Source organism: Pseudomonas sp. URIL14HWK12:I5 (assembly GCF_900176445.1).
GTDB lineage: Bacteria > Pseudomonadota > Gammaproteobacteria > Pseudomonadales > Pseudomonadaceae > Aquipseudomonas > Aquipseudomonas monteilii.
In genome coordinates this window covers 1-57,224 of the sequence record NZ_FWXQ01000003.1, presented here as the reverse complement: position 1 = coordinate 57,224, position 57,224 = coordinate 1, and the positions used below count along the sequence as shown (strand labels likewise).

48 protein-coding genes, 4 tRNA genes and 1 pseudogene (1 of these 53 running past the window's edge) are annotated in these 57,224 nt (G+C 64.2%); 29 read left to right on the top strand and 24 right to left on the bottom strand.

Features of this window, described 5'->3' with window-relative positions; genetic code table 11:
• The 11 genes from folC to B9A31_RS08370 form a co-directional block, all read left to right on the top strand.
• Positions 1–855 carry the 3' portion of a bifunctional tetrahydrofolate synthase/dihydrofolate synthase gene (gene folC / locus B9A31_RS08420; protein WP_025754982.1) on the top strand. The gene continues 453 nt to the left of window position 1, outside the view, so 855 of the gene's 1,308 nt are visible here — the last part of the coding sequence; its start codon lies beyond the left edge, outside the window; its stop codon occupies positions 853–855.
• Entirely contained in the window at positions 839–1,504 is a 666-nt protein-coding gene (locus tag B9A31_RS08415) for an SPOR domain-containing protein (RefSeq protein WP_025754983.1), read from the top strand. Before folC ends, B9A31_RS08415 begins: the two co-directional genes overlap by 17 nt.
• A gap of 118 nt (positions 1,505–1,622) precedes the next feature.
• Entirely contained in the window at positions 1,623–2,180 is a 558-nt protein-coding gene (locus tag B9A31_RS08410; RefSeq protein ID WP_016715904.1) for a CvpA family protein, read from the top strand.
• Positions 2,181–2,222: 42 nt separating this feature from the next.
• Positions 2,223–3,728, top strand: coding sequence for an amidophosphoribosyltransferase (gene purF / locus B9A31_RS08405; RefSeq protein ID WP_016715903.1), 1,506 nt, complete (start codon positions 2,223–2,225; stop codon positions 3,726–3,728).
• 16 nt (positions 3,729–3,744) lie between these two features.
• Positions 3,745–4,956 (top strand): O-succinylhomoserine sulfhydrylase, encoded by a 1,212-nt coding sequence (locus B9A31_RS08400; RefSeq protein ID WP_016715902.1) that lies wholly within the window; start codon positions 3,745–3,747, stop codon positions 4,954–4,956.
• Complete coding sequence (locus B9A31_RS08395) at positions 4,953–5,726, top strand: SDR family oxidoreductase (protein ID WP_019096779.1); 774 nt, start codon at positions 4,953–4,955, stop codon at positions 5,724–5,726. Before B9A31_RS08400 ends, B9A31_RS08395 begins: the two co-directional genes overlap by 4 nt.
• Positions 5,727–5,873: 147 nt before the next feature.
• Positions 5,874–5,949: transfer RNA gene (locus B9A31_RS08390), tRNA-Val, on the top strand.
• Positions 5,950–6,015: 66 nt separating this feature from the next.
• Positions 6,016–6,092 (top strand) — tRNA-Asp (locus B9A31_RS08385).
• Between the two features lie 99 nt (positions 6,093–6,191).
• Positions 6,192–6,268 (top strand) — tRNA-Asp (locus B9A31_RS08380).
• 140 nt (positions 6,269–6,408) lie between these two features.
• Positions 6,409–6,485 (top strand) — tRNA-Asp (locus tag B9A31_RS08375).
• Between the two features lie 198 nt (positions 6,486–6,683).
• Positions 6,684–7,496 carry a DUF2242 domain-containing protein gene (locus B9A31_RS08370; RefSeq protein ID WP_025755062.1) on the top strand — a complete coding sequence of 271 codons (813 nt, stop codon included), beginning with the start codon at positions 6,684–6,686 and terminating at the stop codon, positions 7,494–7,496.
• A 270-nt stretch (positions 7,497–7,766) separates the two neighbouring features.
• Here B9A31_RS08370 and B9A31_RS08365 read toward each other — a convergent pair whose 3' ends face one another.
• Positions 7,767–8,807: an AraC family transcriptional regulator gene (locus B9A31_RS08365; protein ID WP_025754913.1), complete on the bottom strand. Its 1,041-nt coding sequence runs from the start codon at positions 8,805–8,807 to the stop codon at positions 7,767–7,769.
• A gap of 4 nt (positions 8,808–8,811) precedes the next feature.
• Positions 8,812–9,930, bottom strand: a complete 1,119-nt coding sequence (locus tag B9A31_RS08360) for a carbon-nitrogen hydrolase family protein (protein WP_019098180.1) — start codon at positions 9,928–9,930, stop codon at positions 8,812–8,814.
• A 191-nt stretch (positions 9,931–10,121) separates the two neighbouring features.
• Between B9A31_RS08360 and B9A31_RS08355 the strand changes: the two genes are divergently transcribed.
• Positions 10,122–12,158 carry an NADPH-dependent 2,4-dienoyl-CoA reductase gene (locus B9A31_RS08355; RefSeq protein ID WP_084296874.1) on the top strand — a complete coding sequence of 679 codons (2,037 nt, stop codon included), beginning with the start codon at positions 10,122–10,124 and terminating at the stop codon, positions 12,156–12,158.
• 52 nt (positions 12,159–12,210) lie between these two features.
• Positions 12,211–13,101, top strand: coding sequence for a 1-aminocyclopropane-1-carboxylate deaminase/D-cysteine desulfhydrase (locus tag B9A31_RS08350; protein ID WP_027615859.1), 891 nt, complete (start codon positions 12,211–12,213; stop codon positions 13,099–13,101).
• Here B9A31_RS08350 and B9A31_RS08345 read toward each other — a convergent pair.
• A complete protein-coding gene (locus B9A31_RS08345; protein WP_019098178.1) occupies positions 13,092–13,637 on the bottom strand; it encodes a cytochrome b in 546 nt (181 codons plus the stop codon). The genes B9A31_RS08350 and B9A31_RS08345 overlap by 10 nt on opposite strands.
• Before the next feature lie 135 nt (positions 13,638–13,772).
• Entirely contained in the window at positions 13,773–14,705 is a 933-nt protein-coding gene (locus B9A31_RS08340; RefSeq protein WP_025754916.1) for a DUF1853 family protein, read from the bottom strand.
• A gap of 88 nt (positions 14,706–14,793) precedes the next feature.
• Here B9A31_RS08340 and B9A31_RS08335 point away from each other — a divergent pair, with 88 nt between their 5' ends.
• The 11 genes from B9A31_RS08335 to B9A31_RS08285 all read left to right on the top strand — a co-directional run bounded on the left by B9A31_RS08335 (position 14,794) and on the right by B9A31_RS08285 (position 26,690).
• Positions 14,794–15,684: an NAD(+) kinase gene (locus B9A31_RS08335; protein ID WP_008090067.1), complete on the top strand. Its 891-nt coding sequence runs from the start codon at positions 14,794–14,796 to the stop codon at positions 15,682–15,684.
• Complete coding sequence (locus tag B9A31_RS08330; RefSeq protein ID WP_019098177.1) at positions 15,684–16,655, top strand: metallophosphoesterase; 972 nt, start codon at positions 15,684–15,686, stop codon at positions 16,653–16,655. The genes B9A31_RS08335 and B9A31_RS08330 overlap by 1 nt, the downstream gene beginning before the upstream one ends.
• Positions 16,652–17,554: a rhomboid family intramembrane serine protease gene (locus B9A31_RS08325; RefSeq protein ID WP_019098176.1), complete on the top strand. Its 903-nt coding sequence runs from the start codon at positions 16,652–16,654 to the stop codon at positions 17,552–17,554. The genes B9A31_RS08330 and B9A31_RS08325 overlap by 4 nt, the downstream gene beginning before the upstream one ends.
• Before the next feature lie 13 nt (positions 17,555–17,567).
• On the top strand, positions 17,568–17,828 hold the full coding sequence (locus tag B9A31_RS08320; RefSeq protein WP_016714809.1) for a YeaC family protein: 261 nt from the start codon (positions 17,568–17,570) through the stop codon (positions 17,826–17,828).
• Complete coding sequence (locus tag B9A31_RS08315) at positions 17,825–18,655, top strand: DUF2797 domain-containing protein (protein WP_019098175.1); 831 nt, start codon at positions 17,825–17,827, stop codon at positions 18,653–18,655. The genes B9A31_RS08320 and B9A31_RS08315 overlap by 4 nt, the downstream gene beginning before the upstream one ends.
• A 12-nt stretch (positions 18,656–18,667) precedes the next feature.
• On the top strand, positions 18,668–21,325 hold the full coding sequence (pepN, locus tag B9A31_RS08310; RefSeq protein WP_019098174.1) for an aminopeptidase N: 2,658 nt from the start codon (positions 18,668–18,670) through the stop codon (positions 21,323–21,325).
• A 188-nt stretch (positions 21,326–21,513) separates the two neighbouring features.
• The gene (locus tag B9A31_RS08305; protein ID WP_084296873.1) at positions 21,514–22,542 is read left to right on the top strand and encodes a WD40/YVTN/BNR-like repeat-containing protein; all 1,029 of its coding nucleotides are present in this window, start codon (positions 21,514–21,516) and stop codon (positions 22,540–22,542) included.
• A 20-nt stretch (positions 22,543–22,562) separates the two neighbouring features.
• The gene (locus tag B9A31_RS08300; protein ID WP_027615857.1) at positions 22,563–24,938 is read left to right on the top strand and encodes an efflux RND transporter permease subunit; all 2,376 of its coding nucleotides are present in this window, start codon (positions 22,563–22,565) and stop codon (positions 24,936–24,938) included.
• 63 nt (positions 24,939–25,001) lie between these two features.
• Positions 25,002–25,292: a DUF5629 family protein gene (locus B9A31_RS08295; protein WP_084296872.1), complete on the top strand. Its 291-nt coding sequence runs from the start codon at positions 25,002–25,004 to the stop codon at positions 25,290–25,292.
• Positions 25,258–26,388 (top strand): lactonase family protein, encoded by a 1,131-nt coding sequence (locus B9A31_RS08290; RefSeq protein ID WP_084296871.1) that lies wholly within the window; start codon positions 25,258–25,260, stop codon positions 26,386–26,388. The genes B9A31_RS08295 and B9A31_RS08290 overlap by 35 nt, the downstream gene beginning before the upstream one ends.
• A 122-nt stretch (positions 26,389–26,510) precedes the next feature.
• On the top strand, positions 26,511–26,690 hold the full coding sequence (locus B9A31_RS08285) for a hypothetical protein (RefSeq protein WP_019098170.1): 180 nt from the start codon (positions 26,511–26,513) through the stop codon (positions 26,688–26,690).
• 21 nt (positions 26,691–26,711) lie between these two features.
• Here B9A31_RS08285 and B9A31_RS08280 read toward each other — a convergent pair whose 3' ends face one another.
• The 9 genes from B9A31_RS08280 to B9A31_RS08240 form a co-directional block, all read right to left on the bottom strand.
• Entirely contained in the window at positions 26,712–27,305 is a 594-nt protein-coding gene (locus tag B9A31_RS08280) for a glutathione S-transferase (RefSeq protein WP_025754922.1), read from the bottom strand.
• Positions 27,302–30,946, bottom strand: a complete 3,645-nt coding sequence (locus B9A31_RS08275) for an AAA family ATPase (protein ID WP_027615853.1) — start codon at positions 30,944–30,946, stop codon at positions 27,302–27,304. The genes B9A31_RS08280 and B9A31_RS08275 overlap by 4 nt, the downstream gene beginning before the upstream one ends.
• Entirely contained in the window at positions 30,943–32,181 is a 1,239-nt protein-coding gene (locus tag B9A31_RS08270; RefSeq protein WP_019098168.1) for an exonuclease SbcCD subunit D C-terminal domain-containing protein, read from the bottom strand. The genes B9A31_RS08275 and B9A31_RS08270 overlap by 4 nt, the downstream gene beginning before the upstream one ends.
• Before the next feature lie 114 nt (positions 32,182–32,295).
• On the bottom strand, positions 32,296–33,930 hold the full coding sequence (locus tag B9A31_RS08265) for a BatD family protein (protein ID WP_027615852.1): 1,635 nt from the start codon (positions 33,928–33,930) through the stop codon (positions 32,296–32,298).
• On the bottom strand, positions 33,927–35,645 hold the full coding sequence (locus B9A31_RS08260) for a tetratricopeptide repeat protein (RefSeq protein ID WP_025754924.1): 1,719 nt from the start codon (positions 35,643–35,645) through the stop codon (positions 33,927–33,929). The genes B9A31_RS08265 and B9A31_RS08260 overlap by 4 nt, the downstream gene beginning before the upstream one ends.
• Positions 35,642–36,718 (bottom strand): vWA domain-containing protein, encoded by a 1,077-nt coding sequence (locus B9A31_RS08255; RefSeq protein ID WP_016714821.1) that lies wholly within the window; start codon positions 36,716–36,718, stop codon positions 35,642–35,644. The genes B9A31_RS08260 and B9A31_RS08255 overlap by 4 nt, the downstream gene beginning before the upstream one ends.
• Positions 36,711–37,205 (bottom strand): DUF4381 domain-containing protein, encoded by a 495-nt coding sequence (locus B9A31_RS08250; RefSeq protein WP_016714822.1) that lies wholly within the window; start codon positions 37,203–37,205, stop codon positions 36,711–36,713. The genes B9A31_RS08255 and B9A31_RS08250 overlap by 8 nt, the downstream gene beginning before the upstream one ends.
• Positions 37,202–38,146: a DUF58 domain-containing protein gene (locus B9A31_RS08245; RefSeq protein WP_016714823.1), complete on the bottom strand. Its 945-nt coding sequence runs from the start codon at positions 38,144–38,146 to the stop codon at positions 37,202–37,204. Before B9A31_RS08245 ends, B9A31_RS08250 begins: the two co-directional genes overlap by 4 nt.
• Before the next feature lie 4 nt (positions 38,147–38,150).
• The gene (locus tag B9A31_RS08240) at positions 38,151–39,110 is read right to left on the bottom strand and encodes an AAA family ATPase (RefSeq protein WP_016714824.1); all 960 of its coding nucleotides are present in this window, start codon (positions 39,108–39,110) and stop codon (positions 38,151–38,153) included.
• Between the two features lie 225 nt (positions 39,111–39,335).
• On the opposite strand from B9A31_RS08240, the gene B9A31_RS08235 reads away from it, so the two are divergent.
• Positions 39,336–40,637, top strand: coding sequence for a phospholipase effector Tle1 domain-containing protein (locus B9A31_RS08235; protein ID WP_084296870.1), 1,302 nt, complete (start codon positions 39,336–39,338; stop codon positions 40,635–40,637).
• Positions 40,638–40,666: 29 nt separating this feature from the next.
• On the opposite strand, the gene B9A31_RS08230 is transcribed toward B9A31_RS08235, so the two are convergent.
• The 5 genes from B9A31_RS08230 to mtlD form a co-directional block, all read right to left on the bottom strand.
• Complete coding sequence (locus B9A31_RS08230; protein ID WP_016714826.1) at positions 40,667–41,884, bottom strand: MFS transporter; 1,218 nt, start codon at positions 41,882–41,884, stop codon at positions 40,667–40,669.
• Between the two features lie 59 nt (positions 41,885–41,943).
• Positions 41,944–43,158 (bottom strand): benzoate/H(+) symporter BenE family transporter, encoded by a 1,215-nt coding sequence (locus B9A31_RS08225; protein WP_019097008.1) that lies wholly within the window; start codon positions 43,156–43,158, stop codon positions 41,944–41,946.
• A gap of 95 nt (positions 43,159–43,253) precedes the next feature.
• Positions 43,254–44,141, bottom strand: coding sequence for a dihydrodipicolinate synthase family protein (locus B9A31_RS08220; RefSeq protein ID WP_019097009.1), 888 nt, complete (start codon positions 44,139–44,141; stop codon positions 43,254–43,256).
• 44 nt (positions 44,142–44,185) lie between these two features.
• The gene (locus B9A31_RS08215) at positions 44,186–44,968 is read right to left on the bottom strand and encodes an aldolase (RefSeq protein ID WP_019097010.1); all 783 of its coding nucleotides are present in this window, start codon (positions 44,966–44,968) and stop codon (positions 44,186–44,188) included.
• Between the two features lie 302 nt (positions 44,969–45,270).
• On the bottom strand, positions 45,271–47,415 hold the full coding sequence (gene mtlD, locus B9A31_RS08210; RefSeq protein WP_084296869.1) for a bifunctional mannitol-1-phosphate dehydrogenase/phosphatase: 2,145 nt from the start codon (positions 47,413–47,415) through the stop codon (positions 45,271–45,273).
• 385 nt (positions 47,416–47,800) lie between these two features.
• Between mtlD and B9A31_RS08205 the strand changes: the two genes are divergently transcribed.
• On the top strand, positions 47,801–48,097 hold the full coding sequence (locus B9A31_RS08205; RefSeq protein ID WP_016714831.1) for a DUF3144 domain-containing protein: 297 nt from the start codon (positions 47,801–47,803) through the stop codon (positions 48,095–48,097).
• A gap of 11 nt (positions 48,098–48,108) precedes the next feature.
• Here B9A31_RS08205 and soxR read toward each other — a convergent pair whose 3' ends face one another.
• The gene (gene soxR / locus B9A31_RS08200; RefSeq protein WP_019097014.1) at positions 48,109–48,564 is read right to left on the bottom strand and encodes a redox-sensitive transcriptional activator SoxR; all 456 of its coding nucleotides are present in this window, start codon (positions 48,562–48,564) and stop codon (positions 48,109–48,111) included.
• Between the two features lie 85 nt (positions 48,565–48,649).
• Here soxR and B9A31_RS08195 point away from each other — a divergent pair, with 85 nt between their 5' ends.
• On the top strand, positions 48,650–49,747 hold the full coding sequence (locus tag B9A31_RS08195; protein WP_084296868.1) for an efflux RND transporter periplasmic adaptor subunit: 1,098 nt from the start codon (positions 48,650–48,652) through the stop codon (positions 49,745–49,747).
• On the top strand, positions 49,744–52,827 hold the full coding sequence (locus B9A31_RS08190) for a MexW/MexI family multidrug efflux RND transporter permease subunit (protein WP_025754930.1): 3,084 nt from the start codon (positions 49,744–49,746) through the stop codon (positions 52,825–52,827). Before B9A31_RS08195 ends, B9A31_RS08190 begins: the two co-directional genes overlap by 4 nt.
• 22 nt (positions 52,828–52,849) lie before the next feature.
• On the opposite strand, the gene B9A31_RS08185 is transcribed toward B9A31_RS08190, so the two are convergent.
• From B9A31_RS08185 to B9A31_RS08180, 3 genes and pseudogenes are all read right to left on the bottom strand, one after another.
• Entirely contained in the window at positions 52,850–53,587 is a 738-nt protein-coding gene (locus B9A31_RS08185; protein WP_019097017.1) for a GntR family transcriptional regulator, read from the bottom strand.
• A gap of 68 nt (positions 53,588–53,655) precedes the next feature.
• A pseudogene (locus B9A31_RS27275) lies at positions 53,656–53,823 on the bottom strand (EmrB/QacA family drug resistance transporter); the annotation flags it as partial.
• 213 nt (positions 53,824–54,036) lie between these two features.
• On the bottom strand, positions 54,037–54,483 hold the full coding sequence (locus B9A31_RS08180) for an acetyltransferase (protein WP_019097018.1): 447 nt from the start codon (positions 54,481–54,483) through the stop codon (positions 54,037–54,039).
• 300 nt (positions 54,484–54,783) lie between these two features.
• On the opposite strand from B9A31_RS08180, the gene B9A31_RS08175 reads away from it, so the two are divergent.
• Positions 54,784–55,710, top strand: a complete 927-nt coding sequence (locus tag B9A31_RS08175; RefSeq protein ID WP_019097019.1) for a LysR substrate-binding domain-containing protein — start codon at positions 54,784–54,786, stop codon at positions 55,708–55,710.
• Between the two features lie 414 nt (positions 55,711–56,124).
• Here the strand turns inward: B9A31_RS08175 and B9A31_RS08170 are convergent, their stop codons facing one another.
• Both B9A31_RS08170 and B9A31_RS08165 read right to left on the bottom strand, forming a co-directional pair.
• Entirely contained in the window at positions 56,125–56,637 is a 513-nt protein-coding gene (locus B9A31_RS08170; protein WP_019097021.1) for an HIT family protein, read from the bottom strand.
• Positions 56,638–56,708: 71 nt separating this feature from the next.
• On the bottom strand, positions 56,709–57,224 hold a 516-nt coding region (locus B9A31_RS08165), incomplete at its 5' end, for a DUF6708 domain-containing protein (protein WP_371851087.1).

Here is a 57,224-nt window from a genome sequence, read left to right as displayed (position 1 = left end):
GTGGATGCCGACCTGGCCCTGGTGACCAGTATCGGCGTAGACCATGTCGATTACCTGGGTGATACCCGCGAGCGGGTGGCCTTCGAGAAGGCGGGTATCTTCCGTCAGGGCAAGCCGGCCCTGTGCGGCGACCTGGACCCGCCGCAGCCGCTGCTGGACAAGGCCGCCGAACTTGCTGCGCCCCTTTTTCTGCGCGGCCGTGACTTCGACCTGGTAACCGCCGATGGCAGCTGGAGCTGGCGGGGTACGGGGACGGATGGTGCGCAGGTAGAACTGCGTGATCTGCCTTTGCTTGACCTGCCCATGGAAAATGCCACGCTGGCCTTGCAGGCGTACCTGCTGATGGGCTTGCCCTGGGACGCTGCGCAGGTGCGCCAGGCGTTGCTGGCTACCCGTATCACCGGTCGCCTGGACCGTCGCCTGCTGAACTGGCAGGGCAAGCCGGTGGAGCTGATGCTGGATGTGGGCCATAACCCGCATGCAGCCGAGTACCTGGCCCGGCGCCTGGCCGCCCGGCCGCTCAAGGGGCGCCGCCTGGCGGTGTTCGGCCTGCTCGCCGACAAGGACCTGGACGGCGTTGTCGCGCCCTTGCAGGGCCTGGTAGACGACTGGGCCGTGGCGCCGTTGGATACCCCACGTAGCCGCCCGGCTGCAGAACTGGCCACGGCCTTGACGAACCTCGGCGCTGCGGTGAAGTCTTATGCCAGCGTCGACGCGGCCCTTGAGGGGCAATGCGCGCAGGCGACGGCGGATGACCAGATCCTGCTGTTCGGTTCGTTTTTCTGTGTCGCCCAGGCGCTGGAATGGCTGCAGCGGCACACCCAGGAGGGTGAAGTAGATGGCAGTGCTGGATAAAGGGATGAAACAGCGCATGGTAGGTGCGCTGGTGCTGGTGGCGCTGGCGGTGATTTTCCTGCCCATGCTGTTCACCCGCGAGGACGAGATGCGCCAGGTGCATGTCGAAGCCCCGCAGGCGCCGGCGATGCCCAGCCTGCCCGAGGTGAAGGTGGAGCCGGTTGCCGTGCCGGAGCCGCAGGCCATCCCGGAAGAGCCTCAGCAACCACCTGTGGTGGTTGACGAGTCCACAACACCCGCGAGCACGCCCAGCCAGCCGATCACGCCATCGCCGCAGACCCAGGCGCAGGTTCAGCCGGCCAAGCCGCAGGCGCCAGCGCCCAAGGTCGAGCCGAAACCTGTGGCTACGCCTGCGCCGACCGCAGCTGTGGCAAAACCCGCTGCACCCTCGAAGATCGACGTCAATGGCCTGCCCGTCAGCTGGTCGATCCAGTTGGCCAGCCTGTCCAACCGTGCTGGCGCTGAAAAGTTGCAGCAAACCCTGCGCAGCCAAGGCTACAACGCCTATATCCGCTCGGCAGGTGGGATGAACCGGGTATACGTGGGGCCGTTGATAGAGCGGGCCGAAGCCGAGCGCACGCGGGATGCCATCAACCGCCAGAACAGCCTCAAGGGTTTTCTGGTGCGCTTCCAGCCTGAGCGCAGCTGAACAAGGTATTCGCGGGCTTGCCCGCGAATGGCTTAACACGAATCCACCCGACATTCCGCTTACTCCCAGCCCGCTGCTCTGGTAAAATGCGCCGCCTCAAACGTCTGCAGGCAACACCGTGGCATTTACCTTGGTTGATTGGGCGATCATCGCGATCATCGCCGTCTCCACTCTGATCAGTCTCAAGCGCGGCTTCGTCAAGGAAGCCTTGTCCTTGCTCATCTGGATCATTGCCGGTGCGGTTGCCTGGATGTTCGGCGGTTCGCTCTCGGTGTATCTTGAAAGCTATATCCAGACGCCATCGATGCGCGTCATCGCGGGCTGCGCCATTCTTTTCGTCGCCACCTTGCTGGTGGGGGCCATGGTCAACTTCCTGGTCGGCGAGCTGATCCGTGTAACCGGGTTGTCCGGCACCGATCGTTTCCTGGGCATGGCCTTCGGTGCCGCGCGCGGGGCCTTGCTGGTAGTGGTGGCCATAGGCCTGATCAGCCTGGGGCCGGTTCAACAAGACACCTGGTGGCAGGAATCACGCCTGATACCACAATTTCTCTTGGTCGCCGACTGGTCGAAAAACCTGATCCTGGGTTTCACCGGCCAGTGGACGCCCAGTGGGCTGATCAGCGCTCCGGCTGATCTTCCGTTCAAGGAACAGTTGCTCGGGCCATCCAAGCCCTGAGCGCTATTCACTCAAGTTTCATCAAAGTAGGGGTTGCGTCGCATGTGTGGCATCGTCGGTATCGTCGGTAAGTCGAACGTCAATCAGGCGCTGTATGACGCGCTTACGGTCCTCCAGCACCGCGGCCAGGACGCTGCCGGTATCGTGACCAGCCATGACGGCCGGTTGTTCCTGCGCAAGGATAATGGCCTGGTGCGCGATGTGTTCCAGCAGCGCCACATGCAGCGCCTGGTGGGCAGCATCGGCATTGGCCACGTGCGCTACCCGACAGCGGGCAGCTCGACCTCGGCCGAGGCCCAGCCGTTCTACGTCAACTCGCCGTACGGCATCACCCTGGCACACAACGGCAACCTGACCAACGTCGAGCAGCTGGCCAAGGAGATCTACGAGTCTGACCTGCGCCACGTCAACACCAACTCCGACTCGGAAGTGCTGCTGAACGTCTTCGCCCATGAGCTGGCGGTACGCGGCAAGCTCCAGCCGACCGAAGAAGACGTGTTCGCTGCGGTTTCCCACGTGCACAGCCGCTGTGTCGGCGGTTACGCCGTGGTGGCGATGATCACCGGCTACGGTATCGTCGGTTTCCGCGACCCCCATGGCATCCGCCCGGTGGTATTCGGCCAGCGCCACACCGACGAAGGCGTGGAATACATGATTGCCTCGGAAAGCGTGGCCCTGGACGTGCTCGGCTTCACCCTGATCCGCGACCTGGCGCCGGGCGAAGCGGTGTACATCACCGAAGGCGGCCAGCTGTTCACCAAGCAGTGCGCCGAAGCGCCGACCCTGCAGCCGTGCATCTTTGAACACGTCTACCTGGCCCGCCCGGATTCGATCATCGACGGTATCTCGGTGTACAAGGCCCGTCTGCGCATGGGTGAAAAGCTGGCCGACAAAATCATGCGTGAGCGCCCTGAGCACGATATCGACGTGGTCATCCCGATTCCGGACACCAGCCGTACCGCCGCGCTGGAGCTGGCCAACCGTCTGGGCGTCAAGTTCCGCGAAGGTTTCGTCAAGAACCGTTACATCGGCCGTACCTTCATCATGCCCGGCCAGGCTGCGCGCAAGAAGTCGGTTCGCCAGAAGCTCAACGCCATCGAGCTGGAGTTCCGCGGCAAGAACGTGATGCTGGTGGACGACTCGATCGTGCGCGGCACCACGTGCAAGCAGATCATCCAGATGGCCCGCGAAGCCGGTGCCAAGAATGTCTATTTCTGCTCCGCAGCCCCTGCAGTGCGCTACCCCAACGTCTACGGCATCGACATGCCGAGTGTTCACGAGCTGATCGCGCACAACCGTACCACCGAACAGGTGGCCGAGTTGATTGGCGCCGACTGGCTGGTCTATCAGGACCTGCCTGACCTGATCGATTCGGTCGGTGGCGGCAAGATCAAGATCGATCACTTCGATTGCGCGGTATTCAACGGTGAGTACGTCACCGGCGATATCGACGCGGCCTACCTCGACCGCATCGAGCAGGCCCGTAATGACCTGGCCAAGGTCAAGAACCAGGCCGTCAGCGCGATCATCGACCTCTACAACAACTGATTCAGGGAGCGACGGCATGACGGATCAATGGGATGCCGGACGACTGGACAGTGACCTCGAGGGTGTCGGTTTCGACACCCTGGCGGTTCGCGCCGGTCAACACCGTACACCCGAGGGCGAGCACAGCGAAGCGCTGTTCCTGACCTCCAGCTACGTGTTCCGCACGGCGGCCGATGCTGCTGCGCGCTTTGCCGGTGAAACGCCGGGTAACGTTTACTCGCGCTACACCAACCCGTCGGTACGTGCCTTCGAGGAGCGCCTGGCGGCGATGGAAGGTGCCGAGCAGGCCGTGGGTACGTCCACCGGCATGGCGGCGATCCTGGCCGTGGTGATGTCGCTGTGCAGCGCCGGTGACCATGTGCTGGTGTCGCAGAGCGTATTCGGCTCGACCATCAGCCTGTTCGAGAAGTACTTCAAGCGCTTTGGCGTTCAGGTGGACTACGTGCCACTGGTCGACCTTGCTGGCTGGGAAAAGGCCATCAAGGCCAATACCAGGTTGCTGATCGTCGAATCGCCGTCCAACCCGCTGGCCGAGCTGGTCGATATCACCGCGCTCAGCGAAATCGCCCATGCCCACGGTGCCATGCTGGTGGTGGACAACTGCTTCAGCACCCCCGCGCTGCAGCAGCCGCTGAAGCTGGGTGCCGACATCGTGTTCCACTCGGCCACCAAGTTCATCGACGGCCAGGGTCGTTGCATGGGGGGCGTGGTGGCCGGCCGCGCCGAGCAGATGAAGGAAGTGGTGGGCTTCCTGCGGACTGCAGGCCCGACCCTCAGCCCATTCAACGCCTGGATCTTCACCAAAGGCCTGGAAACGCTGCGCCTGCGTATGCGTGCGCACTGTGAAAGCGCCCAGGCCCTGGCCGAATGGCTGGAGCAGCAGGATGGCGTGGAGAAGGTGCATTACGCCGGCCTGCCTAGCCACCCGCAGCACGCACTGGCCAAGCGTCAGATGAGCGGCTTTGGTGCGGTGGTCAGCTTCGAGGTCAAGGGCGGCAAAGAGGGCGCCTGGCGCTTCATCGATGCGACCCGGGTGATTTCCATCACCACCAACCTGGGGGACAGCAAGACTACCATCGCCCATCCGGCCACCACCTCCCACGGCCGCCTGTCGCCGCAGGAGCGTGAAGCTGCAGGCATCCGCGACAGCCTGATCCGCGTTGCCGTGGGCCTGGAAGACGTGGCCGACCTGCAGGCAGACCTGGCGCGCGGGCTGGCGGCGCTGTGATCGAAATCGGCGGCAGTGTGCCAGGCCACAACGGCCGGGTAGCCCTGGTAACCGGTGCCGCGCGCGGCATCGGCCTGGGCATTGCCGCCTGGCTGATCTGCGAAGGTTGGCAGGTGGTACTCAGCGACCTTGACCGCCAGCGCGGTGCAAAGGTGGCCAAGGCCCTGGGTGACAACGCCTGGTTCATCACAATGGACGTTGCCGACGAGGCTCAGGTCAGTGCCGGGGTGTCCGAGGTGTTGGGGCAGTTTGGTCGGCTGGACGCATTGGTGTGCAATGCGGCGATTGCCAATCCGCACAACCAGACGCTGGAAAGCCTGAGCCTGGCGCAGTGGAATCGGGTACTGGCGGTCAACCTCAACGGGCCGATGCTGCTGGCCAAGCATTGCGCGCCGTACTTGCGTGCGCACAATGGGGCGATCGTCAACCTCACCTCTACCCGGGCGCGGCAGTCCGAGCCCGATACCGAGGCCTACGCCGCGAGCAAGGGTGGCCTGGTGGCCTTGACCCATGCCTTGGCCATGAGCCTGGGCCCGGAGATTCGCGTCAATGCGGTGAGCCCGGGCTGGATCGATGCCCGTGACCCGTCGCAGCGCCGTGCCGAACCGCTGACCGAAGCCGACCATGCCCAGCACCCGACGGGCAGGGTAGGGACGGTAGAAGATGTGGCGGCAATGGTTGCCTGGCTGCTGTCACGCCAGGCGGCGTTCGTGACTGGCCAGGAGTTTGTGGTCGATGGCGGTATGACTCGCAAGATGATCTACACCTGAGACCGGTGTTCCAGGAACGGGGACCGAAAGGTCCCTTTTCTGTTTTTACCTTTTTTGAAAAAAATTCAATGGGGCTATTGACTTAGCTTCGCCATCTGCGTAAATTTCGCGGCCTCAGCGAAGCAAACGCAACAAGCAACATCGCGAGGGTGATTAGCTCAGCCGGGAGAGCATCTGCCTTACAAGCAGAGGGTCGGCGGTTCGATCCCGTCATCACCCACCACTTCCTGAGATGTTCCTGACGCTTCAGGTTTCGCAAGAAGCCAAAAGCCAGAGAGGAGCGCACTGCGCAGCGGTAGTTCAGTCGGTTAGAATACCGGCCTGTCACGCCGGGGGTCGCGGGTTCGAGTCCCGTCCGCTGCGCCATTTTTCAGTAACAGATGGGTGCCTGGCACCGGTCTGAAGCCACAAGGCAAAAACCTTGGGCTGATCCCAGTTTCAATCGGGCGCAAGCCTGAACGATACGCAGCGGTAGTTCAGTCGGTTAGAATACCGGCCTGTCACGCCGGGGGTCGCGGGTTCGAGTCCCGTCCGCTGCGCCATCTTCGTTTCAAGGTCCCTAGAACACCTTGAAGCAACACAAGAGAAGCGATCATGTTATCGCTTTTTTTGTGCCTGCCCTGAGGCCAATGCGCCGGAAGGGTAGACCCAGGTTTCAATCGGGCGCAAGCCTGAATGATACGCAGCGGTAGTTCAGTCGGTTAGAATACCGGCCTGTCACGCCGGGGGTCGCGGGTTCGAGTCCCGTCCGCTGCGCCATCTTCGCCTCAAGGCCCCTTGAACGCCTTGAAGTACAGAAAAGCGACCTTCGGGTCGCTTTTTTCGTTTCTGCGGGCAAGAATTCCGACCTTTACCCACATTTACACCAACCTGACAGGTTCTTCACCGACCAGTGGTTCCTGTGCCTGCCTGCTGTGTTGCACAATAGGCACCTTCTCGACATACCCGGAATTCGCAATGACCAGATCTTCCGTCTTTGGTGCGCTCGGGCTGGCCCTGGTGCTGGCGGGCGTGACCGGTTGTTCCTCGAAAAAGGCCGCCATCTACGAGCACGAGAACTTCGACGACTCGGGCACTTTCTCGCGCAGCTTCCCTGTGAGCGATGCCGGCTCTTGCGAGGCCGCCCGGCGTGCCTTGCTCAGCCAGGGGTATATCATCACCAGCAGTGGCGCCAACCAGGTGGTGGGTAACAAGAGCTTCCAGCAGAACAGCGAGAACCACCTGCAAATCAGTTTCAACGTTACCTGTGCACCGGATGTGAGCGACGAGCAGCGCTCGACCATGTTCGCCAACGCCCTGCAGGACCGTTATGCGCTGAAAAAATCCAACACCTCTGCCAGCCTGGGGGTGGGCGTGCTGGGTTCGGTGTCGATGCCGATTGGCTCCAGTGACGATTCAATGGTCAAAGTGGCCAGCGAGACGGTGACGGCAGCGCAGTTCTATGACCGCTACTTTGCCCTGGTGGAGAGTTACCTGCCCAAGCCGAAGAAGGTGAGCAAGGCCAAGGCCGAAGCGCCCAAGGTTGAAAAGCCGGCGGTTGACCTGGGGTTGCCGGAGCAGGCTGCGGCTAATCCTGTGGCCCCGACACCCGCACCGGCGGCTGAGGTTGCGCCCGCGCCTGAGGCCGTTGCCCCGGCCAATGAGGCGGTGGCAGCACCCGTGGTGAATGACAGCCAGGGCTCGCAGCCGGTGGCACCGCCGGTGGAGGCTGCGCCGATTCAGGTGCAGCAGGATGCACAGCCTGCCGAGGCCGCTTCGCCTTCCCTTTGAATGGTCGCCTGTACCGGCCCTTTCGCAGGTACAGGCCGTGCACATCCCCTGTTACAGACGCACTGCGATAACTTCCTGAACACCTGCTACGTTTACCACTCATAAGCTTGTCATCATTCCTTCATCCAACCTGCTTAGGTTGAAGGCGACATCTACGAAGACAAATGGGCAAAGAGGACGCAGGGCTATGGACGAATACCAGGAAGAACTACTCGAAACCCAGGCTTACGAACTGGACACCCCGGAACCGGCTGACGACGCCACCGAGCTTTAGCCCGCCCGCCGCTGGCTGCGGCGGAACTCCCCCGGTGTTAGGCCCGTCCAGCGCTTGAACGCGCGCTGGAAGGCCTCTGCCGATGCAAACCCCAACAGATAGGCAATCTCGCCAAAGGCCAGCTCCGTATCGCGGATGTAGGTCTCGGCCAGGTCGCGCCGTGTTTCATTGAGCAAGTCGCGAAAGCGTGTGCCTTCCTCGGCCAGCTTGCGGCGCAGTGTCCAGGTTGGAAGTTGCAGGTGCAGCGCCACTTCTTCCAGGTCGGGTTCGCGGCCGCCATTGAGCAGCGGGCCCAGCAGGTGGGTGATGCGCTCACCCAGGCTGCGCACCCGCGTGCGCTGCTGCATCTCTGCCTCACACAGTTGCAGCAGGTGCTGCCAGGTGCTTGGGCAATGCCTGGGGTTGGCCAGTTGCAGGGTGGCGCGGCTCAGGCGCAGACGGTTGCCGTCGGCGGCGAACTGCACGGGTGTGCTGCAAAGTGGTTGGTAGCGCGCGGCATACGCGGGTGCGGCAAATTCGATGTCCAGGCGTTCGGCCTGCACCGGGGTGCCTGCAAGGTCGGCTAGCTGGGCTAGCCAACCCGCGAGCAGCGAGTCGACCACAAAGCGGTTGTAGGCGTTATAGGGGCTGATGGAGTAGAAGCGCAGCCAGGCGCCCTGGGCGTCTTCGTGAAAGCTGGAGTGGCCACGGTAGTTGGCCGCGTACAGCGGTTCGAAGTGCAGCAGGGTGCGCGCTGCCTCGCCCAGGGTAGGGGCCTGGGCGGCGGTGACCCCGGCCAGGCCGGCATGAGCCAGGCGGCTCAGGCGCCCCATGTGCAGGCCCAGGGCGGGCTCGCCGCACAGTTCGATGGCGGCGTGGCCAAGGTGCATGTAGCGGGAGATCGACAAGCGCGCGCCGGCTTCAGCCAGGCGCGGCCCATCCAGGCCATAGCGCAGCAGCAGCGGTTCGGGGGCGTGGCCAAGCTCGCGCAGGGCCTCGCTCAGCGGTTGAACAAAGCCAACCGACAGGTCGCCCAGGCGAACGCGGGGGCGGGCCATGGTGCTACAGCCACAGGTTCAGCAGGCGGGCACCTGGGCTTGGGGTGCCCACCAGCAACTCACCCGCCTGGTGGGCGAAGCCTTGGCCATCACTGCCTTGCTCCCAGAACTGCCCACGCATGAACACGCTCATGCTGCTGACACTGGCCCCGGCCGCCTCGGTCAGGCGTTGCCAGGCGGTCTGTTCGCTGACTTCGCCACGCTTCAGGGGCAGCCCGGCGGCGGCGTGCTGGTGGCGGTTGCCACGCCATGGCGCTTCCCAGCTGCTCTTGCCGCTGAGAAACACCGGGTTGGCGACCAGTTGTACCGCTTGTTGTGCCAATTGCCGATGGTTTTCCGGGTACCAGCTGTCACTGCCTATCAGCACACCCAGCCGCCCGGCAGGTGTTTGCACGACCTGCAACGGGTGCTTGCGCCCATTGTGCACATAGCGGCGCATGTCGCTGTCAGGGAATTGCTGGTGTTGTGGTTCGCCCAGTAGCGAGCCATCGCCAGCAAACACCATGCTGCTATTGAACAGCGGGCCACTACCGGCGTGCAGCACCCCCTGTTTCACGTAAGGTGCAGGCAGCACGATGGAGCCGGCCACCAGGGTAACGCCGAATTCCTTGGCCAGGCCGCCGAACAACTGCTGATAGTCTGCGGCCATTTGCTCGGCCTTCATGCGCAGGTGCGCATCGGCGCGCCAGTCATCGCCGTCGGCGCCGAGCATGGCCAGGCCGTAGCGCAACGGGTTGCTCAGCTCCAGCCATTGCAGGGCCTCGCGGCTCTGGGTCACCTGATACAGTTCGTTTTTCTCACCGCGCGCCCACAGCCAGGTGCCGATGTGCTCCGGCAGCACCACTACCGTGCGCGGGCTTATCAGTCCTTGTGCGCGAGCCTGCTCGAGGTAAGCCGCGAGCTTGCGGTGCAGGCGCTGCAGGTTCTGGTAGTCACCGGGGTACAGCAGCGGCTCGACGCCCAGCAGGTTGCCGTGTTCGCCTGGCACGCCATGGTTCAGTGCCAGCTCGATGCGCAGGTCGGACAGGTAGTGGCCTTCCGGGCGCTGTTGGGTCCAGAAGCCATAACCACAGAGGGCGGCGAGGAAGACCAGCGCCAGGGCGCCAGCAAGCAGTTTTCGCATGAAGCAGGGCTGCGCCTTGGTTACGAGGGTTCCTTAGGGTAGTCCCGCTGTATGCCAGGATCAATAACTTGTCAGTTTCGATCATTGAGCCAATTCAAACGGCTGTTTAATGTCGCTGACAGACAAACGACAGGCCCCGCTGACCGGTGAGGTGCCTGCATACCGTGATCACGCCACCAGGGGACCTTTCCATGGCCGCCGACCGCTACCCGCACCTGCTTGCCCCGCTGGACCTGGGCTTCACCACCTTGCGCAACCGCACCCTGATGGGCTCGATGCACACCGGCCTCGAAGAGCGTCCCGGGGGGTTCGAGCGAATGGCGGCGTACTTTGCCGAGCGTGCCCGTGGTGGCGTTGGCCTGATGGTAACGGGCGGCATTGCGCCCAACGATGAAGGCGGGGTGTACTCCGGTGCGGCCAAGCTCAGCACCGAGGAGGAGGCCGACAAGCACCGTATCGTCACCGAAGCGGTACATGCCGCGGGGGGCAAGATCTGCCTGCAGATCCTGCATGCCGGGCGCTATGCCTACAGCCCACGGCAAGTGGCACCCAGTGCGATCCAGGCGCCGATCAACCCGTTCAAGCCCAAGGAGCTGGACGAGGCGGGCATCGAGAAGCAGATCGCAGACTTCGTCAACTGCGCGGTACTGGCCCAGCGTGCCGGTTACGACGGCGTCGAAATCATGGGTTCGGAAGGCTACTTCATCAACCAGTTCCTCGCTGCCCATACCAACCACCGTACCGACCGTTGGGGGGGGAGTTATGAAAACCGTATGCGCCTGGCGGTGGACATCGTCAGCCGGGTGCGTGGTGCGGTAGGGCCGAACTTCATCATCATCTTCCGCCTGTCGATGCTCGACCTGGTGGAAGGTGGCAGCACCTGGGACGAGATCGAACTATTGGCCAAGGCCATCGAGCAGGCTGGCGCGACCCTGATCAACACCGGCATCGGCTGGCACGAAGCGCGTATCCCGACCATCGCCACCAAGGTGCCGCGTGCAGCCTTCAGCAAGGTCACCGCCAAGCTGCGTGGTGCGGTGAGCATTCCGCTGATCACCACCAACCGTATCAATACCCCGGAGGTGGCCGAGGCCGTATTGGCCGAGGGCGATGCCGACATGGTCTCGATGGCCCGGCCATTCCTGGCCGACCCGGATTTCGTCAACAAGGCGGCAGCCGGGCGTGCCGACGAGATCAACACCTGCATCGGTTGCAACCAGGCCTGCCTGGACCACACCTTTGGTGGCAAGCTGACCAGCTGCCTGGTCAACCCCCGTGCCTGCCACGAAACCGAGCTCAATTACCTGCCTGTACGGGCCGTGAAGCGCATTGCCGTGGTGGGGGCCGGCCCGGCGGGTCTGGCAGCGGCCACCGTGGCAGCTGAGCGTGGCCATTCGGTCACCCTGTTCGACGCTGCCAGCGAGATTGGCGGGCAGTTCAACGTCGCCAAGCGGGTGCCAGGCAAGGAGGAGTTCCATGAAACCCTGCGCTACTTCCGCAACAAGGTGAAAAGCGCAGGCGTGGACCTGCGCCTGAATACCCGTGTCGATGTGCAGGCATTGGTGGACGGTGGCTACGACGACATCATCCTGGCCACCGGTATTGCCCCACGCACCCCGGCCATTCCCGGTGTCGAACATGCCAAGGTGCTCAGCTATCTCGACGTACTGCTTGAGCGCAAGCCGGTGGGCCAATCGGTTGCGGTGATTGGCGCGGGTGGCATCGGCTTCGATGTGTCCGAGTACCTGGTGCATCAGGGGGTGGCCACCAGCCAGGACCGTGAGGCGTTCTGGAGGGAATGGGGCATCGATACCCACCTGGAAGCACGTGGTGGTGTGGCCGGGGTCAAGGCCGAGCCGCATGCCCCGGCGCGGCAGGTGTACCTGTTGCAGCGCAAGAAGTCCAAGGTGGGTGATGGCCTGGGCAAGACTACCGGCTGGATTCACCGCACCGGGCTGAAGAACAAGCGGGTGCAGATGCTCAATAGCGTTGAGTACCTGGGTATCGACGATGCCGGCCTGCACATTCGTGTGGCGGATGGCGAGCCGCAGGTGTTGCCGGTGGATAACGTGGTGATCTGCGCCGGACAGGATCCGCTGCGTGAATTGCAGGACGGGTTGGTGGCGGCAGGGCAGTCGGTGCACCTGATTGGCGGCGCCGATGTGGCCGCCGAGCTGGATGCCAAGCGGGCGATCAACCAAGGCTCAAGGTTGGCGGCTGAGCTCTGAAAATCTCCGGGGCCGCACAGCGGCCCCGGGGTTTCACTGGTAAACTCGCAACATGTTCTTCGACCTCCCCCAAGCCCCTCTGCAACCCCTGAACCTCCCTTGGCTGCAACAAGCTCAGGTCAAAGCCGCCATCCTGCGCCTGGACCTGATCGACCCACTGATCAGCGGTAACAAGTGGTTCAAGCTGCGCCATCACCTGCAGCAAGCCAGAACCAGCAAAGCCCCGGGCCTTATCAGCCTAGGTGGCAACCATTCCAACCACCTGCATGCCCTGGCCGCCGCCGGCAAGCGCTTCGGCTTCGCCACCGCCGGCCTGCTACGGGGTCACGCCCAGGACACACCCACTGTGCGTGACGTGAAGGCATTGGGCATGGAACTGCACTGGTTGGGCTATGGTGGCTACCGCGCGCGCAACGAACCAGACTTCTGGACCCCGTGGCAGGCACGCTACCCCGGCTGGCACTGCATCCCCGAAGGTGGCGGCGGGCTGGCCGGTGCACAAGGTTGTGCCCTGATCATGGAGCAGGCGCGCTCACAAATCACGGTACTGGGCTGGTCGGATTATGACGCCTGGTGGCTGGCTGCTGGCACCGGTACCACGTTGGCCGGCCTGGTGCTGGCGGAGGCGGGCGCACATGCCGTGCATGGCGCGTTGGCCGTACCCCGGGACCACGGTGTACCCGAGACGGTGGCAGCCTTGGCTGGCGGCCACGGCTACCAGCTTCACGATGCCTGCCGTGGCGGCTTCGGCAAGTTCGACGATGACCTGCTGGCCTTTATCGCCGAGTCCGAGCAACACAGCGGCGTACCGTTCGAAGCCCTGTACACCGGCAAGGCCCTGCTGGCCTTGCGTGAGCAGGTCGGGGCCGGGCTGTTCGCGCCCGGCACCCGCCTGATCGTCGTGCACACCGGTGGCCTGCAGGGCCGGCGCGGTTACTTGTAAGGCAGCATGCGCAGCAGCGTGTTGTCGCGCTGCACATAGTGGTGGTATAGCCCGGCCAGCGCGTGCAGGCCGATCAGCCAGTAACCCCAGCTGCCAACCCGTTCATGCCAGCCCTTGATGAACTTGGCCTGGTCTGGGTCCGGGCCAATCAGGTGGGGCAGCTCCAGGCCGAAGAACGGCACCGGTTTGTCGGCGGCGCTGAGGATCAGCCAGCCGGCCAGCGGCAGGCCGATCATCAGCAAGTACAGCGCCAGGTGCATCAGGTGCGCAAGGCCGGTTTGCCAAGCCGGCGGCTTGGGCACGATCGGCGGGGTCGGGCGGCTCAGGCGCAAGGCCAGGCGCAGCCAGACCAGCACGAACACACTTAGCCCGAGCATGAAGTGCAGGTCTTTCATCAGGTTGCGTTCAACGCTGTCTTTAGGGAACAGGCCGCGCAGTTCGATAAGGGCGTAGACAGCGGCCAGCAGCACCAGCATCAGCCAATGCAGGGCGATGGACAGGCGCGCGTAGTGGTTCGCGGGGGGGGATGAAACCATGATCGGTCCTCGTCATCAGGTCGGAATGGCGCTCTTTTTGGCGCTCAGGTATTACTTTAATGGCTACCGGGAACGAATCTTTGCGCTAGGTCTGTGAAAATTGTGTTGCCTGTGCCGGTCCTTTCGCGGGCGACTTCATGCTTCGGGGGAAAATGGCCAACTATCAGCCACCAGAAACACCCGCTCCTTTTCCTGCCAGGCGCCATCAGCATCAGGCTCCAACCTCACCAGCAACTGCGCCGGGGCCTGGCGCTCCAACACATGCAACCAGGCCGCAAACTGCTCCACCGCCCAGCATTCACCTGCCTCCACCCGCGCCGGTGCCAGCCAGGCATGCCGCTGCAATGGCTGCCAATGCTCACCCTCAGCCATGACCCAGTCCCGCCTCCGTACCCAGCGCCCACGCAAGTGCTGCGGGTTCGCGCCCGTCGGTGGCTCGGCATGCCCCGGCCATGGGTAGAACAGATAACCCCCCAGCCATACATGGGCCTGCACCTGCCCAACCCCCAACCCGGTCAACAGCTCGCGGCTGTGGGCCCCGTTCGACATGGGCAACTGATGCCCCGCCAAGTGCGCAAGCTTGCTCCCCAGCCGGTCATGGCACCCAGGCCCCAACCAGGCATGCGGGTCGTGCCCGGCGCCTTCCGGCCCCAGGTACAGCTTGATCGCCAGTTCCAGGTGGTGCACGCCGTCACGGTCGCGCAACACCATATCCAGTTCGCCCAGCGTGCGCCCGGCATCTCGGATCGCCAGGTTGGCTGCCAGCAGCTCGATGCCCGGCGCCTGGCCCAGGGCGAATTGCCACAGGCGTTCGTAGTAATGCCCCAGCCGCCCGCTGCCCAGCTTCGCCAGCCAGTCTTGCAATGGCCGGTCATCTTCATCCAGCGCCCGCAACCACTGCTCAAGGTGCTGCGGCTGCTGCGCCCACAGGCTACCCGCCAGCGGGTGGCGCTGGGGGCAGGGCGGGGCGCTGAGCAGGGGCGGCGACAGTAGGGCCCAGGCCAAGTCGCGTACCGCAGGGCGGCGCAGGTGCCGGGGCAGGTCATGTAGATGCATGAAAGGCGTCATGCAGCGAGCATAGCCGGTTTGCCGCTACCCGGTGGTTTCGCCCATAATCGGCCCATCGTCACCCGCCGCAGAGCCTTGCAGGAGCCCCATGGAGCAATTTCGCAATATCGGTATCATCGGTCGCCTTGGCAGCTCGCAGGTGCTCGACACCATTCGCCGACTGAAAAAATTCCTCCTCGAGCGCCACCTGCATGTGATCCTCGAGGACACCATCGCCGAAGTGCTGCCCGGTCATGGTCTGCAAACCTCCACCCGCAAGCTGCTGGGCGAAGTCTGCGACCTGGTCATCGTGGTCGGCGGCGACGGCAGCCTGCTGGGCGCTGCCCGCGCCCTGGCCCGTCACAACATTCCGGTGCTGGGCATCAACCGTGGCAACCTGGGCTTCCTCACCGACATCCGCCCCGACGAACTGGAAGAAAAAGTCGCCGAGGTGCTCGACGGCCACTACCTGGTGGAAAACCGTTTTCTGCTGCAGGCCGAAGTGCGCCGCCACCACGAAGCCATTGGCCAGGGCGATGCGCTGAACGACGTGGTGCTGCACCCCGGCAAGTCCACGCGCATGATCGAGTTCGAGATCTACATCGACGGCCAGTTCGTCTGCAGCCAGAAGGCCGACGGCCTGATCGTCGCCACCCCCACCGGCTCCACCGCCTATGCGCTCTCGGCCGGTGGCCCGATCATGCACCCCAAGCTGGACGCCATCGTCATCGTGCCGATGTACCCGCACACCCTGTCGGGCCGGCCGATCGTGGTCGATGGCAACAGCGAGCTGAAGATCGTGGTGTCGAAGGATCTGCAGATCTACCCACAAGTGTCCTGTGACGGCCAGAACCACTTCACCTGCGCCCCCGGCGACACCATCACGGTCAGCAAGAAGCCGCAGAAGCTGCGCCTGATCCACCCGCTGGACCACAACTACTACGAGGTCTGCCGCACCAAGCTCGGTTGGGGCAGCCGCCTGGGGAGCAGGGACGACTGATGTTCGATCCGGCGCGAAGTTTCGACATCATCGGTGACGTGCACGGTTGTGCGCTGACCCTTGAACGCCTGCTCGACGCCCTCGGTTACAAGCGCGTGGCCGGCGTATGGCGCCACCCGCGGCGCATGGCGCTGTTCCTGGGCGATATCGTCGACCGCGGGCCACGCATCCGCGAGGCGCTGCATATCGTCCACGACATGGTCGAGGCCGGCCAGGCGTTGTGCATCATGGGCAACCACGAGTACAACGCCCTGGGTTGGGTTACCCCGGCGCTGCCCGGCAGTGGCAAGGCCTACGTGCGCGAGCACACGCCACGCCACGCCCGGCTGATCGACGAAACCCTGACCCAGTTCGCTCACCACCCCGGCGACTGGCACGACTTCGTCAACTGGTTCTACGAGCTGCCACTGTTCGTCGATGCCGGGCGCTTCCGCCTGGTGCATGCCTGCTGGGACCCGCGACTGATCGAGCCGTTGCGCCAGCAGTACCCCGACGGGCGCGTCGATGAACACTTCATCCAGGCTTCGGCGGTGAGCAACAGCTTTGCTGCTACCGTGTGCAACCGCCTGTTGCGCGGCACCGACATGCGCCTGCCGGACGGCCTGACCCTGACGGGCGGTGATGGCCTGACACGCGCCTTCTTCCGCACCAAGTTCTGGGAAGAAGACCCGCAAACCTACGGTGACATCGTGTTCCAGCCCGATGCCCTGCCCGAAGAGGTGGCCAGCACCCCGCTCAGCCACAGCCAGAAGAACGCCTTGTTGCGCTACGACGAAGACGAGCCTCTGCTGTTCGTCGGCCATTACTGGCGTAGCGGCCGCCCGGCGCCGATCCGCGCCAACCTGGCCTGCCTGGACTACAGCGCCGTGCTCTACGGCAAGCTGGTCGCCTACCGGCTGGATGATGAAACCCGCATCGACCCGCACAAGTTCGTCTGGGTCGACGTCGACCGCCCACAGGCCAACCAATGAACATTATCGAAGTGATGCGCCTGCCGCTGTCGGTCGACCTCAGCGGCTTCGTCCACCTGTTGCAGCGCCTGCAGGTGCCGCATCGGGTGAGCGAGGAGGGCGATGCCCAGGTGCTCTGGGCCCCCGACACCCTCGCCGAAGACGTGCTGCAACTCTACCAGCGCTACCCTGACGGCAACGCAGACATCCAGGCAACCGACGAACCTGAGGGCGCGGGCTTGTCGGGGCGCCGAACCGCCGCGAACAGCCCCACACAACCCTCCCTGGTAGAACAAGCCAAAGCCTGCAAGGTCACCACCCTCACCCTGCTGCTGTGCTTCATCGTCGCCGGCCTCACCAGTCTGGGCGACAACTTCACCACCATCAGCTGGTTCACCTTCCTCGACTTCCGCGTCCAGGGCGATTACCTGTACTTCAGCCCGCTGGCGCAAACCCTGTACGCAGGCCAATGGTGGCGGCTGGTTTCGCCCATGCTGCTGCACTTCGGTGTACTGCACCTGGCCATGAACAGCCTGTGGTACTGGGAGCTGGGCAAACGCATCGAATTGCGCCAAGGCCCCTGGATGTTGCTGGGCCTGACCCTGCTGTTCAGCCTGGTGTCCAACGTGGCCCAGCACTACACCAGCGGGCCGAGCCTGTTCGGCGGCCTGTCCGGCGTGCTGTATGGCCTGCTCGGGCATGTATGGCTGTTCCAGTGGCTGGCGCCCAACCGTTACTTCAACCTGCCCAGGGGCGTGCTGGTAATGATGCTGATCTGGCTGGTGGTATGCCTCACCGGCGTGGTCGGCACCCTGGGCCTTGGCCAGATCGCCAACGCCGCCCACGTGGGCGGGCTGCTCATCGGATGCCTGACCGGGCTCTTGGGCGGGGCGCTGGCCCGGCGTAAACTGTCGGCTTGAATCAGGAGACACTATGTCCACTTTCGCGCAAATGATCGAAAACATTACCCCGGAAATCTACGAGAGCCTGAAACTGGCCGTGGAAATCGGCAAATGGTCGGATGGCCGCAAGCTCACCGCCGAGCAGAAAGAGCTGTCGCTGCAGGCCGTTATCGCCTGGGAGATCAAGAACCTGCCTGAAGACCAGCGCACCGGCTACATGGGCCCGCAAGAGTGTGCGTCGAAGTCCGCGCCGATCCCCAACATTCTGTTCAAGTCGGACTCGGTACATTGATCGAACTCGCTCGTGGCTCGTTGAGCAAAATGGCGGTAAGCCTGCAGGCACCCGTGGTGCAGTACAGCTTCCGCCTTGATGACACGCAGGTCCCGGTCAACCCGCTGATCGGCCAGCGCCTGCGCCTGGAATACCTCGGCGCCATTCATTGCAGCCATTGCGGCAAGCGCACCAAGACCAGCTTCAGCCAAGGTTACTGCTACCCGTGCATGACCAGGCTGGCCCAGTGCGACGTGTGCATCATGGCCCCGGAAAAATGCCACTACGACGCCGGCACCTGCCGTGAGCCTTCGTGGGGCGAACAGTTCTGCATGACCGACCATGTGGTCTACCTGGCCAACTCGTCGGGGATCAAGGTCGGCATCACCCGCGCCACCCAGCTGCCTACCCGTTGGCTCGACCAGGGCGCCAGCCAGGCCCTGCCGATCATGCGCGTGGCCACCCGCCAGCAGTCCGGCCTGGTCGAAGACGTGCTGCGCAGCCAGGTGCCGGACCGCACCAACTGGCGTGCGCTGCTCAAGGGCGATGCCGAAGTGCTCGACCTGCCGGCCATTCGTGAGCAGATTTTCGATGCCTGTGCCGACGGTTTGAGCGCGCTGCAAGCGCGTTTCGGCTTGCAGGCGATTCAGCCGCTGCCCGACGCCGAAGTGGTACAGATGAATTACCCGGTCGAGGCCTACCCGAAAAAGATCGTCAGCTTCAACCTCGACAAAGACCCGGTGGCCGAAGGCACGCTACTGGGTATAAAGGGCCAGTACCTGATCTTCGATACCGGTGTGATCAATATTCGCAAGTACACGGCCTACCAGCTGGCCGTGCTCCAGTAAAAGGACCTCTACATGCGTACCGAACAACCGCAAGTGATCTACCTCAAGGATTACCAGGCGCCCGAGTACCTGATCGACGAGACGCACCTGACCTTCGAGCTGTTCGAGGACCACACCCTGGTTCACGCGCAACTGGTGATGCGCCGCAACCCGGCGCGCGGTGCCGGGCTGCCGCCACTGGTGCTCGATGGCCAGCAACTGGAGTTGCTGCGCGCTTCGCTGGATGACCAGGAACTGCACGCGGCTGACTATCAGCTGGACGTCGACAGCCTGACCGTGCACCCCAAGGCCGAGCGCTTCACCCTCGACACCAGCGTGAAGATCCACCCCGAAAGCAACACTGCGCTGGAGGGCCTGTACAAGTCGGGCAAGATGTTCTGCACCCAGTGCGAGGCCGAGGGCTTCCGCAAGATCACCTACTACCTCGACCGCCCGGACGTCATGAGCACCTTCACCACCACGGTGATCGCCGAGCAGCATCGTTACCCGGTGCTGTTGTCCAACGGTAACCCGATCGGCAGCGGGCCGGCAGAAGATGGCCGCCACTGGGCGACCTGGGAAGACCCGTTCATGAAGCCGGCCTACCTGTTCGCGCTGGTGGCCGGTGACTTGTGGTGCGTCGAGGACACCTTTACCCGCCAGTCTGGCCGGGATGTGACCCTGCGTATCTACGTCGAGCCCGAGAATATCGACAAGTGCGACCACGCCATGGTCAGCCTGAAGAAGTCCATGCGCTGGGACGAAGAAGTCTATGGCCGTGAGTACGACCTGGACATCTTCATGATTGTTGCGGTCAACGACTTCAACATGGGCGCCATGGAAAACAAGGGCCTGAACATTTTCAACTCCAGCTGTGTGCTGGCCCGTGCCGAAACCGCCACCGATGCCGCGCACCAGCGTGTCGAAGGCGTGGTTGCCCACGAGTATTTCCACAACTGGTCGGGCAACCGCGTCACCTGCCGTGACTGGTTCCAGCTGTCGTTGAAGGAAGGCTTCACGGTGTTCCGCGATGCCGAGTTCAGTGCCGACATGAACTCGCGCACGGTCAAGCGTATCGAAGACGTCGCCTACCTGCGTACCCACCAGTTCGCCGAAGACGCCGGCCCTATGGCCCACCCGGTGCGCCCGGACAGCTTCATCGAAATCTCCAACTTCTACACCCTGACCGTGTACGAGAAGGGCGCCGAAGTGGTGCGCATGGTCCGCACCCTGCTGGGCGCCGAAGGTTTCCGCAAGGGCAGCGACCTGTACTTCGAACGCCATGATGGCCAGGCGGTGACCACCGACGACTTCATCAAGGCCATGGAAGACGCCAACGGTGTCGACTTCACCCAGTTCAAGCGCTGGTACAACCAGGCCGGCACCCCGCGCCTGGAGGTCAGCGAAGCCTATGATGCTGCCGCGCAGACCTACAGCCTGACCTTCCGCCAGAGCTGCCCGCAAACGCCGGACAAGGCCGAAAAACTGCCGTTCGTGATCCCGGTGGAACTGGGCCTGCTGGACGCCGAAGGCAATGACCTGCCGCTGCGCCTTGTCGGTGAAGCGGCTGCTGGGGGTACCAGCCGTGTGCTGTCGGTGATCGAGGCCGAGCAAACCTTCACCTTCCAGGGCATTCCGGCCAAGCCGCTGCCCTCGCTGCTGCGAGGCTTCAGCGCCCCGGTGAAGCTGAGCTTCCCGTACGACCGCGACCAGCTGATGTTCCTGATGCAGCACGACAGCGACGGCTTCAACCGCTGGGAAGCGGGGCAGCAATTGTCGGTGCAAGTGTTGCAGGAGCTGATTGGCCAGCACCAGCGCGGCGAGGCGCTCAAACTCGACCAGCGCCTGATCACCGCTCTGGGCACCGTGCTGGGTAACGAAGCGCTGGACCCGGCCATGGTGGCCGAAATGCTTTCGCTGCCGGGTGAGGCCTACCTCACCGAGATCAGCCAGGTGGCCGACGTGGATGCCATCCACGCCGCTCGCGAGTTCGCCCGCCAGCAGATCGCCGAACAGCTGTTCGACGCCCTGTGGGCGCGTTACCAGGCCAACCGCGAAGTGTCGCGCAGCACCGCTTACGTGGCCTCTGCCGAACACTTTGCCCGCCGTAGCCTGCAGAACATCGCCCTGTCGTACCTGATGCAGAGCGTCAAGCCGCAAGTGCTGGAAGCGACCCTTGAGCAGTTTGACCAGTGCGACAACATGACCGAGCGCCTGACGGCGTTGGCGGTGCTGGTCAATTCGCCGTTCGAGGCTGAACGCGCCAAGGCGCTGGACACCTTTGCCGAGCACTTCAAGGACAACCCGCTGGTCATGGACCAGTGGTTCAGCGTGCAGGCGGCCAGCGCGCTGCCGGGCGGGCTGGCGCGGGTCAAGGCGCTGATGCAGCACCCGGCGTTCACCCTGAAGAACCCGAACAAGGTCCGTGCGCTGGTGGGTGCCTTTGCCGGGCAGAACCTGGTCAACTTCCATGCGGCGGATGGCTCGGGTTATCGCTTCCTGGCGGACCTGGTGATCGAACTGAATGCGCTGAACCCGCAGATTGCCTCGCGCCAGCTGGCGCCGCTGACCCGCTGGCGCAAGTATGATGACGCGCGTCAGGCCCTGATGAAGGGTGAGCTGGAGCGGATTCTGGCTTCGGGTGAGCTGTCCAGTGATGTGTATGAAGTGGTGAGCAAGAGCCTGGCTTGAGGGCCAGTGGGGCCGCACAGCGGCCCCCTGTTTTTTCAAGCCGACAACAAAACATAACACCCCGCCCGTTGTAATCCCGCAAACATCCCCGCTACGATCCCCTCAAGCTATTGCAGGCCTCTAGATCAGGCATCTCGCAGTGCCTGCAGTGCATTGACCCACCAAGAAGAACACAACAGGGGGCAGTCATGAGGGAACAGCTACAGGCGCCAGCCAGGCGCGGTGCCTGGCCATGGGCAGCCAGCGCAGTGCTGGCACTGGCATTGGGGGTGTGGGCCGGCAGCGCCCAGGCCGCCGCCGCCGACGAATACTCCACCGAATCGGCCAAGGCCAGCCAAAGCCTGTTGATCGGCGCCACCCATGCCGGCAGCCGCCTGGTGGTGGTGGGCGATCGGGGTCACATCCTGTTCTCCGACGACCAGGGCAGCACCTGGACCCAGGCCCGCGTGCCCACCCGGCAACTGCTCACCGCCGTGTTCTTCCTCGACGACAAGCGCGGCTGGGCCGTCGGCCACGATTCGCAAATCCTCGCCAGCAACGACGGCGGCGCGACCTGGACCAAGCAGTTCGAAGATCTCGCCCGCGAAGCGCCCTTGCTTGACGTCGCTTTCCTCGACGCGCGGCACGGCTTTGCCGTGGGGGCCTACGGCGCCTTGTTGGAAACCACCGACGGCGGCCAGCACTGGCAGGACGTGGCCGAGCGCCTGGACAACCCCGACCAGCTTCACCTGAACGGCATTACCCGAGTGCGTGACGCCGGCCTGTTCATCGTGGGCGAGCAGGGCGGCATGTTCCGCTCCGCCGACAACGGCCAGACCTGGGCCAAGGTCGAAGGCCCCTACGAAGGCTCGCTGTTCGGCGTGATCGGCACCGCCCAGCCGCACACCCTGCTGGCCTACGGCCTGCGCGGCAACCTGTTCCGTTCCACCGATTTTGGTGATAGCTGGCAGCCGATCGAACTCAAGGCCGCGCGCGGCAACCTCGAATTCGGCCTGGCAAGCGCTACGCTTCTCGATGATGGCACCTTGGTGCTGGTGGGCAACGGCGGCAGCGTGCTGCGCAGTACCGATGGCGGCCAGGCCTTCAGCGTGTACAACCGTGCCGACCGTATCGCCCTGGCCGGCGTCAGCGGCCTGGCCAACGGTGGGCTGCTGCTGGTAGGGCAGGGCGGTGTACACCTGGCGGATGCCCAAGGGGCCGAGGGGGCAAGCCGATGACCAGCAGGGAGAGCATTACCATGCACCCGCATCACCAGGACAAGGCCACGCTGCTCGAACGCCTGATTTTCAACAACCGCCCTGTGGTCATCGCCCTGTGCGTGCTGGTGAGCATTTTCCTGTTCTGGCAGGCCACGCAGATTCGCCCGTCCACCAGCTTCGAGAAGATGATCCCGCTGCAACACCCGTTCATCGAGCAGATGATGGAACACCGCAACGACCTGGCCAACCTCGGCAACACCGTGCGCATCTCGGTCGAGGCAGTGAACGGCGACATCTTCGACAAGGACTACATGGAGACCCTGCGCCAGGTCCATGACGAGGTGTTCTACATCCCGGGTGTCGACCGTGCCGGGCTCAAATCGCTGTGGAGCCCCAGCGTGCGCTGGAGTGAGGTCACCGAAGAGGGCTTTTCCGGTGGCGAGGTAATCCCCAACACCTACAACGGTTCGCAGGACAGCCTCGACACCCTGCGCGACAACGTGCTCAAGTCGGGCCAGGTAGGGCGGCTGGTGGGCAACAACTTCAAGTCCAGCATCGTCGATGTGCCGCTGCTGGAGAGCTACCCCGACCCGCAAGATCCAGGCAAGCAGGTGAAGCTGGACTACCAGCAGTTCTCGCACCTGCTGGAAGAAAAGATCCGTGACAAGTTCCAGGCCCAGAACCCCAACGTGAAGGTACACATCGTCGGCTTCGCCAAGAAGGTTGGCGACCTGATCGACGGCCTGGTGATGGTGGCAATGTTCTTCGGCGTCGCTCTGGTGATCACGTGGGTGCTGTTGTACTGGTTCACCTGGTGCATCCGCAGCACCATCGCCGTGCTCATCACTACCCTGGTGGCAGTGGTCTGGCAGCTGGGGTTGATGCATGCGGTGGGCTTTGGCCTGGACCCGTACTCGATGCTGGTGCCGTTCCTGATCTTCGCCATCGGGATTTCCCACGGGGTGCAGAAGATCAATGGCATCGCCTTGCAGTCGAGTGACGCGGATAACGCCCTTACGGCGGCGCGTCGCACCTTCCGCCAGCTGTTCCTGCCGGGCATGATCGCCATCCTCGCCGACGCCGTAGGCTTCATCACCCTGCTGATCATCGACATTGGCGTGATCCGCGAGCTGGCCATCGGCGCCTCCATCGGCGTGGCGGTGATCGTGTTCACCAACCTGATCCTGCTGCCGGTGGCCATTTCCTACGTTGGCATCAGCAAGAAGGCCATCGAGCGCAGCAAGAAGGACGCCACCCGCGAACACCCGTTCTGGCGGCTGCTGTCGAACTTTGCCAGTGCCAAGGTGGCGCCGGTGTCGGTGGTGCTGGCGCTGGTCGCCTTTGCCGGTGGCCTGTGGTACAGCCAGAACCTGAAAATCGGCGACCTTGACCAGGGCGCGCCAGAGCTGCGCCCCGATTCGCGCTACAACCAGGACAACAGCTTCATCATCAGCAACTACTCCACCAGCTCCGACGTGCTGGTGATCATGGTCAAGACTCCACCGGAGCAGTGCTCAATCCACTCGACCATGGCACCGATCGACGAGCTGATGTGGACCATGCAGAACACCCCGGGCGTGCAGTCGGCGATTTCCCTGGTGACCGTGTCCAAGCAGGTGATCAAGGGCATGAACGAGGGCAGCCTGAAATGGGAGACCCTGTCGCGTAACCCGGACATCCTCAACAACTCCATTGCCCGTGCCGACGGCCTGTACAACGGCGACTGCTCGCTGGCGCCGGTGCTGGTGTTCCTCAACGATCACAAGGCCGAGACCCTGGAGCGGGTCACTGCCGTGGCCAAGGCGTTTGCCGACAGCCACAACAAGGAAGGCCTGCAGTTCCTGCTGGCGGCGGGTAACGCCGGGATCGAGGCGGCGACCAACGAAGTGATCAAGTCGGCCGAGCTGACCATCCTGATTCTGGTGTACATCTGCGTGGCGGTGATGTGCCTGATCACCTTCCGCTCGTTCGCGGCCACCCTGTGCATCGTGCTGCCACTGGTGCTGACCTCGGTGCTGGGCAACGCGCTGATGGCCTACATGGGCATCGGGGTGAAGGTGGCGACCTTGCCGGTGGTGGCGCTGGGCGTGGGCATTGGCGTGGACTACGGCATCTACATCTACAGCCGCCTGGAAAGCTTCTTGCGGGCCGGCCTGCCGTTGCAGGAAGCCTATTACCAGACCCTGCGCTCGACCGGTAAAGCCGTGTTGTTCACCGGCCTGTGCCTGGCCATTGGCGTGTGCACCTGGATCTTCTCGGCGATCAAGTTCCAGGCCGACATGGGGTTGATGCTGACCTTCATGTTGTTGTGGAACATGTTTGGTGCGTTGTGGTTGCTGCCGGCGCTGGCGCGGTTCCTGATCAAACCGGAGAAGATGGTGGGCAAGGAGGGTGGGTCGATTTTCGCCCATTGAATAGTTGGGGGCCGCTTGGCGGCCCCAAGCTATAATGCCGGTTCATTTCAAATTGGTACCCCCATGTCCCCCCTCGCCACCGCCCTGCAAACCTGCGACATGCTCCTGATCGACGGCCTGCACGCCTTCGACTTCACCGCTGATGAGTCCGGCCTCACCGTCGAATGTATGGATGGTCGCCAACTGCGCCGCTGGTCCTTCACTCCCGAGCAAGTCGCCGCCGCCATCGCCACGGGTGATGAATGGCAACTCAACGATGCCGATGGCGAGCATCGTCTAGTCTGTATGAGTGCCTTTCGTGCCCCGGACGACGACCAAGATGAACCGGATGTGGACGAGCCTGCTGACCGCTAGCCTGATGAGCCTGACACTCCATGCCCACGCCGCTACCTTGCTGGTGGGCAGCTACACCGATGGCGCCAGCCAGGGCATCTACCGTTATCAGTTCGACGACAAGGCCGGCCATATCGACCCCACACCCCTGCAAGTGGTGAAAAGCGTCAGCCCTTCGTGGCTGGTGCTGTCGGCTGACCAGCGCCAGCTGTTCGCGGTAAATGAAACCCCGCAGGGGCATGCCAGCAGTTTCAGCATCAGCACCAAAGGCGAAATCAAACCACTTAACCAAGTGGCCAGCCAGGGCGACGAGCCAACCCACGCCAGCCTCAGCCGCGACCAGCGCTTCCTGTTCGTGGCCAATTACGCGGTCAACCCCGACCCCGGGGGCAGCCTGGTGGTGATCCCGGTGGCCAAGGACGGCAAGCTCAAGCCCGTGGTGCAACAGACCCGGCACAAGCCGAGCGGGGTCAACCCGGAGCGACAGGCCGGTGCCCATGTGCATTCGCTGGTGCTGTCGCCGGACGGCCGGCACCTGTACGCCAGCGACCTGGGTGCCGACAAGGTGTTCATCTACCGCTACGACGGCGCCAGCGCGGACCACCCGCTGACCCCGGCGATACCCGCGTCGGTGGCGTTGCCGCCGGGCAGTGGGCCGCGTCACCTGCTGTTTGACGCCAAGGGCCTGCACGCCTATCTCACCCTGGAAATGAGTGCCGAGGTGGTGGTGTTCGATGTGCAGGATGGCAACCTGGTGGAACGCCAGCGCCTGCCACTGACCGAACGTCACGAGGCAGCAGCGAAGGCGGCGGGTGCTTTGCACTTGTCGGCAGACGGGCGCTTCTTGTACGTGAGCAACCGTGGCACGGCCAACGAGGTCGTTGCGTTCAGCGTGGGCAAGCAGGACGGCCAGCTGGCCTTCCTGCAGCGGCGCTCGGTGGAGGGCGATCACCCACGTGAGTTTGCCCTGGACCCGAGTGACAACTTCCTGCTGGTGGCCAACCAGAAGAGCAACCAGATCGTGGTCATACGCCGCGATCCGCGCAGCGGCAAGCTGCTGGAGACGGTGCAGACACTGAAACAGGATGCCCCATCGGACCTGAAGTTCATCGAGTGATATCGATCGGCATGATAATCGATACTGCCGCAATGAATTTTTGCGTTCGGCCTTGGCGGCGTAAGTTTGACCCAAGGCCCAAACGGGCCACCGTCAAACCACCGCCGTCGAGGTCAGCCCAGATGAACTTCAATCTCTTCCCGGTCATTGCCGCATCCGCCATTTCCGCTTCGGTCGTACTGCCGACCCATGCCCATGCCGACAGCAGCGGCAAGGCTGCTGCCACCCACAGCTACACCGAGCAGTACCTGCGCCAGAGCGCGAACTTCCATGCGGCCCTTAGCGGCAAGCAGCATCACTGAGTCAAGCCTGACTCGATCCGATCACTTGGCCATTATCGATTTGAAGAGTTCCGAAGCCAACCACCCCTCCAGCCAGCTCCGCACCCGCGGATAAGCCGCCTCGGCGAACCACTGTGGTTCGACCCCGGCAAACTGGCGCATCAGGGGCAGTAACGCAGCATCGGCAAGGCTCGGGTGATCAGCCAGCAGGTAAGGCCGGCCTTCAAGCAGGCCTTCGAGCTCCGCCAGCCAGGCCTCGGCCTGCTGGCGGTAATGCTCGCGGGAATACTCCGGGTAACGCTCGGCATACTTGTACAGGTTCACCTGCGCCTTGAACGTGCTGTCGTTACGCGCAATCAGCCCGTCAGCCACCTGCGCCGCCGCAGGGTCTGCCTGCAAGCGCCAGTCCTGCGGGTCGTTTTGCGCCAGCGCCCAGCGCATGATGTCCAGGCTCTCTTCCAGCACCCCGGCACCGGTATCCAGCACCGGCACCGTGCCCTTGGGCGACAAGGCCAGCAGCTCTGCCGGCTTGTTCTTCATCGCCACCTCGCAGATGTCTACCTCACAGCCGGCATAGCGCAGGGCCAGGCGCGCACGCATGGCCCACGGGCAGCGGCGGAACGAGTAGAGGATCACCCGCACACCTCCACGTCGCTCAGGCCATTGCCTTGGCGCCGCACCTGGATCTGTACCGGAATGCGCTCGTGCATTTCCTGCACATGAGAGATCACTGCCACCTTGCGGCCTTGGGCCTGCAGGCCGTCGAGCGCATCCATCGCCAGTTGCAGCGACTCGGGGTCCAGGCTGCCGAAGCCTTCGTCGATGAACAACGACTCGATGCGCAGGGTGCTGGAGGCCATCGATGCCAGGCCCAAGGCCAGGGCCAGCGACACCAGGAAGGTTTCCCCGCCCGACAGCGAATGCACCGAGCGCAGCTCATCGCCCATCTCGGTGTCCAGCACCAGCAGGCCGAGGGCGCTGCCGCCACGCTTGAGGCGGTAACGGCGGGCCAGTTGACGCAGTTGGGCGTTGGCGTGGTGCAGCAGCAAGTCGAGGTTGTAGCCTTGGGCGATCTTGCGGAACACATCGCCCGAGGCCGAACCGATCAACGCGTTCAGGCGGGCCCAGCGTTGCCACTGCTGGTGAGCCTGTTCGATTTCGGCCGCCAGTGCCTGATGGGCCTGCTGGCGACGTTGGTCGTCAGCCTGCTGGGCGCGCAGTTCGGCGCACTGCTGTTCGTGGTTGGCCAGGCGTTCGCGCAGCTCGGTCAGGGCTTGCTCCAGAGCTTCGGCCGAAGTGTCCACGGTCATCTGCGCGGCGTGCTGTTGCAGGCGTTGCTCACGTTCCTGCAGCAGTACGCGGCCTTGTTCGATGGCCTTTTCCGCGCCTTGCAGGCGTTGGCGCAACTCATGGACGTACGCGTCATCCATGGCCAGCAGGCGATCCAGCCCGTCATCATCCAGCTCCGGGTGCTCGCTGCGCCACTGGCTGATCTGGCCCTGTAGCTGCTGGCACTCGGTGTTCAGTGCCTGTTGCTGCTGGATGTTGGCTTTGAGTTCGCTGGCCAGCTGCACGCCCTGGGTGCGCAGCGCTTGCAGGCGTTGGGCGGTGTCGGCGTCGAGGGCGCGGGCCTGTTCCAGCGTGGTGTCCATGTGCTGCTGCCAGGCTTCGGCACTGGTGTGCTCGCCAAGCAGTTCGCCGAGGGAGGCCTGGGCCTGCTGGCGTTGCTCGTCGAGGGCGGCCAGCTTCTGCTGCAACTGCTGCTGGCCTTGTATACGTGCCTGTTGCTGGTCGCGCAGCTTGTCCAGTTGGGCCTGACGGGCTTGCTGTTCCTCCAGCTCGTCCTTGCGTTGTTCCAGGTGTTGCAGGCGCTGGGCGATCTGCTGGTCCAGGGCAAGGAAGGCATTGGCCGGGTCGTCGTTCAAGGCCTTGACGGCTTCTTCGGGCAATACGCCGGCCAGGTCGTCGAGGCCTTGCTGCAGTTGCTGCTCGTCGTTGGCCAGGGCCTGGTGCTGTTGCTCCAGGTGGCGCTGGGCTTGCTGTTGCGCTTCGTGGGCGGCCTGCAGTTGCTGATTGAGGCGGGCTGCATCTTTTTGCAGGGCGAGCAGGGCGCTCTGACGCTTCTCGTCCCGGCCGATTTCTTCGTCCAGGCGTCGCAACTGGCTGTCGAGCCAGGTGCTGCGGGCCTTGTCGTCTTGCGGGGCGAGGGCAGGCCACAGGCTATGTGCCTGCACTTCGGCCACCTGGGCGTGCAGTTGTTCGCCCAGGTGCAGTTGTTGCTGCTGATAGTCTTTGAGCTGGGCGTTGACCACACCCAACTGGGTGCGCAGCTCCACCAGTTTGCTGTTGAGGGTTTCCACCTGCTTCTGCGCGGCGTCTACCTCAGCCTGGTCGTGACGTCCCAGGCTTTGCAGCAGCGCTTCGGGTTGATGAAACGGGTGCTCGGCGCTGCCGCATACCGGGCAGGGTTCGCCATCGCGCAATTGGCCGCGCAATTCTTCAACGCTGGTATTGCGCGCCAGACGCTGGCGCTCCAGCAGCTGACGGGTGAGGTCAAGTGCCTGTTCGGCGGTTTCCAGCTCGGCCTTGGCGGCGGTGCCTTCGGTAATCAGTTGCTGGCGCTGCTGCATGGCTTGCTGTTGCCGCTCGCGCACGGCATCCAGCTGCTGGCGCAGCTCCATTTCGCGGCCATGCAGGCGCGACAGTTGTTCAATGGCGCGTTGCTGCTTGCGGTTGTCCTGCAGCATGCCGCCCAGCAGGTCGATCTGTTCCGCCAGGGCGTGCGGTTCGGCCTTGGCTTCGCGGAACAGCAGGTCGTAGGTGTCGCGTTCGGCCTGCAAGTGCGCATTGGCCTGGCTGGCCAGGGCTTGCAGGCCAGGCAGTTCCTCACGGCCCTTGGCCAGACGGCCGCCAATCAGCATCACCTGCTTCAGTTGCGGCAGGTAGGCATGCCAGGCATCGGCCAGGCCCGCCAAGTGCTGGCTGTCGGCGAGCGCGGTGTCGATCTGGGCCAGTTGCTGCACGCTGCGTTGCTGGTTGTGCTCCAGCTGCTGCAACTGTTGCTGGCCGTCGGCGACGTGCTGTGCGGCCTGTTCGCTGCTGCTGCGCTGCGCGGCCAGCTCCTGGTCCAGGCGGGCCAGGTTGTCCTGTGCGGCAAAGGCCTGGCGCAGGCGCGGGGCGTTTTCACCGTGCCGTGCCTGGTTGTCGGCCAGCGCTTGGCGGACATTGTCCAGTGCCTGTTCAAGTTCACGGGTACGCAGTTGCAACTCAGTTTGTTGCTGTTGCTGTTCAGCGATCGTCGCTGCGACTGGCGCCAGTTGAGCGGTCAGCGTTTGCTGGCGATGGAACTGGTGACGCTGCGGCGCCAAACGCTCCAGGCGAACGAGGTCCAGGCGAGGTTCGGCCAGTTGCTGCCAGTCCTGCTCGGCGGCCTGCAGCGCGGTGCCGGCTTCGGCGTACTGGGCCTGCAGCTGGCGTTGTTCATTCAGCCAGTTGCGTTGCTGCTCCAGCTGGCGCTCGTCGGCCTGGTCGGCCTTGAACTGCTGCTGGGCTTGCGCCAAGCGCTGGTCTAGCTCGGCGCGTGCTTCGGCGGCCATTGGCAGCAGGTGGCTGGCGCGGTCCTTCAGGGCGTTGTGGGCTTCACCGGCTTCACGGGCCTTGCTAAAGGCGCGTTGGCCCAAGCGGGTGTAGATGGCGGTGTTGGTGAGCTTTTCCAGCAGTTCGCTGCGCTCTCTGTCGTCAGCCTTGAGGAAGGCGCCAAACTCGCTCTGGGCCAGCATCACGGCGCGGGTGAACTGCTCGAAGTTCAGGCCGAGGCGGGCTTCGATCAGTTGCTTGTACTCGTTCTTGGCGCTTGCCAGCACTTGCTCGCTGTCCAGGTCATAGAAACTCTGGCGGCTAAGCTGAAGTTTGCCGTTGGCTTTGTCGCGGGCGCGGTTGGCTTCCCAGCGGGCGCGGTAGCGGCGGCCATCGATGCCGACGAAATCGACCTCGGCAAAGCCACTGCCGGTGCCACGGCGCAGCAGGTTGCGCGGGTCAGACGTGGGAATTTCGCCCTCAGCGTCCGGCACCTTGGCCTCGCGGCCGATGTCATTGAGCCGTGGCACGGTGCCGAACAGCGCCAGGCACAGGGCATCGAGCAGGGTGCTTTTGCCAGCCCCGGTCGGCCCGGTGATGGCGAACAGGCCGGCACTGGCCAAGGGTTCTGCGGTGAAATCGATGTCTATCGGGCCGGCTAGCGATGCCAGGTTTTTCAGGCGGATGGCGAGAATCTTCATGGCTGCTCTTCTTCCTGCTGCACGTCCTGCAACAGCAGGGCAAAGTCGGCCAGGGCCTGTTCGTCGGCGGGGTTGCCGTAGGCCTGTTCCCAGGCTCGGCTGAACAGGTCTTGCGGGGTCATTTGGGCCAGTTCGACAAAGGCCAGGTCATCGTCTTCGGCGTTGGTGCGGCCGGCGTATTCGGCGCTGATGCGGATCAGCCGCACGGCTTTGCCTTCCAGGGCGGTTTCGATCTGCTGGCGCAAGTCGGGTTGCGGCTCGTCCAGTACCACCCGCACCTCCAGCCAGGGCTGACGGTTGGGGTCTTCGAGCAGGTCGACTACCGGCAAGTCAGCCAGTTGCTGCAGCAGTTCGCCCAACGGTGCCGGGCCAACCCGTTGCAGGGCCACGGCGCGCGGTACCGGCCGCGGCTCGACGCTGACCAGGTCGCTACCGTCCAGCTCCACTTCCAGCACTTGGTGCGGGTAGTTGATTTCAGCGAACGACAGCGGGATCGGCGAGCCGCTGTAGCGGATACGTTCTTCGCGGTTGACCTTCTGCGGCTTGTGCAGGTGGCCCAAGGCAACGTAGCTGATGGCCTTGTCGAACAGCTTGGCCGGCAGCGCCTCGGCGTTGCCGATGATCAGGCTGCGCTCGGAGTCCTCCGACACCGCGCCACCGGCCATGTGCGCATGGCTGATGGCAATCAGCGCCTGGTCTTTCTTGCGCTTTTTTTGCGCGGCGGCGATCAGTTGCTGATGTACCTGAGTAATGCCTTGCAGGTAGTCGTCACCCAGGTGCGGGCCAGTCACTTCGGCCGGGCGCAGGAAGGGCAGGGCCAGGCACCAGGCGGCGACCTTGCCACGGCCATTGGTCAGTGGAATCAACAGGCGCTCGGCATCCAGCTGGCCTTCGTCCAGCCAATGCACACGGCCCAGCGCATGGGTACGCAGGCGGCGCATCAACGCGGCGGGCAACTCGATGCGCGAGCCCGAGTCGTGGTTGCCGGCGATCATCACGATATCCAGCTTGGGCTGCTGCTCGTGGGCCTGGACGATGAAGTCGTAGAGGCGTTCCTGGGCTTTGACCGGCGGGTTGACCGTGTCGAAGATATCGCCGGCGATCAGCAGCGCATCGGGCTGGCGCAGGCGCAGTTGGCCGAGCAACCAGTCGAGGAAGCAGGCGTGTTCGAAGTCGCGTTCCTGGCCGTGCAGGCTTTGGCCCAGGTGCCAGTCGGAGGTATGAAACAGACGCATGGATGACCTGTTGGTGTCGAGTCGGGCAAGCGGGGAAAGGGCGGTATGGTAACCCAAGCGCGGGGCAGCTGTGGGCTCGGGTTTACCCGCAAAGAGGCCGGCTCAGGCAGCCCATTACTTGGGATAAAGCGGCGGCAACCCGCCATTCTCCCCGGCCGGCAACAACACTTGCTCGGCCGGAGGGATGGTGCCGATTGCCCGCCACAATTCCTCACCCTGCCAATACTGGCCACTCTCGCTGTACAGCGCCCCGTTCAACCCGTCCAGCGCATCCGACAACGGCACGAAGCGCGCCGCCATTTCGGCCAATGTCTCCGGCTGCTGCCGGGCCCAGGCGTCCAGTGCCTGACGCGTGGCCTGAGGGTCGTTGGCCTGGCAGGCGCGCTTGAGGTCGTCCAGCAGGGTGCGTGGGCTTGGCCCGTTCTGCGCGGCGCGCAGCACCGCCGGTTGTGAGCGGGCGCGCCACCACAGGGCGAAGCCCAGCACGGTGGTGAGGGCGAACACCAAGGTGGCCAGCTGCCAGGGCCACAGCAGGGTACTGGCGCTGCTGTTGTCACCTACCGGGGTGTCGGCGCCCAATGCCGGGTTATCCTGCACGTTCAGGGTGCGCGCTGGCAGGCTGGTGTGCTCCAGGTGGTCTTCGCGGGTGTTCCACCAGGCCACTTCCAGCGCCGGCAGGGCCAGCGTGCCGGCGTGGGTGGGCACCAAGGCTTCGCGCTCTTCGCGGTTGGCGGTCATGCCACGGTCGCTGATTTCGTTGCGTAGCAGCGGCTGGTCGGGGTAGCGGCGCAAACCGGTGATTTCGGTGGCCGGCAGTGGCGGCAGCTGGGTGCTGGACAAACCTTCGGCACGCAAGGTGATGTTACGGGTCAGCGAGTCGCCAATCTGTACCTGCTGGTTGCCGGGGTCGGGGTTCCAGTGTTCTTCCAGCGTCAGGCTGCGCGCCGGCAACCAAGGTACGCCGGCGGGCCAGGCGGCCGGAATGGGGCGCACGGTCAGGCGCAGCGGCAGTGAACTCACCTGCACCTGGTGGCCGGCGCGGGCCGTGGCATTGGCCTGCGCGCTTTCGTCGCTGCTGGCAGCGGCCGTGGCGGTGAAGGTCAACGGCGGGATGTCGAGGGTGCCGCTTTGCTGGGCATACACGGCATAGCGGGTTTCGATCACGCCGTGGCGTACGCCGTTGATTTCCTTTTCATAGGTGCGCGATTCGCCCAGCGGCTCGACCTTGGCGTTATCCAGTTGCAACGGGCTCAGGCTGCTGTCGTCATACAGCGCTACCGAGTGGTAGATGCGCAGGGTCAGCATGGCCTGGGCCTGGACATAGACGTCGGTGCTGTCGAGGGTTGCCTCGATGAATACCTGAGAGGCGCTGTCGGGCCGGCTGGCATCAGCCTGCAGCACTTGCAGCTCGATGGGCTGGCTGTGCGACTGGCCCAGTTGCAGCTCAGGAATGCGCAGGCTGCCGCTGCGCCGTGGCAGCAGGGTAATGATCCAGCGGGTGCTGGCGCGGGTTTCGCCATCGAGGGTGTGCAGGCTGTTCAGCTGGCGCGTGCCGCGTACCTCGAAGTCACCTTCCAGGGCGCGCAGGTCGGGTTTGCCGAACTGGGTCACGTCCTGGCTTTCCAGGGTCAGTTCCAGGCTTTCGCCAGCTTCCAGGCGGGTACGGTCGACGCTGGCTTGCAGCAGCGGTTCGGCCTGGGCCAGCACGGCCCACAGCAGGGTGAGAAGCAAGACGCCGAAGCGACTCATCGTGGGGTTTCCTGATGCAATTGCTGTTCATACCAGAATTTGCGCCGCAGCAGCTCCGCCGGGTTGTCGGGGATCTCCCGCAGCCATTGTTCCAGGGCCTGGCGTTGCTCGGCATCGAGATTTGTCGATACCGGGCGCTGGGGCGGCTGGATCACGCTGTCGTCACTGCCCGCCTGGTTACCGGGCGTGGCCTGGCTGTTGTTGCTGCCTTCGCCGGGTTGTTCGGCGCTGGCTTGTTCGTTGTTGCCGGGCGTGCCTTGGGCCGGGCTGCTGGCCGAGCTGCTGTTGCCCTCGGTTTCGCTGCCAGGTGTGCCTTGGTCGTCGCTGCTGGCCGGTTGTTCCTCGGCTTTGGCCTCGCGCTGTTGCAACAGTTGTTGCACCAGCGCCTGGTTGTCCAGCGCCGCTTGCAGGTCGGGCTGGCGCTCCAGGGCTTGCTCGTAGGCGTCCAGGGCGGCCTCCAGTTCACCGCTGCGGGCCAGGGCATTGCCTCGATTGTAGTGGGCAGCTGCCGTGTCGCCCTGAGAAAACGCTTCGGCGGCACCGGCATAGTCGCCGGCCTGGTACAGCGCCATGCCGCGCCACTGTGGGTCCTGGAAGTGACGCGCGGCGCTGGCCGGGCGGTTTTGTTCCAGCAGGCGCCGGCCTTGCTGGTCGGGGCGCAGCCACAGGTCGTTGAACTCGAAGGCCTGGCTGGGCTGCGGCAAGGCCAGCAGCAGCGGCAGGCAGAACAGCCAGCCTCGCCGGCCGGCGCAGGCTGCCAGCAGCAACAGCGGGATCAGCAGCCAGTAGCCTTGGTCTGCCCAGCTGTCCAGTTGCAGGGTCTGGCCGTCATTGCGCGCGGTACGCGGGTTGTCGAACAGGCCCAGGCCGCGCAGGTCGAGGTCGTCGATGCGGGCATGCCGGTAGCGCCCGCCGGTACCGCTGATGAAACCCTTGAGACTGGCGCTTTCCAGACGTGGCAAGAGGATGCCACCTTGGTTGTCTTTCAGGAATTCGCCGTTGGCCTGGCGCACCGGGGCACCTTCGCGGCTGCCGATGCCCAGCATCAACAGGCTGGGGCCTTGGCGGCCGAGGGCCTGGCTGATGCCCTGGCGCTCCGGCGCACTGAGCGACGAGCCGATCAGCAGCAGACGGCCTTGGCCCAAACCACTCTGGGCGAGCAGCGCCAGGCCCTTTTGCACGGCCAGGTCGGCGCGTTGACCCGCTTGCGGCATGATCGACGGGTCGATGGCCTCCAGCAGGTTGCGGGTGGTGGCCAGGTCATCGGACAGCGGCACCAGCGTGTGTGCCGAACCGGCATACACCACCAGCGCCGTCTGGCTGTCGCGCCGGTGTTCGAGCAGGTCGAGGATTTTGCGCCGAGCCTGCTCCAGGCGGTTGGGCGGGCTGTCTTCGGCAAGCATCTGCGGGGTCAGCTCCAGCAGGATCACCAGCGGGTCGGCCGGGCGTTGGCGGTTTTCTTCGACGCGTTGCCAGCTGGGCCCGAGCAGGGCCAGGATCACCAGCGCCCAGGCCAGGCCCAGCGCCACCCATGGCAGTTTGCTGGTGCTGCCGCTACCGCCGCCCAGCAAGACGCCATGGAACGCCGGCGGCAGAATCATCTGCCAGCGCCCGGCGCGTTTGCGCCGGTGCCACAGCTTGTACAACAGCCAGCCGAGCAGGGGCACGGCCAGCAGCCAGAGCGGCCGTAGCCATTGGGGCCACAGGTCGATCATCGCCGCCTCCTTAAACGCAGGCGCTTCAGGCGCTGGCGCCATTCCGGGTGCGGTTGCAGAAAGCGCGGCTTGCGCAGCAGGCGTTGCAGCAGGTTGTCGGGCCATTGCACGGCCACCACCAGCAGCACGCTAAGCAGTAGCGCCAGCGCCAGGGGCCAGGCGTACAGGGCCTGGGCCGTGCGTGCCTGGGTCGGTTGCTGGGCCACCGGTTCCAGCTGGTCGAGGGTGTCGCCGATGGCGACCAGTTCGGCGCCGTCATGGGCGCGGAAGTAGGCGCCGTGGGTGATGTCGGCAATCTCCTTGAGCGCGGCTTCGTCCAGGTCCAGGCTCGGGTTGAGGCCCAGCAGGCCAGGGGTGCCACTGGCTTCGGGGTTGGCGCCGATGCCGATGGTGTAGATGCGCACGCCTTCCTGGGCCGCCAGGCGGGCGGCGGTCAGTGGGTGGATCTGCCCACCGTTGTTGGCACCGTCGGTGATCAGCACCAGCACCCGGCTTTGTGCCGGGCGCTGGCGCAGGCGTTTGACTGCCAGGCCAATGGCGTCGCCGATGGCGGTGTTTTTACCGGCGATGCCGATTTGTGCTTCGTCGAGGAAGGTGCGCACGGTGCGCCGGTCAAAGGTGAGCGGCGCCTGCAGGTAGGCCTGGCTGCCGAACAGGATCAGGCCCACGCGGTCACCTTCGCGGTCCTGCAGAAAGTCGCCCATCAGCGCCTTGACCAGGTCGAGGCGGCTGATGTCTTCGTTCTTCCACTGCATGTCGGGGAAGTCCATCGACCCGGACACGTCAACCGCCACCAGCAGGTCGCGGCCGCTGGCGGCCACCGGCACCGGATCGCCCAGCCACTGCGGGCGGGCAGCTGCGCACAGCAGCAACAGCCAGATGACCACGAACGGTGCCTGCTGGCGCCAGGTCGGCAGGTTGAGCCGCGCGCGTCGCCCGGCCAGGCCTTCCAGTTCGTTGAGGAAGCCCACCTTGAGCACCGGCTCGCCGCTGTCGGCTGCAGGCAGCAGCAGGCGTGCCAGCCATGGCAGCGGTAACAGGGCGAAGACCCACGGCCAGGCCAGTTCAAACATGCTTGCGGATCCAGGTTTCCACGGCCTGGCTGAGCCCGGCGATGGCTTTGTCGTCGAGCTTGCACTCGGGTTTGTAGGCGCCTTCGACCAGCACCATCCAGCGGGTCAGGCCGGCGGCCGGGCAGCGGTTGTCGAGAAACGCCAGCCATTGGCGGCCGTTGAGGGTGTGGCTGTTGGCACCGGGGTAGTGGTTGCGGCACAGGCGCTTGAGCAGGGCGTTGATCTGTTGCAGCCAGGCGCCGGCCGGTGCGCCATCGTAGGGGCGTGGCAGGAGGGCCAGCTCGGCCAGGGCGGCCACGCGCACCGGGTCGAGCGGTTGCTCGGCACGCACGATGCGGCGTTTGCCCGGGCGCCAGCGGCGCAGCCGCCACAGGCCCCAGCCCAGCAGCGGCAGTAGCGCCAGCAACAGCCACCAGCCCGGTGCCGGTGGCCATAAACCGATGGGTGCCGGGTCGATCAGCGGGTGCAACTGGTCGAGAGGGTTCATGACGCGCTCCGTGGCCGCTGTGCGTTCAGGTATTCGCGCAGTTGCTCGATCATTTCGCTTTGCGTGCTCAGTGGCATCAGGACCACGCGCAGCTTCTGTGCCATCAGTTCCCAGCGCTCGATGCGGGCTTCGGCCTGCTGGCGGTAGGCCTGGCGGAGGTTGGCATCGAGGGTGTCGAGCTCCAGCTGGGCGCTGCGCTGGGCGAAGCGCAGCAGGCCGGCGGCCGGCAGGGCATGGTCGAGTGGATCGGACACGGGTAGCAACAGCAGGTCGCAATGGCGAGAAAGCATGGCCAGGTGCTGTTCCACCTGGGCGCTAAGCGAGCGTTCATCGCAAATCACGATGGCCAGGCTGCCGGGGCGCAGCACTTCGCGGGCGCGGCGCAGGGCCAGGCCTAGGCTGTCGGCCCCGGGCGTGGCTTCGGTGTGCAGTGCCTGGTTGACCTTGGCCAGGCGGTTGAGCAGTTGCAGCAGGCTTTGCTTGCTGCGCCGAGGTTTGATTTCGTGGTGTTCGTTATCGCCGAACACCAAACCACCAATGCGGTCGTTGTGGCCGAGCGCGGCCCAACCGAACAGGGCAGCGGCCTGGGCTGCCAACACTGACTTGAACATCAGCCCCGAGCCGAAAAACAGCCGCTGGCTTTGCTCGACGAGGATGAAGATCGGCCGCTCGCGCTCTTCGTGGAACAGCTTGGTGTGCGGCTCCTGGGTGCGCGCGGTCACCCGCCAGTCGATATTGCGCACATCGTCGCCGGCCTGGTACACGCGCACCTGGTCGAAGTCCACCCCGCGCCCGCGCAGCTTGGAATGGTGCAGGCCCACCAGCGGGCTGCGCTGGCCGGGCTTGGAAAACAGCTGGATTTCGCGCACGCGGTGACGCATGTCGATCAGCTCGGCAAGGCCGATGCGGATACCGGGCTCGGCCAGCTGCGCGGTGGGCATGGGCTCAGGCAACGGCGACGACGTCGAGGATGCGCTGGACCACGCGGTCCTGGTCGATCCCCGCCGCCTCGGCCTCGAACGAGAGGATGATGCGGTGGCGCAGCACGTCGAACAGCACCGCCTGGATGTCTTCGGGGCTGACGAAGTCGCGCCCGGCCAGCCAGGCGTGGGCACGCGCGCAGCGGTCCAGCGAGATGGAGCCGCGCGGGCTGGCGCCGTAGGCGATCCAGTCGGCCAGCTCGGCGTCGAACTTGGCCGGGGTGCGGGTGGCCATGACCAGCTGCACCAGGTATTCCTCTACCGCGTCGGCCATGTACAGGCCAAGGATTTCCTTGCGCGCGGCGAAGATGGCCTGCTGGCTGACCCGGCGCTCGGGCTTGGTCTCGCCGCCCAGGGCTTCGCCACGGGCTTGCGCCAGGATGCGCCGCTCCACCGCCGCGTCGGGGAAGCCGATTTTTACATGCATCAGGAACCGGTCGAGCTGGGCTTCGGGCAGCGGGTAGGTGCCTTCCTGCTCGATGGGGTTCTGCGTGGCCATGACCAGGAACAGCGGCGACAGGTCGTAGGTGCTGCGGCCCACGCTGACCTGGCGCTCGGCCATGGCTTCGAGCAGTGCCGATTGCACCTTGGCCGGGGCGCGGTTGATTTCGTCGGCCAGCACTAGGTTGTGGAAGATCGGCCCCTGCTGGAATACGAAGCTGCCGGTTTCCGGGCGATAGATTTCGGTGCCGGTGATGTCGGCCGGGAGCAGGTCGGGGGTGAACTGGATGCGATGGAACTGCGCTTCGATGCCTTCGGCAAGTTCTTTGATGGCCTTGGTTTTGGCCAGGCCCGGTGCGCCTTCCACCAGCATGTGGCCGTCGGCCAGCAGCACGATCAACAGCCGCTCGACCAGTTTCTCCTGGCCTAGGATCTGGGAAGAAAGAAAGGTGCGCAGCGCGATCAGCGCTTCACGGTGTTCCATCGGCGACGGTTCCTGGTGTGGGGCCTGAGGCGGCTGACGGTAGCGGCCCTGGCAAGGGCTGATACTTTAATCTATCCGGGGGGGCGGCGACCAATGGCGGCGGGTAAATTTATCGTTACGGGGCTCGCCGGTACAGAAATGTCCCAGGTAAGGCTGGCCATTGTCTGATGGTCGGTGAAGGCGTGCTGGCGCCTGCTTGTGCTTTTCAGGCAAGCAGAAGGCACGATGATGAAAATGAGCAGCGGTAGCACGCCAATCCCCACACCTGCCACCCTGCGTGTTGGCGTGTTTTTCGATGGCACCGGTAACAACCTGCACAATGCCATGGCCGTGGATGAACCGCGCGGCAGCTATGGCAATGCCCTGAGCAATGTGGCCCTGTTGCATGCCCTGTATCCGGCGGGTGAGGCTGATGCCGATGGCACCCTGGTGTTTCTGAAACGCTACGTGGAAGGCGTGGGTACCCTGGCAGGTGAGGCGGACCATACCTATGCCGCGGCCACCGGTCGTGGGCGCACGGGGGTTGAGGCGAGGGTCGCCGAGGCTTTGCAGGGGATGGCCGAACAACTGCGTGGCTGGTGCCGGGCGCATCCGCAGGCAGCCGTGGCGCGGGTCGAGTTCGACCTGTTCGGTTTCAGCCGCGGGGCGGCGGCGGCACGGCATCTGGCCAATCTGCTACAGGATGGCGCGGGTGGGTTGTTGCCGATAGCGTGCGACACTTCCATCAACTTTATCGGCCTGTTCGACACCGTGGCAGCGATCATCGCGCCGTTGCAGGGCGACTTCGATCCCGCCGATAGCCGCCAGGGCGGCCTGCGCCTTGGCCTCAGGGCAGGCATTGCCCGGCAGGTGGTGCAACTGGTGGCGGGGGATGAGCAGCGGCATAACTTTCCGCTGGTGGGCAGTGGTCACGACATTGTGTTGCCGGGGGTGCATTCGAATATCGGGGGCGGTTACCCGGAAACCATGCTGGAGCAGGTGCTGCTGTGCAAGCCGCAGTCCCAGCGTGTACCGGTGGGCATGCGTGCCGAGCAAAGCCGTGTGCACGCCACGGTAAGCGCCTTGTTGGCGTCGGCGTATCCCGATAGCCGCGAGCCCAGGCCGCAGGTCGTGAGCTGGGAGGCGCCCCTTGCCGGTGGCCGGCCAGATGAAGCGCAAAAGCAGGTGTATGCGGCGTTGTACCGTGAACGGGAAGTGGCGGGGCAGTTGTCCCGGGTGTACTTGAGCGTGATGCGAGCGCTGGCGGTGCGGGCTGGCGTGCCATTTGCGCCGTTGGGCGAGCAGCCTGAGCACAGGCTGCCGGAGGATTTGCTGGAGATCAGCCGCAAGTTGCATGCGTTTGCCTTGGGAGAAACGGACCAGCCGGGGTTGAGCGAGGCTGAACAGCGGCTGCTGTGCGAGAAGTATGTGCATGCCTCGGCGAACTGGAATGCGCTGAAGGGCTTGCGCAACAGCGTGCTGGATGTGTTGTTCGTCAATCGGCCGGCCGCAGGCGGGCGCGTGGTACATGCCAACCCGGCATCCTGAACGACCCAAATGACAGGCCCAGGCCGCACCTACACGGCGCGCGCCAGTCGTTCTGCGTTGCGGGCCCTGGCCAGGTACGCCTCTTGCGCCAGGGTCAGCAGCACCGTCAGCACCATGAACACGACCGATGCAACGAAAATCCCGTTTGGCAGGCGCTGGTCGAGCATCCAGCCGAACGCCACCGGCCCGATGGCGCCACCAATGTTGAACCCGGTCGACACCAGCCCGAACGTTTTGCCTTCGGCGCCTTTCGGTGCAGCCGCCTTGACCAGCATGTCCCGCGACGGGGCGATGATCCCGGTCAGCAGGCCGATGGCACCCAGTACTACCACCAGTGCCCAGCCCTGCAGCAGCCCCAGGGCCACCAGCGCGGTCAGCGCGGCCGCCGCCGCGAAAGCCAGTGCAGCCACCAGGCCATGGCGCCGGGTACGGTCGGCCAAGGCACCACCGCACAGCACGCCCGCTGCGCTGCACAGCAGGAAGGCGGTGAGCGCGGTGTTGGCCCAGGCCAGGGTCAGACCTTGGCCTTGTACGAGTGCGGCGACGGAAAACTTTTCAATGGCGCTGGTGCTCAGGTTGAGCAGGATGAACAACACCGTCAGCACGCCGATCATGGGTGTGAACAAACGCACGCGGCTTGTCGCTGCGACCGGGCCAGCGCCCGTTTGGTTGCCAGGCCCTGCGACCCGGTACACGCCACTGCCTGGTATCGAGATCAGCAGCAATGCCGCTACCCCGACTACCGCGCCCGCCGTCAGGGCCGCCCGCGTGCCGAACACAGCGGCGATACCGAGGAACACGGCCGGCGTGACCGCCGAGCCAAGGAACCCGGCAAAGGTATGAATCGAGAACGACCGCCCCAGGCGTGCGGGCTCGATGCCGTTGGCCAGCAGTGCGTAGTCGGCCGGGTGGTACACACCATTGGCCAGGCCAGCCATGGCCATCGCCACCAGCAGTACCGCATACCCCGGGCTGGCCGCCAGCAGCAGGAAACTGAGGCTGCCCAGCAACAGCCCGGCCTTGAGCACTTTACGCGCCCCATAGTGGTCGACGGCGTAACCCAGCGGGGCCTGCACCAGGGCGCAGACGATGTTGAATACTGCCAAGGCAACGCCGAGCTCGACGAAGCCCACCCCCAGCAGGCCGGGAAGCACGGGCAATAACGCCGGGATCAGCATGATGTGCACATGGCTGACGAAGTGCACGGCAGCCACTTGGGTAAGCAACTTGGGGCCAGCTTGGGGCATGTCGATACCTGTTGTACGGCGTGCGCCGCTGGCGCACGGCAAGGTGAAGGGAAGCCCGCTCAGCGGGAGTTGCCGCTGAAAGCGGGGAGGCGGCCGTTCAGTGCAGCATGGGCCAGCAGGCCAATGACCAGGCCCCAGAAGGCCCCGCCAATGCCGAACAGGCTGATGTTGGCAGCTGCCGCCAGAAAGGTGATCAATGCCGCCTCGCGGGCACGGGCATCGGCCATTGCGCTGGCCAGGCTGGCACTGATGGTGCCCAGTAAGGCAAGGCCGGCCAGGGTGGTGATGAACGTGCCTGGGAGCGCCATGAACACACTCGCCAGGGTAACCCCGAACACCCCCACGAGGATGTAGCAGACACCGGCGGCGATCCCTGCCACCCAGCGTTTGTCTGGGTCTTCATGGGCTTCCTTGCCGGTGCAGATGGCTGCGGTAATGGCGGCGATGTTGAAGGCATGCGAACCGAACGGCGCCATCAGCAATGACCCCAGGCCCGTGACCGCGACGATCGGGTTGGCGCTGGTCGTGAAGCCATCGTTGCGCAGTACCAGCATGCCAGGCATGTACTGGCCGGTGAGGGTGATCAGGAACAATGGCAGGGCCACGCTGAGGGTAGCGTTGAGGGAGAAGGTGGGCGCGGTGAATACCGGAGAGGCGAATTCCAGCTTGAACGTGGTCAGGCCCACTTGCCCTTGCAGCAGTAAGTAGCCGAGGCCCAGTAGCAGAATGCCGACCACGGCGTAGCGGGCGGTAAAACGCTTGAATGCCACGTAGGCCGCAATCAGCAGCCCGGCGAGGGCCGGGTCCACCGACAGGCTGGCAAAGGCACCCATACCGAACTGCAACAGGATGCCGGCCAGAAGCCCGGCTGCAACACCGCCAGGGACGACCCGCACCAGGCGCTCGAAGCACCCGGTAATCCCCAGCACCACGAAGCCGACGGCCGACAGCAGGTAGGCGCCGATGGCTTCACTGTAGGGCACGTTGGCCAGGGCGGTGACCAGGAACGCAGCGGCTGGCGTGGACCAGGCCGTGATCACCGGCGCGCGGCTGTACCAGGACAGCGCCAGGCCGCTGAGGCCGACGCCTATCGACACGGCCCAGACCCACGACGACGTTAGCTCGGGGCTCAGCCCGGCAACCTTGGCCGCCTGGAACACCAGGATGAAGGTGCCACCGTAGTTGACGATGACCGAAACGATTCCTGCCACAACGGGGTGAAGGATGTCTGCCACCCGAAACGGGGTTGAAGGGCTTTGTACAGGCGCGTCCATGGTTGCCTCTGGTATAGATCAGGTAGAACAGCGCAAGGCTGCTTCTATAGAAATGCGCTGCCCGCCAGCCACAGGCTGACGGACAGGTTTCAGGGTCAGCTGGCCAGCGCTACCAGCAGGTTTTTCAGGTAAGCGCTGCCTTGTGCATCCAGCGGCTGCAGGGGCAGGCGCGGGGCGCCGACATCCTGGCCGAGCAGTTTCAAACCGGCCTTGATGGTGGTGGGCAGGCCTCGGCGGGTGATGTACTCCAGCAGCTCGTACTGGCGGTAGAACAGCGTGCGGGCTTCGGCCAGCTGGCCTTGCTGCACGGCGTCCCACAGCGCCAGGTTCAGTGCCGGGATCAGGTTGGGGGCGGCGGTGCACCAGCCGGTAGCGCCGGCCACCAAGGCTTCCAGGGTCAGCGGGTTGCAACCGTTATAGAACGCCACTTGGCCATCGGTAGCGGTGAACAGGCGATGCATGCGCTGAATGTCACCGGTGCTTTCCTTGACCATGGTCACATTGGGTACTTCACCCAGGATGCGCAGGATCAGCTCCACCGACAGGTCGGTGCCGCTGGTGCCCGGGTTGTTGTAAAGCATGATCGGGATGTCGATGGCGGCGCCGACCGCCTTGTAGTGGGCGACCACTTCGGCTTCGGTGAGCTTCCAGTAAGAGATGGGCAGCACCATCACTGCCGTGGCGCCGCAGGCCTGTGCCAGGCGGGCACGCTGCACGGTGCGGGCAGTGGTCAGGTCAGAGACGCTGACCACGCTGGGCACACGCCCGGCGATGCGTGCCTGGCTGAAGCGCACCACGGTTTCCCATTCGCTGTCGGACAGGTAGGCCCCTTCGCCGGTGCTGCCCAGCGGTGCGATGGCGTGCACACCGCCTGCAATCAAGCTGTCGATGGACGTGCCCAATGCATCCAGGTCGAGCGTGCCGTCTGCCGTGAAGGGAGTGATGGTGTAGCCGATAACGCCGCGAATTACAGGTGTAGACATGACCAGGCACCTTTGCCGTTGTTGAGGAAAGAGTACAGCTTCGATCAGCCCAGGCAGTCGCCATGGGCACGCAAGGCACGGCGTGCGTAGTAGCTGAACGCGGCGCCATGACGTTTGGGGGTGGAGATCCAGTCGTGGGCCTCTTTGCCCAGTGCTTCGGGGATAGGGCGTATGTCACCGGCGCCCATGGCCAGCAGTTGCATCTTTGCCGCGCGCTCGAACAGCAGGGCGAGCACGCAGGCTTCTTCAATCGAGCCACCGGCGATCAGCAGGCCGTGGTGGGAAAGCAGGATGGCGCGTTTGTCGCCAATTGCCTTCGCGATGATTTCGCCTTCTTCGTTGCCCACCGGCACGCCGGGCCATTCCTTGAGGAAGGCGCAGTCGTCGAACAGTGGGCACAGGTCCATGTGCGAGATGGCCAGCGGCACTTCCAGCATTGACAGCGCGGCGCTGTGCAGCGGGTGGGTGTGGATGATGCAGTTGACGTCGGGGCGGGCGCGGTACAGCCAGCTGTGGAAGCGGTTGGCCGGGTTGGCCATGCCGCGGCCTTGCAGCACGGTGAGGTCCTCGTCCACCACCAGCAGGTTGGAGGCGGCGATTTCGTCGAAGCCCAGGCCCAGTTGTTGGGTGTAGTAGGTGCCGGGCTCCTGCGCGCGGGCGGTGATCTGCCCGGCGAGGCCTGAGTCGTGGCCGCCGTCGAAGAGGATGCGGCAGGTGAGGGCGAGCTTTTGCCGGGCGGTGTAGGTGTTGTCGGCCAGCGCGGTCAGCATTTGCTGCTGGGCGAGTTTGACCAGTTGGTCCTTGGGAGCCTGCATGGTGGTCGTCATGGGCGGTACCTGCATGGGAAAGGGCGATGGGTTGCTGATGGACAGGTTGCTGTCATCAGGACACAGCGCGATATTAATGACACAAGGTGTCATATGCAAGCGATGTGTCATGCCCTGGGTTCTTTACAGGATCTGAAAGTGGCGCGGTGACTGTGGGAGCGGGCATGCCCGCGAATCAGGCGATGCGGCAGATGGCACGGGCTTCGCCCGCTCCCACAGTGGTCGTGCCCAGCATTCAAGGGTTACTCGAGAAAGTCGCTCGCACAGGGTGGCGGTGCCAACGCCCTTGATGCATCACGGCATCAGGTGCCTACGCTTGGTTGGTCCAGTCCGGTTATCACTTCCTTTGGCATGTGTTGCCGGAAAGCACCAGAAATTGCTGTGATCAGTTGCGCATCCCTGACCGGGTCCAACCCTGGAAAACGCTTACCGTTGTAGTCGCCCTCATGGGTAAGCACGGCTTCTACACTGGCGTCATTGGCCTGGTACACCTGCCTGATCGCCTGGGCTTCGAGGTCCTTGGTTTCTTTGCCATGCAGGGCGTGATGCAGGGCCAGCGCCACACCCAACGCAAGCCCGGGGGTCTGAATACCATGCTTGTGGGCCAGCTCGATGCTGCTGAAAATGCGTTCGTTGCGCTGAAGCTTGCGCAACGGGTCGCGCCCCACCCGGGCACAAGGGTCTTTGAACGAGGTTTTGCAACGCTCCAGGAAGGTATCGGCAAAAGGGCTGACCACTTCCGCCATCTGTGGGTACTCCGCCACCAGCGCGGGGCCGACTTCCTGGTGAATCAGGCGCTCGGCCAGTTCGCTCACCTGTGCATCGCCCATACCTTGGCCTACCGAGTCATGGCCCAGCAGGCTGGCGTACCAGGCAACGATGGCATGCGGGCCATTCCACAAGCGGTTCTTGATGACCTGGATCTGGGTGATGTCAGGCACCGTCTTCACCTGGCGCAGGCGTTCGAGCAGGTCGCTGCCATGCTCTACATACAGCGGCATGTCGGGTTCGCTGTTGAACAGGATCAGGTGCAACTGGCTCATCGCACTGCTGGGCTGGGCAAAGGGCCTGAAGCGCCCGATCAGTCGTTCGTATTCAGGCACTGGCGTCGATGCCTTTGTGGCGACCGCCGGCTCGTCTTCCAGGCTGTTCTGGAACATCTGCGACTTGATGCGCAGTTGCCGTACCAGAGCGTCGTTGCTGAGCTTGGAGACGATGCGGCTGACCACCGTTTCGGCGAAGTGGGTCTTTTCCAGCACTTGCTCGCCGATTGCTGGCGGGCACAGCAATGCCAGCTCCGCTTGCACATGGCGGCGCACAAACGCAGCGCCGCCCACCTTGTTCAGCACGATCAGCAACGTCAGCTCACGGCCACGGCGTTCGAAGCGCTTCAACAGGCCTTTGGCAATCACCTGCGCCTGGTTGCGGATGGCCTGCTCGGGCAGGCTGAGGCCGACAATTTCGGCAGCGGTGTACATGTGGACCAGTGCATCATCATCGTCCATGTCGATCATGCGCACATTGTCGATGGTCTGGTCGAACGAAGTGGCCCCGTAGCGCACGCTGTAACGGCCGAAGGCATTGACGCTTTCACGCAGCATGCGCGAGCGGGTCGCGGCAATGATCTCACAAGGCCGGGTGTAGCCATCCCAATGGGAAAAGACCTGCGTCAGGTAGCCACCCCCGATGGCGCCGAAACCATGAATGCCCACGCGGAACTGGTTCATGGAGGCCGGGAAGGTGTCGTTCAATTCGGGCATGCCCAGGTCGGGAACGCACTCGCTCAAATCGGCCAGGAACTCGGTCATGCTGCGGTAGGCCTTGAGCGCGCCTGCCTTGATCTCGGGGGCCGGCGGTTTGATATCTTCGATAAGGATCGCCTGCCCCTGAGCGCGCATTGCCGAGAGCATGCCGTTCTCCGAGTCCTCGACCATGAAGCATTGGCCCGGCTCGCAATTGAGCGCGCGGGCGGCTTTCAGGAAAATCTCGGGGTGGGGTTTACCCTGGCTGACTTCATCGCCGCACACGGTGATATCGAAGTACTTCAGCACATTGGCGTTGATCAGGTATTCCTCGGCGATGGCACGGCGGCTGGACGTGGCTACCGCCATGGTCAGGCCCGACTTGCGCAGGCGCTCCAGCACTTCCAGCAGGCCTGCCTTGATCGGTACGCCGTGATTGCGCACGTACTCCAGCTCAAGTTCATCCGCGCGTTTGCGGATTTCAGCATAAGGGAAGTCTTCACCGTTGTGCGCCTTGGCGAGGGCTTCGGCTTTTTTCGCGCTCAGGCCCAGCGAGCCGATCAGTGTGTGTTCGCCCAGTGCCTTGCCGAAGATTTCCAGCGAGGCTTGCTTGAGCGTTCTGAAGCGCAGGCGCTCGGTGTCGAAGAGGGTGCCATCCATGTCGAAGATGGCGCTGTGAATCTGTTTGCCTTGAAATAAAAGCATGAGTGTTGCCCCTGTAAGTGCGTCAGACATCCCGCCTGTAGCAAGCGAGAACGGCGTTGTGCGCTGCAGCGTTGGCAGTCAGGTCGGGGGCAGGCGTTTGGCACGTGCACGCTCGGGCGTGACACAGAGGTAAGGCGGGGCAGAGCGGGGCGTGCAGAGCAGTGTTGCGAGTTTGGAGGCGAGGCGGATGACGCGTTTGCCTTTGAGGTCACGCCCACTGACTGCAGTCCGGTTTGCAGGCAGTGGGCGCAAGTAGCGATGGATACGTGTGATTCCTGGCATGAGGTGCTTTGCTTCCTTTTTCATTGCGGGTGATCCTTTTTCAGCCTTGCACGTATGCGCGCCGCCATGCAAGGCTTGGGCTTCCGTTACCAGGTGAACCGCAATGACCCAAGCTACCGATCAGGCCTTTTACGACCGCGCCGATGCGCACATCGACCTGGCCAACCAGCAGATCGAAAAATTCGAAGACCTGGGCAAGGTCAGCGCCTCGCTCACCTTCGGCGCGACCCGTTTCAGTGCCTGGATGAGCGCCCGCAGTTTCAAGAGCGGCGCGGAGCTGGCAGCCGCCCGGGAAGAGATTCTGAAGTACTTCTGCGAGCAGTACCGGATGATGCTCGAAGACAACCTGGATGAGCACATCGAGCACTTTGACCGCTTTGTGCTGGGCAAAGGCGACTGACACGCGTGCGGCTAGCGGGCCTTCTTTTCGAGAATCCGCGCCCCGCTACCTTCCTTGCCCAGCACATCCTCGGGGTTACGCAGCGGGCAGTCTTCCAGCGACAGGCAACCGCAACCAATGCAGTTGTCCAGGCTGTCGCGCAGTGCCTCCAGCGTGCGGATGCGGGCGTTCAGGTCTTCGCGCCAGGCCGTGGACATCTCGCCCCATTGCGCCGCCGTGAGCTTGCTGTTGGGTGCATAACGGCTGAAGGCCTGTTTGATTTCCTCCAGCGCAATACCGGTGCGCTGCGCCACCTTGATGATCGCCAGCGTACGCAGCACCAGCGCGGGAAAGCGGCGCTGATTGCCGGCGGTGCGGACACTGGCGATCAGCCCCTTGGACTCGTAGAAGTGCAGCGCAGACACCGCCACGCCGCTGCGCCTGGACACTTCGCCTACCGTGAGCATCCGCGTGTTGTCCGCTGCCATGCCTGTTGACCTCAAGTTAAGTTGAGCTCTTATAGTCCTGCCCGATCTTCCCCGCAACCGCTTTCCTGATTGATCGGAGCACTGCATGAACAAAAGGACGTTACTGGCCTGTGCCGGCGTTGTGGCAGGTGTGCTGGCGGGCGCCTATGCGCTGGTGGGCAACAGCTCGATGCAACCCGCTGCTGCCGCATGGCCGGCAACCAAGGTGGCGTTGGCCACGGCCGAGCAGGTGCAGGTGGCGCGGCAGAACTTTGCCTCGGGGGAGCTGGAGGCGGTCAACCAGGTGCAGGTGGCGGCCGAGGTGGCGGGGCGCATTACCCGTATCGCGTTCGAGTCTGGGCAGACCGTCACCGCCGGGCAGGTGCTGGTGCAGCTCAATGACGCCCCGGAGCAGGCCCAGCGCCAGCAGTTGCAGGCCAAACTGCGTAACGCCGAAGTGGTGTTGCAGCGCAGCCGCAAACTGTTGGCTATGCATGCTGTATCGCAGGAGCTGTTCGATAACGCCGCCACTGCCGTGGATGTGGCCAGTGGCGAGTTGCAGCACGTCGAGGCGTTGATCGCGCAGAAGGCCATCCGTGCGCCGTTCGCCGGCAAGCTGGGCATTCGCCGGGTACATCAGGGCCAATACCTGGGCGCTGGCGAGACCATCGTCAGCCTGGCAGATACCCGCCAGTTGCACGTCAACTTCTCCTTGGGCGAGCAGGCTGCGCCCGACGTGCAGGTGGGGCAGGTGCTGGTACTGGATGTGGATGCCCTGCGCGGCCGAGGCTTAAAGGCCCAGGTAGTGGCGGTCGACCCGGTTGTCAGCAAGGCGCGCCTGGTGCAGGTGCAGGCCGCCTTGGTGAACCCGGACGGGCAGTTGCAGCCGGGCATGTACGCCAGCGTACGCCTGGACGCGGCACAGCCGTCGACGGTGCTGGCCGTACCAGAAACCGCAATTACCTACACCGCCTATGGGCAGACGGTGTTCGTCGCCACCCGGGACGCGGAGCATGGCACCCGTGTGAAACGGGTGCAGGTCACCACCGGTGAGCGCTGGCAGGGGCTGGTGGAGGTGATCTCTGGCCTTGGGCCGGGTGATCAGGTGGTGGTCTCTGGCCAGCTGAAACTGAACGATGGCATGTCTGTCGAGCCGGTGGCCCAGGACAGCCTGCAGGCCAGCCAGGGAGGGCGGCAATCGTGAAGTTCACCGACGTCTTCGTGCGCCGCCCGGTGTTGGCGCTGGTGGTCAGCAGCCTGATCATCCTGCTGGGGCTGTTTGCCATGGGCAAACTGCCGATCCGCCAGTACCCGTTGCTGGAAAGCTCGACCATCACCATCAGCACCGAGTATCCCGGGGCCTCTGCCGAGCTGATGCAAGGCTTCGTGACCCAACCGATTACCCAGGCGGTGTCTTCGGTGGAGGGCATCGACTACCTGTCCTCGTCATCGCAGCAGGGGCGCAGCCTGATTACCCTGCGCATGGTGCTGAACCGCGACTCGACCCAGGCGCTGGCCGAGACCATGGCCAAGGTCAATCAGGTGCGCTATCGCCTGCCGGAAAAAGCCTACGACCCGGTGGTGGAGCTGTCGGCAGGTGACTCCACTGCCGTGGCCTACGTAGGCTTTGCCAGTGATACCTTGTCGATACCCGAGCTGAGCGATTACCTGTCGCGGGTGGTGGAACCGCAGTTCTCCGGCATCGACGGCGTGGCCAAGGTGCAGTCGTTCGGCGGGCAGCGCCTGGCGATGCGCCTGTGGCTGGACAGCGAGCGGATGGCCGGGCGCGGGGTGACGGCAGCCGATGTGGCGCAGGCAGTGCGTGCCAACAACTACCAGGCGACGCCTGGCCAGGTGCGCGGCCAGTACGTGCTGGCCGACATCCAGGTGGACACCGACCTCACCCGGGTCGAGGACTTTCGCGAACTGATCATCCGTAACGCGGGCACCGACCTGGTACGCCTGCGCGATGTCGGCACCGTCGAGCTGAGTGCGGCGGCCACCCAGACCAGTGCCACCATGGATGGCAAACCGGCCGTGCACCTGGGCTTGTTCCCCACGCCAACCGGCAACCCGCTGGTGATTGTCGAGGGCATTCGCCAGCTGCTACCGCAGATTCAGCAGACCCTGCCACCGGGCGTGCATGTGGCGTTGGCCTACGAGACCGCACGCTTCATCGACGCCTCGATCCACGAGGTGCTGCGCACCCTGGTAGAAGCGATGCTGATCGTGGTGCTGGTGATCTGGCTGTGCCTGGGGTCGCTGCGCAGCGTGTTGATCGCGGTGGTGGCCATCCCGTTGTCGATGCTCGGCGCCGCAGGCCTGATGCTGCTGTTCGGCTTCAGCCTCAACTTGCTGACCTTGCTGGCGATGGTATTGGCCATCGGCCTGGTGGTGGACGATGCCATCGTGGTGGTGGAGAACGTGCACCGCCATATCGAGGAGGGCAAGTCGCCGGTTGCTGCAGCATTGGCCGGGGCGCGGGAAATTGCCGGGCCGGTGATTGCCATGACCCTCACGCTGGCGGCGGTGTATGCACCAATCGGGCTGATGGGCGGGCTGACCGGCACGCTGTTCCGCGAGTTCGCCCTGACCCTGGCGGGGGCGGTGATCGTGTCTGGGGTGGTGGCGCTTACCTTGTCGCCGGTGATGAGCTCGCTGCTGCTGCAACCCGGTCAGCAGCACGGCGCATTGGCCAACCTGGCGGACCGGTTGTTCGGGGCGCTGACCGGGGCTTACGGGCGGGTGCTGGCTTACACCCTGTCTCATCGCTGGATCAGTGGCGGCGTGGGACTGCTGGTGTGCCTGAGCCTGCCCTGGCTGTACCTGCTGCCACAGCGCGAACTGGCACCCCCCGAGGACCAGGCGGCGGTGCTCACGGCTATCAAATCGCCGCAGCATGCCAGCCTGGACTATGCGGAACGCTTTGCGCAGAAGCTCGACCAGGTGATGAAGTCCATTGCCGAAACCACCGACACCTGGATCATCAACGGCACCGACGGGCCGGCCGCCAGTTTCGGCGGCATCAACCTCAGTGCCTGGCAGGCCCGCGAGCGCTCTGCTGCACAGGTGCAGGCGCAGCTTCAACAGGCGGTAGCGGACATCGAAGGCAGCAGCATTTTCGCCTTCCAGGTGGCCTCGCTACCGGGTTCCAGCGGAGGCTTGCCGGTGCAGATGGTGCTGCGCAGTGCCCATGACTACCCCGAGCTGTACCAGACCATGGAAGCCCTCAAGCAGCGTGCCCGCGACAGTGGTTTGTTCGCCGTGGTGGACAGTGACCTGGACTACAACAACCCGGTGGTGAAGGTGCGCATCGACCGGGCCAAGGCAGCCAGCCTGGGCATCAGCATGCAGGCCATCGGCGAGTCGCTGGGTGTGCTGGTGGGCGAGCAGTACCTCAACCGTTTCGCCCTGTTCGGACGCTCCTACGACGTGATTCCGCAGAGCATTCAGGACCAGCGCCTGACGCCTGCAGCGTTGAACCGCCAATATGTGCGCGCCGAGGACGACAGCCTGGTGCCGCTGGCCACGGTGGTGCACCTGGATATCGAGGTTGCGCCTAATCGCTTGCTGCAATTCGATCAGCAAAATGCCAGCACCTTGCAGGCGATACTGGCGCCGGGTGTGTCGATGGGCAATGCCGTGGCATTTCTTGAGCAGCTGGCCAGTGAGTTGCCGCCTGGCTTCAGCCACGACTGGCAATCGGAATCACGGCAGTACGTGCAGGAGGGCTTTGCCCTGATGTGGGCGTTTATTGCCGCGTTGGTGGTGATCTACCTGGTGCTGGCGGCGCAGTACGAAAGCTTGGTGGATCCGCTGATCATTCTGGTGACCGTGCCGCTGTCGATCTGCGGTGCGCTGCTGCCGCTGGCGCTAGGCTGGGCCACGTTGAACATCTACACGCAGATCGGACTGGTGACGTTGATTGGCCTGATCAGCAAGCACGGCATCCTGATGGTGGCGTTCGCCAACGAGATCCAGGTGCGCGACAACCTTGATCGGGCGGCGGCTATCGTCCGCGCTGCGCAGATACGTTTACGGCCTGTGCTGATGACCACGGCGGCGATGACCTTTGGCGTGCTGCCGCTGCTGTTCGCCAGTGGTGCCGGGGCCAACAGCCGCTTCGGGCTGGGGGTGGTGATTGTGTGCGGGATGCTGGTGGGCACCTTGTTCACGTTGTTCGTGCTGCCGACGGTGTATGGGTGGCTGGCGCGGGATCATCGGGTGGTGTCGGTGCGCAGCAAGCAATTGATCGAGGCCGAGCAGCAATTGCGGCCCCTCTAGGAGCGGCCTTGCGTGCCTGGGATCAGACAGGCGAGCGATCCCGGCGCATCTGGGTGACCAGGGTAAAGCGGTCATCCGGATGCACCGTCTCTGAAACCGCCATCAAATCGCCGTTTTCCTCGCGATAATGGCGAATGATCTTCAGCCCCGGTGAGCCCGCCTCGGCTTTCAGCGCGCAGGCCATTTCTGCGCTCAGTAACACCGCCCGCACCTGCTGGTCGACCACCGCGATCGCCCGGCCATAGTGCTGTTCGATCAACCCGGCAATCAGCTGGTCGGGGTGCTCGCGGGCGAGTTCGATGACCTGGGCATAGTCGCGCTGCGCATACACGTCGGTCCAGCACAGCGGTGCGGCACTGTGCAGGCGGTCGATGCGGATGCTGGACACGCAGAAGTAATGCTCCCCCGGTACCAACCCTAACCGTGTCCCCTCGCTCAGGTCGGCGACGAAGTGCCTCACATCCTGGATTTCCCGCTGCTGGGTTTCGGCCAGGTGTGCAAGGTCGGCCACGCTGGCCAGCGACTGTGAATAGCCACCGAGCGGGCTGCTGGCCTCCACCCGGGTGCCCACGCGTTTGCGCCGCGAAACCAGCCCTTGTCCGAGCAGTTGGTCGATGGCCGCACGCACCGTGTGCCGGCTTACGCCGTACAGGTCGCACAGCTCGAACTCGGTCGGCAGCAGGCTGCCCACCGGATAGCGGCCGCTGGCGATGCCTTGCATCAAGTCCTTTGCCACGATGGCGTAGCGCGTCGGGTTCATACGGTTGGTCTGTCGGGCACAGTGTGTGGAGGCACAGTGTACCAGCCCCCTCACGCGGCCCGCTGGGCGCGCAGCATGGAGAACACCGCCGAAGCCGAGCCGGGCTCGCGCTTGTCCAGCCCGGCCACCGCCAGCACCGACAACGCCACCATGATGAACGGCTGGCCAATGCCACGCACCACCGTGGACGGGATGATCACGTTGTCGGCACTGTCGGCGCTCAGGCTCGCCCCCAGCGGGTAAAGGGAGAATTAGTGAGTCTAGATCGCGTGTTTGGCATTAATTAAGAAACATAATTGTGGGTGTTCAGGGCTTTTCTTGTTTTTCTTATTGTTCGACGTAATTGATGCGGCGTCTGTGAGATCGAGCGCCGCCCGCGCGGCGCTCGATTTCGAAGGCGTTGCATATCTAACGGCAAGCACCTGGTGACCCATTGCCATGCGTGCGTCTCAATCACTCCCTATGGGCAAGCTCATGTGCAGCAACGGAAATGGCCGGCCCTCGCCATCCAGCGGCGAACGGCCTGTCTGGATGAAACCGTAATGCCGGTAGAAGCCCACAGCCTGCGGGTTTTGCTCGTTGACGTCGACACTCATTGAGTGGCGCGATTGGCGGCCGAAGTCCAGCAGCGCGCGGCCGATGCCTTGCCCATGAAGGTCGGGGTCGACGAAGAGCATTTCCACATGCTGCTCGTTGAACCCGATGAAGCCCAGCGGCTGGTCATCTGTGTCGACTGCTACCCACAGCTCGACGGCCGGGAAGTAGATGTCGCGCAGCTGTGGCAGCAACGCGTCGATGTCGGCGGGTTGTAGAAAGTGGTGCGTCGCGCGCACGGCGCGCAGCCAGATGTCGAGCAGCTGCGGGTAGTCGGCAACATTGCCTTGGCGAATGATCATGAGGTCATCCTGAATGTATTGATGGCGGGTGGGCACGCCGGGGATTGGCGGCCATGCAAGGGTCGGCATCATGAATGACCGCTTCGCGAATCAACGCCTGGGCGGTGCACGGCAGGGGAAGCCGGAAGGGAAGAGTGGGAAGGGTACCCGGATTGGGTTGTCTGGGGCAACGCAGCCTGATTCGGGCTTTGGAAAGTAGGTTGCCAGCACTGGCTATACAAGTCTGCACCTTTGACTGGGTCAGGATTACTGTCAATGCTGCAATTGACCCGCAAAACAAGCATGGCCCCGGGAGCGCCAATGAACCGAAACGAACTGCGCAAAGCCGATATCAACCTGATGGTGGTGTTCGAAGCCCTGATGCAGGAGCGCAACCTCACCCGTGCGGCAGAAAAACTGTTCATCGCCCAGCCCACGGTCAGCGCCGCGCTGGCCAGGTTACGGGCGATGTTCAACGACCCGTTGCTGATCCGTGTGGGCAACCGCATGGAACCGTCGGCCAGGGCCGAAGAGGTGATCAAGTACCTCACCCCGGCGCTGGATGCGATGTCCATCGCCCTCAGCCTGTCCCATGACTTCGACCCGGCGACCAGCAACATGACGTTTCGCATCGGTTTGTCCGATGACGTGGAGTCGGGCTTGCTGCCGCCACTGCTGCGGGCCCTGCGGGTGGAGGCGCCGAACGTGGTGGTGGTTGTGCAGCATGTGGATTACTGGCGCATACCGGATTTGCTGGCAGCAGGCGATGTGACGGTTGGCATCAGCCAGACCAGAGGGCTGCCAGCCAATGCCAAGCGCAAGGTGCTGCGCACCCTGCAGGGCAGGGTGGTGCGGGCCGACAAGTCAGCCACCCCACTGACACTGGATGAGTTTTGCGCCCGCCCGCACGTTCAGGTCTCGCCCACCGCCAATACGCAGGGCGTGGTCGACGACTGGCTGAAAGAAATCGGCCGTGAACGCAAGGTGGTGTTGTCGGTGCCGCAGTTCAGTTCATTGCCGGCGATTCTGGCCGGCACCGACCTGCTGGCCTGCTGCCCGGATTATGCCGCGCAAGGCATGGAGCGCTGGGGCAACCTTCAGGCCGAGACGTTGCCGTTCGAGACGGCTGCACTGGAACTGGCCATGGTCTGGTTGAGCACCACCGACAGCGACCCTGCCGAACGCTGGTTGCGCAGTCGCCTGGCGCAGTACATGGGCGGCGAGCGTGAGGTGGCCATCGGGCTCTAGCCGCGATCATTTGCAGAATCAGGCGAGCATCGCACGGGATCAGACTACTGCTCGGCGCATGTCGATCGGGCCACCGGGCACCTGGACCTCGACACCTTCTGTACGCTGGCGCACGCAATCGTCTCGCTGGGCAGCGGTGCCGTTCACGGTGTCAGCGATGAAGCGCTCGCGCGTATCGGCAGGGCGCGGCGGGTATGCCTGTCGGTGCCGAGCTTTCTGATGCTGCTGGAGGTGTTGCGCAGCAGTGACCTGATCGGTGTACTGCCCAGCTGCCTGGTGCAGCCGGGGATGGCCTGCAGGTGGTGGAGTCGCCGCTGGCCTGAGGGTGGCGAAACAGCAGGATCTTTGCAGGCAGCGAGGATGAAAGGACTACGGGGCAAGCCTTGTTGGGGCGCATGGAGGCTTCCATTTCAGTCAATACGGCGCGCAGCCGTCCAAGAATGCGCTGCGCAACAGGGTAATGGCTTCGTCCACTGAATACCCTTGTATCGCCGGTGGTTCAGGGCGCTCACAAAACTCACGCCAGACGTATAGCGTCAACTCGGCGCCGTCGGTTTGCGGCTGCACGCTATCGGTCCAGCCCAATGCCTGCAGCGCCCGGTATCGCTCGTCTGCCCAGAACAGCGCTTCGACCCAAGGGTAAACAGGGATGAAATGGAAGTGGATGGCATACCCCGCGTCATGGCCATACCGGCCCATGTACAACCGCGCCGGTTGCAGCTGCGCTTCCATCACCTGCTGCGTGCGCGCCATGAGAATGCCGAGCTCGGCCTGGGCCTCAACGGGCAGGGCCGCCAGTGAGTTGACCGGCGCCCGTGCGCTGAGCATCAGGTAACCGGGCAGGGCGCTGTTCATGCGGTGGTTCAGCACCCAGTGCCGGGTTTCGTGGATGATGAAGCGGGAGGGGATGTCCAAGTTCGCCTGCATTTCACGCCTTCCTGTGGCAAAGCGGGCAGGTTAGCGCAGGGCCGGTAACCTGTCGCGATGGCATGAAGGGTTTATGGGTGGGCGCTGCGCTTGCGCGATTTTTTCGCCGGGCGCCTGCCAGGCTTGAGTTGCCAGCGGTCGGCGTTGGCGAGCAGGCGCTCCTGGATGGCTGACGGGTAGTCGCTGAGCGTCGTCACTGATGGCACGGGCTTGCCGGGCATGCCGGCCTCGCGGATCACTTTCGGCCAGTGCGGTCGCCAGCACAGCAGCAGGCTGAGCCAATGGCCTGTGCCGATGATGACGAACGCGGGCCAGACCATGAGCAGGATGACTTTGAAAAGCCAGCTGCTTTTGCGGAAGAAACGGCCAAGGCCCTCGAACTGGGCGCTGAAGGCCTGGATGGGTGAGGGCAGCTGGGTGCTAAGGCGAGGGCGGGGGACGGCGTACGGGCCTTCTTCCATGTAGCGGCGGATGAACTCCCACTCGTCGCGGAGTTCACTGCCGCCTTGGCCTTGTTTGCCGATCTGGGCTATTTCCATGTGCGGGAGACCGGTACGGCTCGGGTGCCAAATTAGGGCAAGTCGTAT

Coding starts and splice junctions, on each gene's coding strand:
- B9A31_RS08320 (WP_016714809.1), top strand. CDS start 17,568: ATGTCCACTTTCGCGCAAATGATCGAAAACATTACCCCGGAAATCTAC.
- B9A31_RS08325 (WP_019098176.1), top strand. CDS start 16,652: ATGAACATTATCGAAGTGATGCGCCTGCCGCTGTCGGTCGACCTCAGC.
- B9A31_RS08180 (WP_019097018.1), bottom strand. CDS start 54,483: ATGATCATTCGCCAAGGCAATGTTGCCGACTACCCGCAGCTGCTCGAC.
- B9A31_RS08400 (WP_016715902.1), top strand. CDS start 3,745: ATGACGGATCAATGGGATGCCGGACGACTGGACAGTGACCTCGAGGGT.
- B9A31_RS08220 (WP_019097009.1), bottom strand. CDS start 44,141: ATGTCTACACCTGTAATTCGCGGCGTTATCGGCTACACCATCACTCCC.
- purF (WP_016715903.1), top strand. CDS start 2,223: ATGTGTGGCATCGTCGGTATCGTCGGTAAGTCGAACGTCAATCAGGCG.
- B9A31_RS08245 (WP_016714823.1), bottom strand. CDS start 38,146: ATGCCCACCGCGCAGCTGGCCGAGCCCGGTATCCGCATCGGCCTTGCC.
- B9A31_RS08215 (WP_019097010.1), bottom strand. CDS start 44,968: ATGACGACCACCATGCAGGCTCCCAAGGACCAACTGGTCAAACTCGCC.
- B9A31_RS08345 (WP_019098178.1), bottom strand. CDS start 13,637: ATGGTTTCATCCCCCCCCGCGAACCACTACGCGCGCCTGTCCATCGCC.
- B9A31_RS08275 (WP_027615853.1), bottom strand. CDS start 30,946: ATGAAGATTCTCGCCATCCGCCTGAAAAACCTGGCATCGCTAGCCGGC.
- B9A31_RS08250 (WP_016714822.1), bottom strand. CDS start 37,205: ATGAACCCTCTCGACCAGTTGCACCCGCTGATCGACCCGGCACCCATC.
- B9A31_RS08260 (WP_025754924.1), bottom strand. CDS start 35,645: ATGATCGACCTGTGGCCCCAATGGCTACGGCCGCTCTGGCTGCTGGCC.
- B9A31_RS08290 (WP_084296871.1), top strand. CDS start 25,258: ATGAACCGGATGTGGACGAGCCTGCTGACCGCTAGCCTGATGAGCCTG.
- B9A31_RS08295 (WP_084296872.1), top strand. CDS start 25,002: ATGTCCCCCCTCGCCACCGCCCTGCAAACCTGCGACATGCTCCTGATC.
- B9A31_RS08370 (WP_025755062.1), top strand. CDS start 6,684: ATGACCAGATCTTCCGTCTTTGGTGCGCTCGGGCTGGCCCTGGTGCTG.
- B9A31_RS08330 (WP_019098177.1), top strand. CDS start 15,684: ATGTTCGATCCGGCGCGAAGTTTCGACATCATCGGTGACGTGCACGGT.
- B9A31_RS08230 (WP_016714826.1), bottom strand. CDS start 41,884: ATGCCCCAAGCTGGCCCCAAGTTGCTTACCCAAGTGGCTGCCGTGCAC.
- B9A31_RS08350 (WP_027615859.1), top strand. CDS start 12,211: ATGTTCTTCGACCTCCCCCAAGCCCCTCTGCAACCCCTGAACCTCCCT.
- B9A31_RS08285 (WP_019098170.1), top strand. CDS start 26,511: ATGAACTTCAATCTCTTCCCGGTCATTGCCGCATCCGCCATTTCCGCT.
- pepN (WP_019098174.1), top strand. CDS start 18,668: ATGCGTACCGAACAACCGCAAGTGATCTACCTCAAGGATTACCAGGCG.
- B9A31_RS08170 (WP_019097021.1), bottom strand. CDS start 56,637: ATGCAGGCGAACTTGGACATCCCCTCCCGCTTCATCATCCACGAAACC.
- B9A31_RS08270 (WP_019098168.1), bottom strand. CDS start 32,181: ATGCGTCTGTTTCATACCTCCGACTGGCACCTGGGCCAAAGCCTGCAC.
- B9A31_RS08225 (WP_019097008.1), bottom strand. CDS start 43,158: ATGGACGCGCCTGTACAAAGCCCTTCAACCCCGTTTCGGGTGGCAGAC.
- B9A31_RS08255 (WP_016714821.1), bottom strand. CDS start 36,718: ATGTTTGAACTGGCCTGGCCGTGGGTCTTCGCCCTGTTACCGCTGCCA.
- B9A31_RS08305 (WP_084296873.1), top strand. CDS start 21,514: ATGAGGGAACAGCTACAGGCGCCAGCCAGGCGCGGTGCCTGGCCATGG.
- B9A31_RS08205 (WP_016714831.1), top strand. CDS start 47,801: ATGACCCAAGCTACCGATCAGGCCTTTTACGACCGCGCCGATGCGCAC.
- mtlD (WP_084296869.1), bottom strand. CDS start 47,415: ATGCTTTTATTTCAAGGCAAACAGATTCACAGCGCCATCTTCGACATG.
- B9A31_RS08265 (WP_027615852.1), bottom strand. CDS start 33,930: ATGAGTCGCTTCGGCGTCTTGCTTCTCACCCTGCTGTGGGCCGTGCTG.
- B9A31_RS08365 (WP_025754913.1), bottom strand. CDS start 8,807: ATGGCCCGCCCCCGCGTTCGCCTGGGCGACCTGTCGGTTGGCTTTGTT.
- B9A31_RS08235 (WP_084296870.1), top strand. CDS start 39,336: ATGATGAAAATGAGCAGCGGTAGCACGCCAATCCCCACACCTGCCACC.
- B9A31_RS08185 (WP_019097017.1), bottom strand. CDS start 53,587: ATGAACCCGACGCGCTACGCCATCGTGGCAAAGGACTTGATGCAAGGC.
- soxR (WP_019097014.1), bottom strand. CDS start 48,564: ATGGCAGCGGACAACACGCGGATGCTCACGGTAGGCGAAGTGTCCAGG.
- B9A31_RS08335 (WP_008090067.1), top strand. CDS start 14,794: ATGGAGCAATTTCGCAATATCGGTATCATCGGTCGCCTTGGCAGCTCG.
- B9A31_RS08175 (WP_019097019.1), top strand. CDS start 54,784: ATGAACCGAAACGAACTGCGCAAAGCCGATATCAACCTGATGGTGGTG.
- B9A31_RS08195 (WP_084296868.1), top strand. CDS start 48,650: ATGAACAAAAGGACGTTACTGGCCTGTGCCGGCGTTGTGGCAGGTGTG.
- B9A31_RS08240 (WP_016714824.1), bottom strand. CDS start 39,110: ATGGAACACCGTGAAGCGCTGATCGCGCTGCGCACCTTTCTTTCTTCC.
- B9A31_RS08340 (WP_025754916.1), bottom strand. CDS start 14,705: ATGACGCCTTTCATGCATCTACATGACCTGCCCCGGCACCTGCGCCGC.
- B9A31_RS08300 (WP_027615857.1), top strand. CDS start 22,563: ATGCACCCGCATCACCAGGACAAGGCCACGCTGCTCGAACGCCTGATT.
- B9A31_RS08415 (WP_025754983.1), top strand. CDS start 839: ATGGCAGTGCTGGATAAAGGGATGAAACAGCGCATGGTAGGTGCGCTG.
- B9A31_RS08355 (WP_084296874.1), top strand. CDS start 10,122: ATGGCCGCCGACCGCTACCCGCACCTGCTTGCCCCGCTGGACCTGGGC.
- B9A31_RS08360 (WP_019098180.1), bottom strand. CDS start 9,930: ATGCGAAAACTGCTTGCTGGCGCCCTGGCGCTGGTCTTCCTCGCCGCC.